Origin of the sequence: Escherichia sp. B1147 (genome assembly GCF_001660175.1) — a bacterium.
GTDB classification, from domain to species: Bacteria; Pseudomonadota; Gammaproteobacteria; order Enterobacterales; family Enterobacteriaceae; genus Escherichia; species Escherichia whittamii.
In genome coordinates this window covers 115,344-172,195 of the sequence record NZ_LFHY01000008.1, presented here as the reverse complement: position 1 = coordinate 172,195, position 56,852 = coordinate 115,344, and the positions used below count along the sequence as shown (strand labels likewise).

The following is a 56,852-nucleotide window of genomic DNA, read 5'->3' as shown; positions in this document are numbered from 1 at the left end:
ACTTTCACCTGGTCGTCGCCGTACTGCTCGCGCGCCTGCGGTTCCGTTAAACCAACAGTACCAATCGGCGGATGGCTGAAGACCACGGTCGGAATGTTGCTGTAATCCAGATGCTCATCCGGCTTGTTATTAAACAGGCGTTCAGAGAGACGACGACCCGCTGCAACTGCGACTGGCGTTAGTTCCACTGCCCCCGTGTTATCGCCCACCGCGTAAATACCTTCAACGTTGGTATTTTGATATTTATCGACGACGATATAGCCTTTTTCGTTGGTTTTCACGCCAGCTGCTTCGAGGTTGATGTTGTCATTGGCAGGCTCACGACCAATCGCCCAAATCAGGCAATCCACCGTTTCACTGCGACCATCTTCCAGCTCCAGCGTCAGGCTGCCATCGGCATTTTTTACTACCGCTTTCGGAATTGCGTTGGTATGCAACTGCGGGCCTTCGGCGTTCATCACTTCGACCAGTGTTTCAGTGATCATCGGGTCGAAGCTGCGCAGCGGCGCGTGTTTACGCACAAACAGATGCGTCTTCGCGCCGAGGCCGTTAATCACGCCCGCCAGTTCAACGGCGATGTAACCCGCACCAACAACCGCCACGCGCTCTGGCAACGCTGGGAGAGCGAAGAAACCATCGGAATCAATGCCGTATTCCACGCCCGGAATATCCGGGTGGCTCGGACGACCGCCGGTGGCGATCAGAATATGGTCGGCCGTGATAGTTTCACCGTTAACTTCCAGCGTTTTGGCATCAACGAAGCGGGCAAAGCCCTTGATTACATCAACGTTATTTTTACCGAGTACGTTTTCATAGGAGGTATGAATACGGTCGATATAGGCGGTACGGCTGGCGATCAACGTTTCCCAGTTGAATTTGTTGATGGTGGTATCAAAGCCATAATCCGGGCCGTACATGTGGATCGCTTCACGGATTTGCGCCGCGTGCCACATCACTTTTTTAGGTACGCAGCCGACGTTCACGCAGGTGCCGCCCAGCTCTTTGGCTTCAATCAGCGCGCATTTCTGGCCGTACATAGCCGCGCGGTTGATGGAGGCGATACCGCCGCTGCCGCCGCCGATGGCGATGTAATCATAGTGTTTAGTCATGACATATTGTCCTTATCGTTGATTACCGCGATTGTAGCGCGAGATGTAATAGGTGCCAGCGATGGCTGCAATTACTCTGGCACGATCCAGCTTACGGTGGCATGCCCGGTGCCTGCCGGAACCAGTTTGCTGTGCAGCCACGGCAGCACGTTATTCATCTGTTGTTCCAGCTTCCACGGCGGGTTAATCACAATCATGCCGGAAGCGGTCATGCCACGGCGATCGCTGTCTGGCAGTACCGCCAGTTCAATTTGCAGAATTTTGCGAATACCCGTCGCTTCCAGGTCGTGGATCATGCGCTTAATTTGCTGACGCAGCACCACCGGATACCATAATGCGTAAGTGCCAGTGGCGAAACGTTTGTAGCCTTCTGCTATCCCGCTGACCACCGCCTGATAATCTGTTTTCATTTCATACGGCGGGTCGATAAGGATTAAACCACGGCGGGAAACTGGCGGCAGTTTGGCCTTAAGCTGCTGGAAACCGTCGGCTTTTTCTACGCGCGCACGGCCATCTTTCTGAAATTCAGAACGTAGCAACGGGTAATCGCTCGGGTGTAGCTCGGTCAGTTGCAGGCTATCTTGTTCACGCAGTAACTGACGGGCAATCAACGGCGAGCCAGGGTAGTAACGCAACTGTCCGCTACGGTTGAAGTGTTTTACCACATTGATATATGGCTCCAGTTCTGCGGGCAAATCGTCCTGCTGCCAGATACGGGCGATACCTTCGAGATATTCGCCAGTGCGCTCGGCGTGTTCGCTGCTTAACTGATAACGCCCGGCACCCGCGTGGGTATCGAGATAGAGAAACGGTTTATCCTTCTCTTTCAGCGACTCGATGATCAGGCTCTGAACGGTATGTTTAAGGACGTCGGCGTGGTTGCCAGCGTGAAAGCTGTGGCGATAACTGAGCATGGGTAAAGGTGTTCCGGTAAGTAAAAATCGGCCCGTATTCGGGGCGCACAAAAGCATATCAGGACAGTATACCGAAAAGAGGCTGTCGCCGCGAAAGCGTAACGTTTCTCATTGAAATTCACTACACTTAACCCCATGCTACAAACATTATGTAAAGCGCCTGTTGAGCGCTTCCTTAACCTCTTTAACCAGGACTGCGCTAATGACGAATCCGTTACTGACTCCCTTTGAACTCCCGCCTTTTTCTAAAATCCTCCCGGAACATGTGGTTCCTGCCGTTACTAAGGCGCTGAATGACTGCCGCGAAAATGTGGAGCGCGTAGTCGCACAGGGTGCACCGTACACCTGGGAAAATCTCTGCCAGCCGCTGGCAGAAGTGGACGATGTGCTGGGGCGAATTTTCTCCCCGGTCAGCCACCTGAACTCGGTGAAAAATAGCCCGGAGCTGCGCGAAGCGTACGAACAAACCCTGCCGCTGTTGTCAGAATACAGCACCTGGGTAGGGCAACACGAAGGGCTGTACAAAGCATACCGCGATCTGCGTGATGGTGATTACTACGCCACGCTGAACACGGCGCAGAAGAAAGCGGTTGATAACGCACTGCGTGATTTTGAACTGTCTGGCATTGGTCTGCCGAAAGAGAAACAGCAGCGCTACGGCGAAATTGCTACTCGTCTTTCCGAGCTGGGCAACCAGTACAGCAACAACGTCCTTGATGCGACGATGGGCTGGACCAAACTTGTTACCGACGAAGCGGAACTGGCGGGGATGCCAGAAAGCGCACTGGCTGCGGCAAAAGCCCAGGCCGAAGCGAAAGAACTGGAAGGCTATCTGCTGACGCTGGATATCCCAAGCTACCTGCCGGTGATGACCTACTGCGATAACCAGGCTCTACGTGAAGAGATGTACCGTGCTTACAGCACTCGCGCTTCAGATCAAGGTCCGAATGCCGGTAAGTGGGATAACAGCAAGGTGATGGAAGAGATCCTCACCTTGCGTCACGAATTGGCGCAACTGCTGGGCTTTGAAAACTACGCGTTTAAATCACTCGCCACCAAAATGGCGGAGAACCCGCAGCAGGTACTTGATTTCTTAACCGATCTGGCCAAACGTGCGCGTCCGCAAGGCGAAAAAGAGCTGGCACAGCTGCGCGCCTTCGCCAAAGCCGAATTTGGCGTCGATGAGCTGCAGCCGTGGGATATCGCGTACTACAGCGAAAAACAGAAACAGCATCTCTACAGCATCAGCGACGAACAACTGCGTCCGTACTTCCCGGAAAACAAAGCGGTTAACGGCCTGTTTGAAGTGGTGAAACGTATTTACGGCATCACCGCCAAAGAACGTAAAGATGTCGATGTCTGGCATCCGGATGTCCGTTTCTTCGAACTTTATGACGAAAACAACGAACTGCGCGGCAGCTTCTACCTCGACCTGTACGCCCGTGAGAACAAGCGCGGCGGGGCGTGGATGGATGACTGCGTAGGTCAGATGCGCAAAGCCGACGGTTCGCTGCAAAAACCGGTTGCGTATCTGACCTGTAACTTCAACCGCCCGGTGAATGGTAAACCGGCGCTGTTTACCCACGACGAAGTGATCACTCTGTTCCATGAGTTCGGTCACGGCCTGCACCATATGCTGACCCGCATTGAAACCGCTGGTGTATCTGGTATCAGCGGGGTGCCGTGGGATGCGGTCGAACTGCCGAGCCAGTTTATGGAAAACTGGTGCTGGGAGCCGGAGGCGCTGGCGTTTATCTCTGGTCACTACGAAACCGGTGAACCGCTGCCGAAAGAGCTGCTGGATAAAATGCTGGCGGCGAAAAACTACCAGGCGGCGCTGTTTATTCTGCGTCAGCTGGAGTTCGGTCTGTTCGATTTCCGCCTTCATGCAGAATTCCGCCCGGATCAGGGGGCTAAAATCCTCGAAACCCTGGCAGAAATCAAGAAACTGGTTGCCGTGGTGCCGTCTCCGTCCTGGGGCCGTTTCCCGCATGCTTTCAGCCACATTTTTGCCGGTGGTTATGCGGCAGGCTACTACAGCTACCTGTGGGCCGACGTGCTGGCGGCGGATGCATTCTCACGCTTCGAAGAAGAAGGCATTTTCAACCGTGATACCGGGCAGTCGTTCCTCGACAACATTCTGAGCCGTGGTGGTTCAGAAGAGCCGATGGAGCTGTTCAAACGCTTCCGTGGTCGTGAACCGCAACTGGATGCGATGCTGGAGCATTACGGCATTAAGGGCTGATCATTCAGTGAAAATCTGCTTAATTGATGAAACAGGCGCCGGAGACGGCGCCTTATCTGTTCTGGCGGCCCGCTGGGGGCTGGAGCATGATGAAGACAACCTGATGGCGCTGGTGTTAACTACAGCGCATCTGGAACTGCGCAAGCGCGATGAGCCGAAACTTGGCGGTATTTTCGTTGATTTTGTTGGCGGCGCGATGGCGCACCGCCGCAAATTTGGCGGCGGACGCGGTGAGGCAGTGGCGAAAGCGGTAGGCATTAAAGGCGATTATCTGCCGGACGTAGTAGACGCTACCGCAGGACTGGGGCGCGATGCCTTTGTGCTGGCGTCGGTCGGCTGCCGCGTGCGGATGCTGGAGCGTAATCCGGTGGTTGCCGCATTGCTCGACGACGGCCTGGCGCGTGGTTATGCGGATGCGGAAATCGGCGGCTGGTTGCAGGAGCGTTTGCAGTTGATTCACGCTTCCAGCCTGACGGCGCTGACCGATATTACCCCACGCCCGCAGGTGGTCTATCTCGACCCGATGTTCCCGCATAAGCAGAAAAGCGCGCTGGTGAAGAAAGAGATGCGCGTGTTTCAGTCGCTGGTGGGGCCGGACCTCGACGCCGATGGGTTGCTGGAGCCTGCGCGGCTGCTGGCGACCAAACGCGTGGTGGTAAAGCGCCCGGACTACGCGCCACCGCTGGCGAATGTTGCTACGCCAAACGCGGTTGTCACCAAAGGGCATCGGTTTGATATTTATGCCGGAACGCCGGTGTAAAAGTAAAACAGGGTAGCGTTATCGCTACCCTGTTTTCTGCAAAAATAATTAATGGCTTTCCGGCGTCTCAATCATCCGTTTTAGCCACGGCACCATCAACAGCATCACTACAGCAACGGCCAGCGTGACCAGACCAATCTTACCAAACACGTTAGTGTAAACAGGCAGCGTCTCAAGTGGATCGGTAATGTTGTCCGGCACCGCAGTAAATGTTGCCACATAGCCGCCCAGCAAGAATGCGGCGGCCTGCGTCAGGAACCACATCCCGAGAATAAAGCCCATCAAATGCTGCGGCACCAGAGCGGCAATCATTGCCAGGCCCAGGGCGCTAATAAACAGTTCACCTAAGCTCTGAAATAAGTAAACCAGCACGATAAACCACGGCGATGTCAGCCCCTGGGCATCCGCAAACCACATTCCTGCAGCAGCGGCTGTCAAAAAGCCCAGCGAGCACATAAACATACCAAGGGTAAATTTCATCGGCATGGAGAGGTCTTTGCCTTTATTCCCCAGATGCGTGTAAATACCTGCCAGTACTGGGCTGGCGAGCACCACCCAGAACGGGTTAAGCGCCTGGAAGCTCACCGGGTTAATGGAAAAACCGAGAATTTCATGATGCACGTTGTTGATGGCAAAGAAGTTCAGCGACGTTGGCATCTGGGCGTAGAGGATGTAAAACACCACCGCTTCAAGCATCAGCACAAAGGCGACAAACATCTTATTGCGCCCGGTTTTATCCAGCTTGAATGCCTGACGGAAGAAGATAATGGTCACAACGATAGAGAGAGCAATCAGTACCAGATTGGCAACTTCCACGTTGTGCATCAGCCATGCGCAGACGAAGATCATCACCACGCTGCCCATCAGCACGTACAACAGTTTGCCGAAGTTCAGTGGCCGGAAGTCTGGATCTGAACCAATATCTTGCACCATCCCGCGACAGGCGATGTAGACCAGTAGCGCGACAATCAAACCTGCCCCGCATAAGTTATAGGTGACGGAATAGCCAAATCGGTCAGCGATAACCGGTGCTAGCGACAGTGCAATCAGAGAGCCGATATTGATCGACATATAGAACAGGGTGAAAGCACCGTCGAGACGTGGATCTTTCGGTGGATAGCATTTCGAAAGCAGGCTTGCCGGGTTGGCTTTAAACAGGCCGTTGCCGACGGCGATGGTTCCCAGCGCGATGAAGATCAGGTCAGGCTTGAGTAGCGACATCCCAGTCATGAAGTAGCCTATCGCCAGAACAATTGCCCCAAGGACAATGGTGCGTTTAGTCCCTAACAGATGGTCGCCAACATAACCACCGATCGAGATAAGGCCATAGACCAGCGCAGCAAAGGCACCAAAGGTGACAAAAGCCTGCTCTTGTGAGAAACCGAGCTGTTTAACGAAGAAAACGGCCAGGACGCCTTGCACGCCGTAGTAACCGAATCGCTCCCATAGCTCGACAAAAAAGATCATGAAGAATGGGCGAGGTTGTTGCAGCATTCCCGTGGGGGTTGTTGTATTCATAATTTTTAGCCTTTCAATACCATCATGAAAAGTATGAACGCGTAAGTGATTGCGCGCGAAAGAGTTTACACATGTCTAAAATTCTTAATATTGATGTAATGAATGCATTAATGCACTATCACATCAAAAAATAACCAGCTAATAATGCTGATGGTTTGAAATATGATGGCGTTAAATGCTGTTTTATTGGAGTGTAAATTTGAATTATTCGATGCGTAGTTGAAGTTTCTGAGCGCAGATGAACACAGGCCTGATTGAGCGCTCTCGTGTTTGTACCCGCACGTCGCATTCGGGTACAACACAAAAAGCAGAACGCCCGCATAAGCGGGCGTTCAGGAGCAAGTGGGGGAGATGATTATTCTTCTTCGTCGCGCAGCGGAACAATCAGCATATCAACGTGAACGGTGTTGATCAGCTGACGCGCGGAAGACATCAGTTTGCTCCAGAAGTCCTGGTGGTGACCACAGACAACCAGGTCCATGTCGTATTTCTTGATCGCATCAACCAGAACCTGACCCAAATCGCCGCTGCCGCTCAGGGTTTCAGTGATTGGGTATCCTGCGTTGGTGGAGAGTTCGGTTAATGCATGGTGAGTCTCTTCGGAAATGCGTTTCTGCATGTCACCCAGATTTACATCAATAAGTCCGGTGTATAGGTCAGAGTAGTTTACATCTACGTGTATCAGAGAAACTTTCGCATTGTAGGGGCGAGCCATAGAGACTGCTTTCTCTACCAGAACTTTGCTTTCCGGGGAGAGATCGACCGCGATGAGAATGTGTTTATAAGCCATAGTGTTACTCCTTCCATAAAGTTGTCGATGACTGGCCAGCTAGCGTTTCTTGTGCCGTTACGTCACCCGCGTCCTGCGAACTACGTGCGCGGGGCTAACCCAGCCGTAAAGATTCAGTGAAAAGACCATCCTTACCTTATAGCGACCTGGATGATCCGTCAATCCGCCTTGCTTACCAATCAGATAATCAAATTTTCTACATGAATATATTGATAGTGGTTAACCTTATGGAAAAAAAACAACCTGATCTCCTACACTATCTATAGAGCCGCTCGGATGTTGGTCACCACAAAAGCGGTTTCTCCAGGACCTGGTGTTAACTGATTGGCAGCGTATCGGGAGCGGTAGCCCCGGAGGGGAACTCCGCGGGCAGGTCGCCGGGGAGGGGGTATGATAAGCACCGTCGCATTATTTTGGGCTTTATGTGTCGTTTGCATTGTTAACATGGCGCGCTATTTCTCATCACTACGCGCGTTGTTAGTAGTACTGCGTAATTGCGATCCATTGCTCTATCAATATGTTGATGGAGGGGGCTTTTTTACCTCACATGGCCAACCCAACAAACAGGTGCGTCTCGTTTGGTATATCTATGCCCAACGTTATCGCGATCATCACGATGATGAGTTCATCCGTCGCTGCGAGCGCCTGCGCCGTCAGTTTATTCTGACCAGCGCATTGTGTGGCCTGGTGGTGGTAAGCCTGATTGCGTTGATGATTTGGCATTAAGTACCACAGCAATAACGCATAAAAAAAGCGGGTCAGAAAACTGACCCGCTTTTTTTTGTACGTGCGATTACAGGAACTGCAAGGAGATCCAGTACAGCCCGCCAGAGAGCAGTACCGCAGCCGGGAGGGTAAATACCCAGGCCATCAGAATGCTGGTCACGGTTTTACGCTGTAAGCCGCCGCCGTCAACCACCATCGTCCCCGCTACGGAAGAGGAGAGTACGTGAGTGGTGGAAACGGGCATCCCGGTATAACTCGCCAGGCCGATAGACACTGCTGCCGTCATCTGAGCAGACATCCCCTGAGCGTAGGTCATGCCTTTCTTACCGATTTTCTCACCGATAGTGGTCGCCACACGACGCCAGCCAATCATCGTACCGATACCTAACGCCAGCGCGACCGCCATGATGATCCATACCGGAGCATACTCGATAGTACTTAGCATATCGGACTTCAGTTTCTTCAACAGACGCTGATCGTCAGCATTTACGCCAGGCATTTTCACCACTTTGTCGATGGTGTCAGAAACGCACAGCATAATGCGGCGCATCTGGCTACGTTGGTCAAGCGACAGCTTGTCGTAGCTTTCCACGTCAGCAGTCAACATGCCTTTCAGGCGATTGAGCGCGTTAATGGTATTTGACGGATGGCAGTGGAACTCCGCAGGTTGTGTTGCGCCTGCTTCCGGAGCCGGCACTAACTTATCATCACCGGTCGCCTGTTTCAGCAGTGCAGGGTGCTGCTCAAAGTAAGCTTCCACATTGTTGATGGCATCACGGGTACGGGTGATTTCGTAGCCAGTGGCATTCATATTCACCACGAAGCCCGCTGGTGCGACGCCAATCAGCACCAACATAACCAGACCAATGCCTTTCTGACCATCGTTCGCGCCGTGAGAAAACGCCACGCCGACAGCGGAAAGGATCAGCGCGATACGCGTCCAGAACGGCGGCTTTTTCTTGCCGTCTTTCTTTTCACGCTCCGCTGGGGTCAGGTGGATACGGGCGCGTTTCTTGGTGCCACTCCAGTAGCGACGCAGCAAGAAAATCAGACCGCCGGCAAACACCAGGCCGACAATAGGGGAAACGATCAGAGATGCGAAAATACTTAATACTTTCGGGATATTGAGTGCATCCACCACTGACGTACCAGTCATCAACGCATTGGTTAAACCAATACCAATGATCGCGCCAATCAGCGTATGGGAGCTGGATGCAGGTAAACCAAAGTACCAGGTACCCAGGTTCCAGATAATCGCTGCCAGCAACATAGAGAACACCATGGCAAGACCATGGGACGACCCCATATTAAGCAGCAGATCTGTCGGCAGCATATGCACAATGGCATAGGCAACACTAAGACCACCCAGCAAAACACCCAGGAAGTTGAACACTGCCGCCATAACCACAGCGAGCTGAGAACGCATCGCGCGGGTATAGATGACAGTTGCCACGGCGTTGGCTGTGTCATGGAAACCATTGATGGCTTCGTAGAACAGCACAAAAGCCAGTGCAAGCAATAATAACAGCCCGGTATGCAAATCCAGGCCAGCAAACAAATGTAGCATAGGACGTTACGCCATTTTGAGGACATGAACGCGGCGCATTATCAGTGACTTTCGCGGCGCGGGCAAAGTGAAATATAGATTTTTTTGATTTGCCTCCTGTATGAATTTCACTCAAAAAATAATTATCTTATATAATTCAGGTAAATACTTCCCCTAAGTAATATTGATGCTGGTGCGGCCACTGAGGAATCTTTACAATTCACGCCCATTTTTTCTAAGAGGAGCGCAACGTGGAAAGGTTTGATGCCATTATTATAGGCGCTGGTGCGGCGGGTATGTTCTGTTCTGCGCTGGCAGGTCAGGCAGGACGCCGGGTTCTGCTGATCGATAATGGTAAAAAACCAGGGCGCAAAATCCTCATGTCTGGCGGTGGGCGCTGCAATTTTACCAACCTTTATGTCGAACCTGGTGCCTATCTGAGCCAGAATCCGCATTTTTGTAAGTCTGCGCTCGCGCGTTTTACCCAGTGGGATTTCATTGATCTGGTCAATAAACACGGCATCGCCTGGCACGAGAAAACGTTAGGGCAACTCTTCTGTGATGACTCTGCGCAGCAGATTGTCGACATGCTGGTGGATGAGTGCGAGAAGGGCAATGTGACCTTCAGATTACGTAGCGAAGTGTTGAGCGTGGCGAAGGATGACGCGGGATTCACGCTTGAACTGAATGGCATGACCGTAGGTTGCGATAAACTGGTCATCGCGACGGGTGGCCTCTCGATGCCTGGCCTTGGCGCGTCACCATTTGGTTATAAGATTGCCGAACAATTCGGGCTGAACGTGTTGCCAACCCGCGCAGGCCTGGTGCCATTCACCCTGCATAAACCGTTGCTGGAAGAGTTACAGGTGCTGGCGGGCGTGGCGGTGCCTTCAGTGATCACCGCTGAAAACGGCACCGTATTCCGCGAGAACTTACTCTTCACCCACCGCGGCTTGTCTGGCCCTGCGGTATTGCAGATTTCCAGCTACTGGCAACCGGGGGAATTTGTCAGCATCAACCTGCTACCTGATGTCGACCTGGAAGCCTTTCTTAATGAACAGCGTAACGCGCATTCGAATCAGAGCCTGAAAAACACGTTGGCAGTTCATCTGCCGAAACGGTTGGTTGAACGGTTACAACAACTCGGGCAAATTCCGGATCTCTCGCTAAAACAGCTTAACGTGCGTGACCAACAGACACTGATAAGCACATTAACCGACTGGCGCGTACAACCCAACGGCACCGAAGGCTATCGCACCGCGGAGGTGACGCTCGGCGGCGTGGACACCAACGAACTCTCTTCACGGACGATGGAAGCGCGCAAAGTGCCGGGCTTGTATTTTATCGGTGAAGTGATGGATGTTACCGGCTGGCTGGGGGGATATAACTTCCAGTGGGCGTGGTCCAGTGCGTGGGCTTGTGCGCAGGATTTGGCGGCAGAATAAGAAGCAAAATACCCCCTCGTTTCGCGGTGTAACCAGGGGGATTAACCTGAATAAAGCCCAGATAAGACGCTCAACGCCTTATCTGAAGCCTTTTCTATTATTTTTTTGCTGAACCTGCTTCTAAAATAGACACGATGGAAAACAGTGTAAAACATACCGCACCTAAGCCAACCAGAACTCGCGAAGGAATAAAATAACCCATATCGGTTTGCGCAATTTCAGCAAGGAACGCCGCGAGGAACAGGCAAAACAGACAGGTAAATACCGGAATCATGGGTATTCTGTTGGCTAACGAACAGGTGCGTCGCCATACCAGCGCCAATAACCACACTTTAGAGAAAATACTGTAGCAGATCATCCCCAGACAAATGAGAATAATGCCGGGTGCCAGACGGGCGTTTGCATCTGAACTGATTAATACGTAGATGCCCTGAATAACGGTAAGTGATCCGAGCAAAATAACCCAATAGCACCACAGCCAATGCTCTTTCACTGAGAACGTATTCCGCGTTTGATGGACAATAGTGGCGACAAGACCAATAAGGCAAGCGCAAATTGCCGTTAACCCCAGCAGTACGTGACCAGCAACATAATGTGGTGTGATAGTTGCACTACGTAACAGCGCGACTGACCAAATGAAACCAAAGAGAGTAAGCAGAACGGGAACGGCAATTAAGCAATTACCGATTGTTGAAGAATAAGCCTGCAACGGTGTGCCATCACTCTTACTGCCCGAGGCGTTTTTGGGGATCAGCAGGAAATGTCCGGAAGACGCCGCCACAGTTGATACGCAAGCAGCAATCATACCAACACCAAAAATAACATGCCCGGCGACAAATTCATCTGCCATCACATTTTCGCTGGACAGAAACGACCATCCCCAAATCATAGTTGCAATGGAGCCAGCGTAACCAATAACAGGAAATAATGTGTTGTAGAGTTTATTCACGCCATGATTTAATTGAGAGATAATAATAAATGCGGTCGTGAACAATGCCAGACAAATTGCAGAGAGAGAAATCAGAACATGCCCTGCAACGAAATATTCACTTTGTCCAGAACCTGCTAATACAAACTCACCTAATGCAATGCATATTATGCCCATTATCAAAGGGATTAATTTAAACAACAATCCGATATATATGTTCATCTCAATCTCCATATGCGTTTCCGCTAATGTCAGAAAGCGTGTAAGTAGTATTTTTTGTCAATTAAATATAACAATGAGATACCACTAATTGTAAAAAGTAACTTTACTATAGCCGGATTTATTGTTCTGAGTATTGAGTTTTATAGGTGAGTTAATGCTGGTAAATAAATATTTATCCTACGGCTAATTCTGAATGAATATCTTTTCCTTATTTTTCCTCGTTGCTTAAGACGCAGTTTTTTCTCATCTACCCTCTTTTTGCAAAAATACCGTATTACCCTTCGTTAAGATATTTGCACATAAGACAATAATAACGATATGTGATAGTCACCAATAATATTAAAAATATTTTTGGTTAAAAACGTAATCGAAATGTTGAACATCGCGATGTATCACAAGCTGATGGTAATCAAATAGACAACATGAATATAACTGTTAGTATTTAATTGATTTCACTTATGAGTATGCGTGTTTCATTTACGGCCAGGAATGCTGATGATGACAACATTACTACCCGTTTTCACTAAGCTTTCCCCGTCGGCGCTCAGTTTGCTGCGCCCAGGCCGCCTTTGCCGTTTCCTTCTTATCCCGGATGGAATAATTCGCTGAACGTTGTTCGGCGGCAGTTGTAACACGCGTCGTTTGCTTACAGGGATTATGGCGGGTCGATTATGGATAATATTAAGCGCCATCTGGCGTGGTGGGTTGTAGGGTTACTGGCGGTTGCTGCTGTCGTGGCGTGGTGGTTATTGCGTCCGGCAGGTGTACCGGAGGGCTTTGCTGTCAGTAATGGTCGCATTGAAGCGACGGAAGTGGATATCGCCAGTAAAATTGCCGGACGTATCGACACCATTCTGGTGAAGGAAGGTCAGTTCGTCCGCGAGGGGGAAGTGCTGGCGAAGATGGATACCCGCGTGTTGCAGGAGCAACGGCTGGAAGCCATCGCACAAATCAAAGAGGCGCAAAGTGCCGTTGCCGCCGCGCAGGCTTTGCTGGAACAGCGGCAAAGTGAAACTCGTGCCGCGCAGTCGCTGGTCAATCAACGCCAGGCAGAACTGGACTCCGTAGCCAAACGTCATACGCGTTCCTGCTCGCTCGCCCATAGTGGGGCTATTTCTGCGCAACAACTGGATGACGATCGCGCCGCCGCCGAAAGCGCCCGTGCTGCGCTGGAATCGGCAAAAGCCCAGGTTTCGGCTTCTAAAGCCGCTATAGAAGCGGCACGTACCAATATCATTCAGGCGCAAACGCGCGTCGAAGCGGCACAAGCCACCGAACGGCGTATTGCGGCAGATATCGATGACAGCGAACTGAAAGCCCCGCGTGACGGACGCGTGCAGTATCGGGTCGCCGAACCTGGAGAAGTGCTGGCGGCAGGCGGTCGGGTGCTGAATATGGTCGATTTGAGCGATGTCTACATGACTTTCTTCCTGCCAACTGAACAGGCTGGCACGTTGAAACTGGGCGGGGAAGCACGTCTGATCCTCGACGCCGCGCCAGACCTGCGTATTCCCGCAACCATCAGCTTTGTTGCCAGCGTTGCCCAGTTCACGCCAAAAACCGTCGAAACCAGCGATGAACGGCTGAAACTGATGTTCCGTGTCAAAGCGCGGATCCCACCGGAATTACTCCAGCAGCATCTGGAATATGTCAAAACCGGTTTGCCGGGCGTGGCGTGGGTGCGGGTGAATGAAGAACTTCCGTGGCCTGAAGACCTGGCGGTGAGGTTGCCGCAATGACGCATCTGGAACTGGTTCCCGTTCCGCCTGTCGCGCAACTGGCGGGCGTGAGCCAGCATTATGGAAAAACCGTTGCGCTGAATAATATCACTCTCGATATCCCGGCCCGCTGCATGGTCGGGCTGATTGGCCCGGACGGCGTCGGTAAGTCGAGTTTGTTGTCGTTGATTTCTGGTGCTCGTGTCATTGAGCAGGGCAATGTGATGGTACTGGGTGGCGATATGCGTGACCCGAAGCATCGCCGAGACGTCTGCCCGCGCATCGCCTGGATGCCGCAGGGGCTGGGCAAAAATCTTTACCACACTCTATCGGTGTATGAAAACGTCGATTTTTTCGCCCGCCTGTTTGGCCACGACAAAGCGGAACGGGAAGTACGAATTAATGAGCTGCTGACCAGCACCGGGTTAGCCCCGTTTCGCGATCGCCCGGCGGGGAAACTCTCCGGCGGGATGAAGCAAAAGCTTGGGCTGTGCTGTGCGTTAATCCACGACCCGGAACTGTTGATTCTTGATGAGCCAACGACGGGGGTTGATCCACTTTCCCGCGCCCAGTTCTGGGATCTGATCGACAGCATTCGCCAGCGGCAGAGTAATATGAGCGTGCTGGTCGCCACCGCCTACATGGAAGAGGCCGAACGCTTCGACTGGCTGGTGGCGATGAATGCCGGAGAAGTGCTGGCGACCGGCAGCGCCGAAGAACTGCGCCAGCAAACGCAAAGCGCCACGCTGGAAGAAGCGTTTATCGCTTTGTTACCAGAAGCGCAACGCCTGGCGCATCAGGCGGTAGTGATCCCGCCGTATCAACCTGAAAACGCAGAGATTGCCATCGAAGCGCGCGATCTGACCATGCGTTTTGGTTCCTTCGTTGCCGTTGATCACGTCAATTTCCGCATTCCACGCGGGGAGATTTTTGGTTTCCTCGGTTCGAACGGCTGTGGTAAATCCACCACCATGAAAATGCTCACCGGACTGCTGCCCGCCAGCGAAGGTGAGGCGTGGCTGTTTGGGCAACCGGTTGATCCAAAAGATATCGATACCCGTCGCCGGGTGGGCTATATGTCGCAGGCGTTTTCGCTCTATAACGAACTCACCGTGCGGCAAAACCTTGAGTTACATGCCCGTTTGTTTCACATCCCGGAAGCGGAAATCCCCGCGCGAGTGGCTGAAATGAGCGAGCGTTTTAAGCTCAACGACGTTGAAGATGTTCTGCCGGAGTCATTACCGCTCGGCATTCGCCAGCGGCTTTCGCTGGCGGTGGCGGTGATTCATCGTCCAGAGATGTTAATCCTTGATGAGCCTACTTCTGGCGTCGATCCGGTGGCGAGGGATATGTTCTGGCAGTTGATGGTGGATCTCTCGCGGCAGGACAAAGTGACCATTTTCATCTCCACCCACTTTATGAACGAAGCGGAACGCTGCGACCGTATCTCGCTAATGCACGCAGGAAAAGTGCTCGCCAGCGGTACACCGCAGGAGCTGGTTGAGAAACGCGGAGCCACCAGTCTGGAAGAGGCATTTATCGCCTGTTTGCAGGAAGCGGCAGGGCAGAGCAACGAAGCCGAAGCGCCGCCCGTGGTACACGACGCTACACACGCGCCGCGCCAGGGATTTAGCCTGCGCCGTCTGTTTAGCTACAGCCGCCGCGAAGCACTGGAACTGCGCCGCGATCCGGTACGCTCGACGCTGGCGCTGATGGGAACGGTGATCCTGATGCTGATAATGGGTTACGGCATCAGTATGGATGTGGAAAACCTGCGCTTTGCGGTGCTCGACCGCGACCAGACCGTCAGCAGCCAGGCGTGGACGCTCAACCTCTCCGGTTCCCGTTACTTTATCGAACAGTCGCCACTTACCAGTTATGACGAACTTGATCGCCGGATGCGTGCGGGCGATATCACTGTGGCGATTGAGATCCCACCCAATTTCGGGCGAGATATCGCGCGTGGTAGGCCCGTGGAACTCGGTGTCTGGATCGACGGTGCGATGCCGAGTCGCGCCGAAACGGTAAAAGGTTACGTGCAGGCCATGCACCAGAGCTGGCTACAGGATGTGGCGAGCCGACAATCCACGCCCGTCAGCCAAAGCGGACTGATGAACATTGAGACGCGCTATCGCTATAACCCGGACGTAAAAAGCCTGCCAGCGATTGTTCCGGCGGTGATCCCGCTGTTGTTGATGATGATTCCGTCGATGTTAAGCGCCCTTAGCGTGGTGCGGGAAAAAGAGTTGGGGTCGATTATCAACCTTTACGTTACCCCCACCACCCGCAGCGAATTTTTACTCGGCAAACAGCTACCGTACATCGGGCTTGGAATGCTGAACTTTTTCCTGCTCTGCGCCCTGTCGGTGTTTGTATTTGGCGTACCGCATAAAGGCAGTTTCCTGACGCTCACCCTGGCGGCGCTGTTGTATATCATCATCGCCACCGGAATGGGGCTGCTGATCTCTACCTTTATGAAAAGCCAGATTGCCGCCATTTTCGGTACGGCGATTATCACGTTGATTCCGGCGACGCAGTTTTCCGGGATGATCGATCCGGTAGCTTCGCTGGAAGGGCCAGGACGTTGGATCGGCGAGGTTTACCCCACCAGTCATTTTCTGACTATCGCCCGCGGGACGTTCTCGAAGGCGCTTGATCTGACTGATTTGTGGCAACTTTTTATCCCGTTGCTGATAGCCATCCCGCTGGTGATGGGCTTAAGCATCCTGCTGCTGAAAAAACAGGAGGGATGATGCGCCATTTACGCAATATTTTTAATCTGGGCATCAAAGAGTTGCGCAGTCTGCTCGGCGATAAAGCGATGCTGACGCTGATTGTCTTCTCGTTTACGGTGTCGGTGTACTCCTCGGCGACTGTCACGCCAGGATCGTTGAACCTCGCGCCGATCGCCATTGCCGATATGGATCAATCGCAGTTATCGAACCGGATCGTTAACAGTTTTTACCGCCCGTGGTTTTTGCCACCAGAGATGATCACCGCCGATGAGATGGATACCGGACTGGACGCCGGGCGCTATACCTTCGCGATAAATATTCCGCCGAATTTTCAGCGTGATGTCCTCGCCGGACGCCAGCCGGATATTCAGGTGAACGTTGATGCCACGCGCATGAGCCAGGCGTTTACCGGCAACGGGTATATCCAGAATATTATCAACGGTGAAGTGAACAGCTTTGTCTCGCGCTACCGTGATAACAGCGAACCGTTGGTATCGCTGGAAACGCGGATGCGCTTTAACCCGAACCTCGATCCCGCGTGGTTTGGCGGGGTGATGGCGATCATCAACAACATTACCATGCTGGCGATTGTATTGACCGGATCGGCGCTGATCCGCGAGCGTGAACACGGCACGGTGGAACACCTGCTGGTGATGCCGATAACGCCGTTTGAGATCATGATGGCGAAGGTCTGGTCGATGGGGCTGGTGGTGCTGGTGGTATCGGGATTATCGCTGGTGCTGATGGTGAAAGGCGTGCTGGGTGTACCGATTGAAGGCTCGATCCCGCTGTTTATGCTGGGCGTGGCGCTCAGTCTGTTTGCCACCACGTCAATCGGCATTTTTATGGGGACGATAGCGCGTTCAATGCCGCAACTGGGGCTGCTGGTGATTCTGGTATTGCTACCGTTACAAATGCTTTCCGGTGGTTCCACGCCGCGTGAAAGTATGCCGCAGATGGTGCAGGACATTATGCTGACCATGCCGACGACACACTTTGTCAGCCTCGCGCAGGCCATACTCTACCGTGGTGCCGGATTCGAAATCGTCTGGCCGCAGTTCCTGACGCTGATGGCGATAGGCAGCGTGTTTTTCACCATCGCGCTGCTGCGATTCAGGAAGACGATTGGGACAATGGCGTAAATAAAGTTGCCCGATGCGTAAGCTTATCGGGCCTACGTGTTGGTGCAATTTATTGAATTTTATTGGTTTTGTGGGCCGGATAAGGCGTTTACGCCGCATCCGGCGAGAAATTACTTCATCAACCGATGACCCTCATTCATCATCAGGATTTTGCTATACACATCTTCCTCGACGGCATTTTTTGCTGATGCCATCACCCGTGCCAGATTCGCCTCGTTGTGATTATTCACATACGCTTTGCCGACGGCGGTGATAAACGCTTTGCGCAGATCGCTGGCGATATTTACTTTAGTGACGCGATAATTAACGAAACTGCGTAATATCTCCGGGGCGATACCGGAACCGCCGTGAATCACCAGCGGCACCGGGCAGACTTCGGCAATGCGTTTCAGCAGGGGAATATCGATACGCGGTATATCGTCCAGACCATGAACGTTGCCAATGGAAACCGCTAACATGTCGCAACCGGTACGCTCGACAAAGGTTTTCACCTTTTCCGGCTCCGTTTTGCAATCGGCTTCGCTGACGTGATCGTCTTCTTTACCGAGAATGGCCCCCAGCTCTGCTTCAACCGGTACGCCATAGGATTTACAGAAATCGACAGCTTCCTGAGTGAAAGCAATATTCTCTTCAAAAGAGAATGCGGCGCCGTCAATCATGACGGAGGTAAAGCCCGCTCGCACCGCCTGTTTAACATCCTCCTGAGTTTTCCCGTGATCCAGATGAAGACTAACAGGAACATCCATTTTATCGGCGTGACGTTTCACGATTTCATAAATGTAATCGTATCCCGAGAGTTGCGCATTGGTGGGCGCAATCTGAATGAAGTTGGGTAATCCCGAACGCTCAATGGCGTTTAAAATTGAAATCGTCGTCTCCAGATTGGTGGTATTAAATGCGCCCGCTAATACCCGTTTTTCCTGAATTCGGTCGAGCAGTATCCGTCCATTAACTAATGGCATATTGAAAACCTCATCTTTTAATATCAGTTAATTATTCAGCTTCACCGAAGCGGTCACGAAATAAGGCAGAGAGAGTCTGTATTGCCTCGTTTTCATCATCACCTTCGCAGCGTATTTCTACCGTTTTTCCGCCTTTTATTCCGGCGCGCATAATATTCATCATGCTGGTGGCATTAATATCATTACCTTCATAGTGCAGCGTCACTTTACAGCTATATTTTTTGGCGGCCTTCGCCAGACAGGCCGCCGGACGTGCATGCAGGCCAGTACTGTTTCTGACCTCCACAGTTTTACTCAACATAGTGTTCCTCCCGATGATGTAATGGAATCACGCCTTCTTGTTGTAATTTCAGTTGATACCAGCTTTTCCACTTGTGCTGATAACGCTGTAATTGATGATACCTTGCCCGATTGGGTAACAAACGTTGGGCAATGGTGGCTTGCGGCGGTGGAATATCCGGTGCTGCGGTTAATAATGCTCCGACAGAAACGGCTTCGTTAAATGCAATTGCTTCAACCGGACGCTGTAAAATATCCGCCTTTAATTGCAGCCAAAGAGGATTATGGGTCGCCGGGCCAATCACTTTTAACGCACTGGTGCCGGGTACGTTAAAACAGGCAAAGCAATTGGCAAATTCCATGGTTAATCCCAGTGATACGCTGGCAATTAACATGTCGATATTTAGCGTATCGCCAAGCCCATAAAATAATCCCCGAGTATGGCGATTTTTATAGGGCGAACCCGAACCACGAAGATGTGGAATAAAGACGGGAATATCATCGAGCAACCAATTCCCCGCCAGATAATCCACATGCCCGCGAGTGAGTGATGCAGCGATCTCCTCATCGGTTAACCGGAACGTATTACGTAGCCACTCCAGAGCGAAGCCGCCCACGGGCAGCGACGCAAACAAGGTGAACTGGTTGGCAAGCGAATAACAGCCGTTTGCCAGCTTGTCACGTTTGGCCTGTTCATCCAGCGTCGGTTGTGTATCAAGTTGCAGAATGCCTTCTGTGGTACCCGTCGAGTTAAGGATATCGCCAGGCATCATCTGCAACGCTCGCGCGCCCACCATATGGTCATGCCCGGCCAGCGTCACGCTGACCGGTTGCGAGAACCCAAGCGTTTTGCAGAGCGACTCGCTGACCCATCCGGCGTGTTCACCTGGTTGCACTAATGGCGCAAATGCCGAACAGGGAACGTGTAACAACGCTGCCGCTTTCGCTGACCATTCGCCTTTGCGCACGTCCAGACACAGCGTACGGCTGGCTAAGGTGATATCTGTGCGTTGTTCGCCGGTCAGCCGCCAGAGCAGCACTTCCGGTGCATGTAGCCAACGCAGACCGCGGCGATTACGCAACGGGTAATGCTCCAGCAACCAACGCATTTTGAAGGCAGAGTAATTGCTGTGCAGTGGTAGCCCGCAGATGTCATAAAGTGCCGCACTGTCTGTCTCACTAAGCGTTGCCAGATACTCCTCACCGCGACGGTCATACCAGGCCAGCATTGGCGTCAGGATCTCGCCGTGCTCGTCAAGGAACACGCCTGACTCGCCAAAACTGGCAATGCTGATCCGCCTGACTGGCAGCGGCGAAGCGGCGTTTAGTTGCGCTATCGCCTGGTGGACCTCCTGCCAGAGGGCGTCGATATCGAAATCGACATCGCCCTGTGGGGAGATCTGTTTTGCCGTCACAAATTTATGCGCGCCCAACGTCGTTGCGTCCAGGCAGGAAAAGCAGGTGACTTTGCAATTGGTGGTGCCAATATCGATAACGATAGCTGCGCTGTTATCAGGCATAAACCGTGCTCCGCGTCATTCGGAAAATGCCATACAGTACCAGGGCAATAACCGGCACCAGACCAATGGCGATGATATTGCCGTTGAAGATTTCCAGCAGCCAGAAGCGGAACGGGTTACCGCCATCAAGGAAACTGGAAACCTGGCCGCTGGAGCCTTCGGCAAATTTGAAGTTAACGTCTTTTGCCATTCCGGTAATAAACGGCGCGATTTTGGTGGCAATCCACAAGTCAGCAATAATCACCGGGATTGCTGCAATAACGGTACGGAAAATATTGCCACGGTTGGCTAAAGCTATCATTGATGCCATTACTGCCAGGTTAGCAAGGTCGCCAAGCGGCAGGACTTCATTACCCGGCAATACAAAAGCGATAAAGACTGAGATTGGCGTCAGCAGCAGAGCGGTGGAAATAATCGCCGGGTTACCTACGGCAACGGCGATATCCAGGCCGATATAGAGATCGTCACGGTCAGGATATTTGGCGTTGAGATACTTCTTGATGGCTTCAGACAGCGGTAATAAACCTTCCATCAGGATGCGTACCATGCGTGGCAGAATGAACATCACACCGCCAATGCTGATGCCAAGAAGCAATACTTTTTTGAAATCGTATCCGGCAATCACGCCGAGCAGAATGCCCAGAATGGTGCCAACCATCATCGGTTCGCCGAAGATGCCAAACTTTTTCTGTACAGTTTCTGGATCGATATGAATACGGTTGAGGCCAGGGATATGGTCGATGATTTTGTCGACCAGTAGACCGACCGGGAAGAACACCACCGAAGAGAGCGTCGGCAATGAGATCCCTTCCAGACCAAAATATTTTTGTACCAGCGGCGCAGACCAGTCGGCGAGTTTCAGCACCACCACCGCAGCAATCGCCGCCGCCAGCAAACCAAAGAACAGGCTGCCAGTGCTGTAATACACCAGCGTACCTGCAAGGGCAAAATGCCAGTAGTTCCACATATCTACGTCAACGGTGCGTGTTTTATTTAACGCCAGCATCGCGACGTTAATCAGAATGGTCAGGGGAATAACAAACGGGGCAATTGGCGAACCCCATGTAATAGCGGAAAGCGGTGGCCAGCCTAAATCCACCACCGGCAAATTAATTCCGGTGCGTTCAACCATCGCCTGGGCTGCTGGCCCAACGTTGCTGGTAAGAATATCGAAAATGGCATAAATACCGACAAAACCAATGCCGACCGTTAATGACGATCGTAAAGCTTTAGCGGGTTTTACTTTAAAACAGAGAGCAAGAATAAATAACACCAACGGTAACATTACCGTGGGGCCAAATCCCAATATATATTGCACAATATTATAGAGGGTATGCGCGATATCGTTCATAATAAACCTCTTTTTCAGGCGAGAGCGCACCTCGCGTTAGCGCCTGATGGAGTGTGTTGAAATTAATTATTATTAATTACTTTTTAAGAATAGAAACAATTTGCGCCAGTACTTTCTCTTCGCCAATACCAGTAATAATTGGTAAGCCGTTAACCACCGGGACGTCGAGTTCATAAGGCACTTTAGTGGTTGATACAACCAGTGCTACGCCGTCAGTATTTCCAGGTAAAGAGGCAACGTTGGTTTGGGAATAATTGACGTTAAGACCGTGCTCTTTGCAATATTCCATGACTTTTTCTGTTACCGCCGTAGATGTGGCAATACCCGTAGCGCAGACAAATAAAATGGTTTGACTCATATTTCACCTCGTTCTTTCATTTTGTTTAAGATTACAGTGTGTATTTCTGTTGTTTCCATCGTAAGCAGGGCGCGCATAAATGACGTATCCTGAATCATTTCCATAATCCATCCCAGGGCATTTAATTGTTTGTTGCTTTCGCTTAATGCGAGCAAAAAAATCACCCGAACAGGTACAGGGTCAGGATCGCCGCCCATATCAGCAAATTCTACCGGTTCCGGCAGGATGCCGACGGCAATTGCATTGCGCCTGACATGTTTATGATCCGTGTGCGGAATGGCGACGCACGGCGGTTCAGTGGGCAGCCCCGTTGGGTACGTCGCCTCACGTTTCAGCACATGGTCGGCAAAATCAGGGACCACCAGTTCAGCGGCAACCAACGGTTGCGCTAACTGACGGATGATCTGTTCAACGCTTAACCCTGCCGGAAGTTGTTGAATATAATTTTCCTGAAACTGTATTCCTTGCATTTCATTCCTCATTAAAAAGTGTATTTAACTCACTTCCCGGCGTTGCAGCACGGTGCCAAGATAATATTTGTTGCCTTTTAACCAGACGTTGCCAAACTCAACGGGCAGCTCGCGGGAAAAAAAGACTAACTGCTCCAGATGCAAAACAGGTGCATCTTCACTGATATCTAAAAAATGACCGCGCTCATTACCAATTAATCGCGCGGCATAGCGACTTTCCGAGTAACGAATTTTTCTTTGCGACAAATTTTCTATTGTTGGAAATAAATTGTGTTGATTAAAATCGATTTCCGCGATGCCGGGACATAGCTCAATATTGATACGATTCTCTATCAGCATCGCTTTTTCATCGCCAATCGAACGTAAACGTTCAAGGTAAAGAATATCCTGACCTGGCGTTATTCTTAATTTCTCTGCCACATAACGATTAGCCGGTTCAATACGTGAAGTAATAACTTCAGTGGTAAAATGTATTTTCTGGCTTTCCAGAGATTCCGCAAATGACAATAATCCTTCACCTAATGGATATGCCACGTTCTCTTTTTTAACAAATGTTCCCTTGCCCTGGACCTGAATCAACACGCCTTCTTTTGCCAGTTGGGCGACCGCTTTTTTAACGGTTCCCCGGCTCACTTCCAGCATATCCATAATCTGGTATTCCGAAGGAATGCGATCGTCTTCCACCAGATCCCCGGTATAAATACTTTCTCTTATCCATTCCACCACTTGTTGATAGAGCGGTATTTGTGACGACTTACTTAATGATTTCATGGCGCGCACCTGAACATTTACAGTTGTCTATGGACAATCATGGACAACTTCAAGCGTATAGTAGGTGAACAGGCGAAAAAGAGGATCGAAGCGTCTCACATTTTGGGGGACCGAATCGTGATCAAAAAAATGTGACGCAAGTCGATATTTGGCAGGAATTTACCGCGCCGTCAGGAAATAACGGCGCGTTGGTAGGCGTTAATCTTCTTTCGGCAGACACTGCAAATGCCCGTGCCGCACGCCGCGCTGGGCGATAACGTCATCGGCAAAATGCTGCACGTCACCCATGTCACCTTTCAGCACGGCGATTTCCAGGCAGTCGTCGTGGTTGATATGGACATGCAGCGTGGCGACGGAGAGATCGTGGTGGTGATGCTGCGTAGAGACAATACGGCTGGCTAAGTCGCGTTTTTCATGTTCATACACATACGACAGCACCGCGAAACCTTGTGTGCCGTGCTGTTGAGTGGCCTCCTGCGCCAGGGCGCTACGCAGAATATCGCGGATAGCTTCGGAACGGTTGTTATAACCACGACGCTGGCTCAGGCTGTCCAGCGTCTCCAGTAAATCGTCATCAAGCGTGATGGTGACTCGTTGCATTTGCGTTAAACCTTTTCTGTGGCGCGACGGCGCACGGGGAATGCGGGTAATACGGCGTTTTGTAGCACACGTCCGGCGTCAGAGGAAAAGGTTAATTTATCTCCCACCGCCTGGGTTTCGACGATTTGTCCGTTGTCCATCACCATCACTCGCTGGCAAAAGCGTTCCACCAGGCGTAGGTCGTGGGTGATGAACAGGCAGGCGGTGCCAAATTGCTGTTGCAGCTTTTTCAGCAGACGAATGACGCCCGCCTGCAGCACGAGATCAAGGTTAGAAACGGCTTCATCCAGAATCAGTAGTTTCGGTTCGACCGCCAGCGCGCGCGCCAGGCAGACGCGCTGAAGCTGGCCGCCGCTCAACTGCGGTGGGCGTTTGTCGAGCACGCTGTCATCGAGATCTACCGCCTTCAGCATTTCGCTGGCGCGCGCCAGTTGCTCCGATTTTTTCAGCGATAACAGGTGGCGCATCGGTTCACGCAGGATTTCGCGCACGGTTTTACGTGGATTCACAGCGCTGATGGAGTCCTGAAATACCATCTGAATATCGCGGCGGAAGGCTTTACGTTGAGCGCGATTGAGCTTCGCCAGCGGTTCGCCGCGCCAGCTAATATTCCCTTGTGAGGGCAATTCTAAGCCTACCAGTAGCCGCGCGAGGGTGCTTTTTCCGCAGCCGCTGCGTCCCAGCAGGGCGACGGTTTCACCGCTTTTCAGGGTCAGGGAAACGTTATTCAGCACCGTCTGATGTTGATGTTTTCCGCTAAATCCACCGTGGGCATAGTGATGGGAAAGGTCGGAGACGTTAAGTAAAGTCATGATGCCAGCTCCATACCGTAGAGAGCGAGGTGAGCCGAAACCAGGCTGCGTGTCACCGCATGTTTAGGGGCATTAAACAGCGTTTCGACATCGCCCTGTTCGACAATCTTACCGTGAGACATTACCGCCACGTCATCCGCCAGACGCGCCACCACGCCCATATCATGAGTGACCAGCAGCATCCCCGGCGCTTGTTTTTGCATAATGCTTTCCAGTAGATCGAGGATGCGCGCCTGCGCCACCACGTCAAGGTCGGTGGTCGGTTCGTCGGCGATGATAAACGGCGATTCGCACAGCACCGCCATCGCAATCATCATGCGCTGCAACATGCCGCCGCTCATCTCGAACGGGTACAGCTTCAGCACGTGTGCGGCATTTTCCAGCCCCACGGCTTCTAATGCTGCGGTAAGCGTGGCGTCATCGGCGGGTTTCCCTAACGCCAGGCAGGTTTCTCGCGCGTGGGTCTGCATGGTGTGCAGCGGATTAAAGGCGCTGCGCGGGTTCTGCATGATGGTGGCAACTTTGATGCCGCGCAGGGCGCAGGGGGATACCGGTTTGCCATCGGCTAAAATTTCACCCGCCGTCTGGCGAACGCCTGCGGGCAGAATGCCCAGCGCGGCGGCGCAGGTTAATGATTTCCCGCTACCGCTACCGCCGACTAACGCCAGCACGCGCCCGCGTTGCAGGGTTAACGATACACCGTGTACCAGCGGCTGCGCAGCCTGTAGCGCGATATCGCGCAGTTCAATCTGTTGTGGCATTAGTGTGCGTGCTCCGTCACCAGATGAGGGTCCAGATGATCGCGCAGGGCGTCACCTACCAGGTTAAAGGCCATCACGCTGATAAACAGCGCCAGCCCCGGCCAGAACATTTGCAGCGGCTGGGTCCAGATATACTGGCGCGCATCGTTAATCATCACGCCCCATTCGGCGGTCGGCGCGGTCACGCCGAGGCCGAGGAAGGACATCCCCGCGACGTGAAGCATCATATGGCCGATATCCAGCGTCGCCAGCACCAGCAGCGAAGGGATCACCGCGCCTGCCAGATGATCAACAAACACTCGCACATGGCCCGCGCCGGAAAGCCGTGATGCCAGCACAAACTCGCGCTGGCGCAGCGAAATCACCAGGCTGCGTACCATGCGCGCGTACCACGCCCAGTGCGACAGGGCGATGGCGATGATTACGTTAGTCAATCCGGTGCCGAGCACACCAACCATAAAGAATGACAGAATCGAGGTCGGGAAGGTCATGAACATATCGGCGACGCGCATGGTGGCCTGATCAACGCGCCCGCCAATCAGCCCGGCGCTGCCGCCAATAACCAGCCCTAATGCCAGCACCAGCAGCAGGCAGGCCATTACCGAGCCGAGCGACACGCGGGTCGCCGCCATCAGTCGCGAAAAGATATCGCGCCCTAAGTGATCGGTCCCCAGCCAGTGCTGCGCATCCGGCGAAAGCAGGCGCGAAGGTAAATCAATCGCCTGTGGGTCATACGGTAGCCACCACTGGCTGGTGAGCGCAATCAGCGCCAGCAGGGCGATAATGACCAGCGCCAGGCGAACGGACCAGCGGGAAGAGAGGAAAAAGTTCACGCGTGCGCTCCTTCATGACGACGAATGCGCGGGTCCAGCGCGGCGTTGAGCAAATCGACAATCAAATTACAGACCACAAAAACCACCACCATCATTAGCGTAAAGCACTGAATCACCGGATAGTCACGGTTGAAAATCGCCGACACCGCATAGCGCCCGACCCCCGGCCAGGCAAAGATGTTTTCGATAATCATCGTCCCGCCGATCAGTTCGCCAATGTGCATCCCAACTGCGGTGATCATCGGCAGCGAGGCATTGCGCAGGATGTGGCGGCGTTCGGTCTGTTTGTCGTTCAAACCGCGCAGCCGCGCCCAGGTGACGTGACGCTGACCGGCGACGTCCAGCATACTGGCGCGCAGCAGACGCGCGTTAATCGCCAGCGACATAAAAGCGATGGAAACCGCAGGCAAAATGATGTGCTGCCAGCCGCCGTAGCCCATTGCAGGAAGCCATTGCAGATACACCGAAAATGCCATCACCAGTAAAAACGCCAGCCAGAAGTTAGGCATCGACACACCAAGAAACGCGATAAAACGCACGGCGAAATCGGGCAGGCGGTCGCGATGACGTGCCGCCCAGATACCAAGCGGTACAGAGGTGAGCAGGATAAGCACCAGCGCGGCCCCCGCTAACTCAAGCGTGGCTGGCAGGAAGTTCAGCATATCATCGAGTACCGGGCGTTGACTGGCGAATGAAATACCAAAGTCAAGATGCAGCGCCTTCCATAGCCAGGTGCCGTACTGTACATACAGCGGCTGATCCAGTCCCAGCATGGTGCGGGTAGAGGCCAGCATTTCTGGCGTCGGCGGCAGGTTAGAGAGCCGCAGATAATCGAGTGCCGGGTCGCCGGTGCCGAGGCGCAGCATCAGAAAAATAATCACCGAGGCGGCGAGCACCATCGGGATCAGCAGCAGAAAGCGGCGTAATACGTAACGCAACATTAAGGTTTCACCGGTTTAATCTGTTCGAACGGAATTTCAGTGGCGATCGGCGCGTAGGGGATGTTACCCAGTTCCGGTTTTGATACCACCATCATTGAGATGTAGCTGATCGGCAGATATACCGCTTCGTCATGCAGACGGGTCAGAATGTCGCGATACAGTGCCTGACGTTGCGTTTCGTCATGGGTCGCCAGTACTTCTCCGATCTCTTTATCAATTAGCGGCTTGTCGGCTAAACCTTGCTGGGCCTGAAAGTCAGCGTGTGAGGGTACGCGCATCGAACTCAGGAAGGCGTGTGGATCGTAGGGTGCGCCCCAGGTGCGGTGGAAAATCATGCCAAAACGACCGTCGCGCTGACGGGCATAGATACTGCTCTCTTCTTCGCCGATCAGCGAGACATCAGCGCCAATCTGGCGCATATCAGCCTGAATGATTTCCGCCATTGATTTGCTTAACGCATCGGTGCCGATGAACGACAGTTCAATGCGCAGCGGCTGCCCATTTTTCTCGCGGATATCTTTGCCCGCAGGCAGCGTCCAGCCTGCTTTTTCCAGTAACTCTTTTGCTTTCTGCGGATCGTACTGGCGCGGTTTCAGGCCAAGGTTGGCGTAAGGCACTGTAGGGGCAAACAGGGTGTCGGCAACCTGCTGGGTGCCATACAACGCGTTATCGATCAGCGATTTTTTGTTTACCGCGTGATTGAGTGCTTCACGAACTGCAAGCTCGTTGGTCGGGGCTTTGGCCGTATTGAGCGCCAGCATCACGGTTTCGATCGGCTGTGACAACTGGGTATGGTAAGCCGGATTCTGGCTAAAGCGGGCGAAGGTATCGAGTGGCAACAGTCCTTCGTTACCGTACAGCAGGTCGATATCGCCGGTTTCAAACGCTACCGCGCGGGTGGTCGGGTCCGGGATGACGTTAAAGGTAATCTTTTTAATCGCTGGCTTTTCGCCCCAGTAGTTTTCGTTACGGACGAAGACGTCGTACTGATTCAGTTTCGATTCCTGCAAAACCCACGGCCCGGTGCCAATTGGCGCTTTAATCCCGTTCATGGTTTCATGGTTTTTAAACTGCGATGGGGCGATAAAGCGAAAAGGGCGGGGCAGGGCTAGTTCTTGCAGGAAAGGATAGTAGGCGCTTTTCAGGGTGATTTGCAGCTCTGTTTTGCTGAGTACTTTGACATCAACAATCTGGTTTGCCAGCTCCAGCCAGGCGTGACGTTGGCGGTTATCGAGTACTGCGCGGAAGTTTTCTGCCGCCGCCTCTGCATCAAACGGTTCACCGTTAGAGAATTTCACGTCATCGCGCAGGGTGAAGGTCCAGGTTTTGCCATCTTCCGAATGGGTCCAGCTTTTTGCCAGCCACGGGATCACCGAGCCATCTGCCTGATATTTCACCAGCGGTTCATAGACCATGCTCTGGGCGAACATCTGGTTAGGCGTGTAAAGGTGCGGGTTTAGTGGCCCGACATTCACCGGCCAGGCGGTGGTGATTTCATCTGGCGTGGCGGCATGTGCGAAAAAAGTGGCACAGGTCAGCAGCGCAAATAGAGTGCGGCGGAGTGCGGAGAACATGGTAACCCCAATGGATTAAAATATACTCGTCATACTTCAAGTTGCATGTGCTGCGACCACGTTCGTTCACCCCAGCCACTTACTTTAGTAAGCTCCCGGGGATTCACTCGCTTGTCGCGTTACTCGGCCTGAGGCCTCGCCCTTTCAGGGCCAACGCAAGCGTTGTTCAAAACGCCCCTGCCGTTTTGTCCTGCAACTCGAATTATTTAGAGTATAAATGGCGGAAATAAGTATGACGATTTTAAGTATTCGTCATACTTATTACCTGTTCTGGATCAAAAGATGGGCTGTCGGAGGAGCGGATCAGTTAAGCGAATCGATCCATTGCACACTATCGGCGGTGAGCGTAAAGGGAGTCGGAGTGCAGATCGCCAGGCTTAAATTTTCAAGCTGACAATGGCTGACTGACAGTGAGGACTGATAGGTGCTGTCTACGCTGACGATTTGCCAGGCGCTGCCGCCGCGCTGTTTAACGATGGCTTCTTTGCGCGTCCAGATGCGCCAGAACACTTCCAGTTGCTGATCTGGATGGACGGCGTCCATCTCAGCGTGTTCCCCAAGGCTGAACACGGCGTTCGCCAGCCAGCGCCAGTTGGCGCGCGGGCGAATCACTTCGATATCGCAGCCAACTTCGCCTTCATCACTCAACAGCAGAGCGATATCGTCACCGCTATGGCTTAAGTTGAACCATAGCGGAGTCTCTGGGGCGAAAGCGGGTTTGCCTTGTTCACCGTAGATGATGTCTGGTAGTGGAGAAAGCGTGTGCGAAAGCAATGCACGCCCCGCCAGCCAGCGTTCGCGCCGTGGACCTTGCGGTGCTTGATCGCGCAAAGCCGGTGGCAGTGGAGCTGCGCTTAAGGTCGAAACTTTCCCCAGAACTATCCGATACATATCAGGGCCAACGTTTAATGGAAAAGGAAAGTGCGTATCGTATCACTTGTCGCCTCATCCCGGTAACCGACTTTTCGGTCTGCCTGGTCCCAGTAAAATCGCCAGTTTGCTGCCGCCTTTAGTGGTTTCCATCCAGATTTTACAGACACTGGTTAATGGCACTGAAAGCAGCATACCGACAGGGCCGAGCAGCCATCCCCAAATCAACAACGAAAGGAATACCACCATGGTGGACATCCCCAGACGATGGCCCATCATCCGTGGTTCTAAAATATTGCCGATGATCATATGGACAACTAAAAACAATGCGCCGACCAGAATACATTCGTAAACGCCATTAAACAGCAACACCTGGATCATTGGCGGCACGGCGGAGATCACCGCGCCAATATTGGGGACGTAGTTGAGTAAAAACGCCAGCACCGCCCACATCAGTGCAAACTGTATACCCATCAGCGCCAGCCCCAGCCAGACAATCACGCCCGTCCATAAACTGAGTAGCGTTTTTAATGCCAGATAGTGCGAAACGCCTTTTAATGCGCGGTGTAGTCCGGCGATGTGAATCTGTGGATTATTCAACGCAAAGCGCATTTTGTAAGGGACGTGGCGTACTTCAAACAGCATGAAAACTACAGTCATCACCAGCAGAAGCACGCTCGCCATTGCCCCGGAAAGCCCGGTCATTAGCGCCGTGGTGAAGGTAACCACTTTTTCTGAATCCATCCGCTGCAGCATTCGTTCCGGCGACATATGCAAATTAAGAAAAGGCAGCATTTCCTGCAATTTAAAAAGCTTGCGCGTCAGCTCCTTATTAAACTTCGGCAGCATAGAGATGAATTCGTTAAACGATGCCGCCAGCACACCAACCAGCGCGGTAAGTGCGATCAGCATCACCACCACCACAACCGTAATGGCAACAGGGCGTTGTACTCCGCGACGAATAAACCAGGTCACCAGTGGGTTGAGAACGATGGCGAAAAACAGCGCCAGTAACAATTGCACAATGATATCTGCTGCTGCGTGAATCCCCGCAAGGATCACTACCAGTGAAGCCAGCTTGAGTAGAATATGCATGCCCGTTTTATCGGGTTGAGATGTTTCCATTGGGGCTTCCTTGTGACTTTTTGTATTAAGTGTAGCGGGAGTCACGCCAGCAATATTCTGATTCTTCCTGCTGATTTTCACGCCACCACGTGGTAAAAATGAAACACTGTTGTAAAAATGTGGTGATCCTCATGCCCGTACCCGTTGCCGAACCGGCGCTTAACGGATTGCGCCTGAATTTGCGCATTGTCTCCATTGTCATGTTTAACTTTGCCAGCTATCTGACCATTGGGTTACCGCTCGCCGTCCTGCCTGGCTATGTCCATGATGTGATGGGCTTTAGCGCCTTCTGGGCGGGGCTGGTTATCAGCCTGCAATATTTCGCTACCTTGCTGAGTCGTCCTCATGCCGGACGTTATGCTGATTTGCTGGGGCCAAAAAAGATTGTCGTCTTCGGTTTGTGTGGCTGCTTTTTGAGCGGGCTGGGGTATCTGACGGCAGGGTTAACCGCCAGCCTGCCTGTCATCAGCCTGTTATTACTGTGCCTGGGACGCGTGATTCTTGGGATTGGGCAAAGTTTTGCCGGAACGGGGTCGACACTGTGGGGCGTTGGCGTGGTGGGTTCAATGCATATCGGGCGGGTAATTTCGTGGAACGGCATTGTCACTTACGGGGCGATGGCGATGGGCGCGCCGTTGGGCGTGCTGTTTTATCACTGGGGCGGATTACAAGCGTTGGCGTTAATCATCATGGGCGTGGCGCTGGTGGCTATTTTGTTGGCAATACCGCGTCCAACGGTGAAAGCCAGCAAAGGCAAACCTCTGCCGTTTCGTGCGGTGCTTGGGCGCGTCTGGTTATACGGCATGGCGCTGGCGTTGGCTTCTGCCGGATTCGGCGTTATCGCCACCTTTATCACACTGTTTTATGACGCTAAAGGCTGGGACGGTGCGGCTTTTGCGCTGACGCTGTTTAGCTGTGCATTTGTCGGTACACGATTGTTATTCCCTAACGGCATAAATCGTATCGGCGGCTTAAATGTGGCGATGCTCTGCTTTAGCGTTGAGATTATCGGCCTGCTGTTGGTTGGCGTGGCGACCATGCCGTGGATGGCGAAAATCGGCGTCTTACTGGCAGGGGCCGGTTTTTCTTTGGTATTCCCGGCGCTTGGCGTGGTGGCGGTCAAAGCGGTGCCGCAGCAGAATCAGGGGGCGGCGCTGGCAACCTATACCGTGTTTATGGATTTATCGCTGGGCGTGACCGGGCCGCTGGCTGGGTTAGTCATGAGTTGGGCGGGTGTGCCGGTGATTTATCTGGCGGCGGCGGGGCTGGTAGCAATCGCGTTATTGCTGACGTGGCGGTTAAAAAAACGGCCTCCGGTGGAAGCACCTGAGGCCGTCTCGTCATCTTAAAATTACTGAATAACCAGCGTATTAATGATGTTTTCTGCGGTGGTCTGCGCTTTTTGCTGATCGTCAGCAGGCAGTGTGATTTGCATCGTCAGCATTTGATTTCCCACGTTACCCAGAATGATGGAAGAGTACGCTGTCTGGCCTTTAGCGGAGATGATGCTGTCTAACTGCTGCATTTTATGACCTTTCAGCTCAATGGCTTTGTTGGTCACCACTTGCAGCTGTGGATCGCGGCTACGTTGCTGATCTTCCAGACGCTTCGCCAGCACAGCCAGGTCTTCTTTCGGATCATCGCCCATAATAATAATCACCGCTTTCTGCCCGGTGGCATCGGACCAGACGTGCATGTTATTGGCCTCTGTTCCCAGCTTACCGCTCTGGTCGGTCATATCTGCTGGCAACGAGAAGCTTAACTTGCCATCAAGCAGGCTGACGGGATTCGCGGTAGCGTTACTTTCCGCGACTGTACCTTCCGCTGTAGCGTTAGTGTCTTTATCATCACAGGCCGCAAGCCCCATAACCAGCAGGCCAATTCCGACATATTTAACCAGATTGCGCATTGATTCTTCCTTTCGATAAACGGCCATAACGGCTCATTCATCCATCTTATCACAAGTCTGATAACGAACCTTTAACTGGCCTGCAAAGCGTTGATTTCGGATTTATCTGCCAGTCTTTTCAATAGCATATTGAGTAATACGCCATACATTGGCAGGAAGAAAACAATGCTGATTAACACTTTGAAACAGTAATCAACCAGCGCGATTTCCATCCAGTGTTCGGCCATAAAGGCATCCGGGCTACGCCAGAAAGCAATGAAGAAGAAGGCCAGCGTATCGCTAACGTTACCAAACAGTGTGGAAGCCGTCGGAGCCAGCCACCAGCGGCGGTTCTGGCGCAGGCGGTTAAAGACGTGCACGTCGAGGATCTGTCCCAGCGCGTAGGCCATAAAGCTGGCGGTGGCGATACGGGCAACGAACAGGTTGAAGTGGACGAGAGCGCCGAATCCCTGCCATGAACCCATATAAAACAGTGATGAGATGACGTAGGAGATCAGCAACGCGGGGATCATCACTGCAAAGATGATGCGACGAGCCAGCGGCGCGCCAAAAATACGCACAGTCAGGTCGGTAGCAAGAAAAATAAACGGAAAGCTAAACGCGCCCCAGGTGGTATGAAAACCAAAAATGGAGACGGGAAGCTGAACCAGATAGTTACTGGAGGTGATCACCAGCAGATGAAATAACGACAACCAGAACAACGCCTTATAGCGCTGAGTTTGCGAGAAAACGTTCATATTGTACCTTTTTGATTAACCATTGGGGTGAGGGAACCCAATACGTACAACACGTTATTTTATGTTGAGATAATAACGTGCTTACCCTTTTTTCGAGCCGCCGCATGATACTGCTTTACGTTGACAATGCAATGGTTAATTTTCACGCAATCGTTAACCTGGTTTGCTAACGGACTCACAGGGCGTAAACTAGCGCCGTTTTTTTATGTGATGAGAAGAAAATGACCGATCTCTTTTCCAGCCCTGACCACACACTCGACGCGCTTGGCCTGCGCTGCCCGGAACCGGTGATGATGGTGCGCAAAACCGTGCGCAATATGCAGCCTGGCGAAACATTGTTGATTATCGCCGATGATCCGGCCACGACCCGCGATATTCCTGGGTTTTGTACCTTTATGGAGCATGAACTGGTGGCCAAAGAGACGGACGGGTTGCCTTATCGTTATTTGATTCGCAAAGGGAGCTGATAGGGCAGCCTGATGCGACGCTGGCGTGTCTTATCAGGCCTACGTTAATACGGTCATCGAACACGCTCAATGTTGTGATCGGCTTGTAGGCCGGATAAGGCGTTTACGCCGCATCCGGCGATACGGTGCGCAATGCCTGATGCGACGCTTCCGCGTCTTATCATGCCTACTAATATATCGAAATTTCAGCTGCTTATAGGACGGATATGGTGTTTACGCCGTATCTGGCACGCAAGTGTAATGGAATACACAAATGGATTATTTAATTCCAGTTTGTCTGGTATTGCTGGGATTGCTCGCGATGTTCGCCCCCAATTGGCTGATGCCTGTTTTTATCGTCGTGGCGGGATGGTTGGGGATACTTGCCTGTGGTTGGCTTTGGCTATTGCTATTTTTCCCTTTACTCAACGGCGTCGGGCTTGCTTATGCCCTGTGGTTGATGTTCAAAAGGCCATCATTTATGTCCCGCCTGGTTGCTGTATTTTGTGTTATCTCCGTCATTCTGATGTTAGCACTATATTACGCTTTCCTGACCATGCCGCCGTTCCCGGCCCAGCATTAAGCCTGATAGCCTCTGGCTATCAGGCAACACCTTTATTTCCTGCGCAACAGCCTTAACGCATTTGCCGTCACCAGCACCGTCGCCCCCGTATCTGCCAGCACCGCCAGCCACAGGCCGGTCATCCCTAACAGCGTGGTGACGAGGAAAACGCCTTTCAGCCCCAGCGCAATAGTGATGTTCTGGCGGATATTGGCGTGAGTGGCGCGCGCTAGTTCAATCATTTGCACCAGACCGCGCAGGTGGTTATGCGTTAATGCGGCATCTGCGGTTTCCAGCGCCACGTCTGTGCCGCTCCCCATTGCAATCCCGATTGCGGCAGCTTTCATCGCTGGTGCATCGTTAATACCGTCACCGACCATTGCCAGCGGCGCATGCTGATTCAACGCGGTCACCGCTTTGACTTTATCTTCCGGCAATAGGCCCGCTTTAAATTCCAGCCCCAGTTCCCCGGCGATTGCCGCCGCTGCGCGTGGATTATCGCCAGTAAGAATCACCCCTTTGACGCCCAGCGCGTTCAGTTCACTGATAGCCGTCGCGGCGTCGGCGCGCAGGGTATCCTGCAGGGCAATAACGCCAAGCACTTCATTGTTACGTACTACCAGCACTACCGTTTGCCCGGCGCTTTCAAGTTCATTAATCAAACCAGCAAATGCATCAGCAGGATGTTTACCAGCAGCGCAAATCAATATGCGCTCACCGTTAACCTGCGCTTCAATGCCAGACCCGACCAGCGCCCGCTGTGATTCGGCGGCGGGAATGGTCAGTGCAGCGACCTGCGCTTCGCGCACAATGGCCTGTGCCAGCGGATGCGTCGCACCTTGTTCTACCGCCGCAGCCAGTGCCAGTAGGTCAGATTCGCTAACGCCCGTTGCCGGATGAATCGCGGTGACGCGCGGTTTGCCGACCGTCAGCGTACCGGTTTTATCAAACGCCACCTGGGTAACACGTCCTAGCTGTTCCAGCGCCGCGCCGCCTTTAATCAGCGCTCCACGACGCGCCGCTGCTGCCAGCCCGGAGGTAATCGCCGCGGGCGTGGAGATAACCAGCGCACACGGGCAGCCAATAAGCAGCAGCGTCAGCCCTTTATAAATCCACTCTTGCCAGCTGGCGGCAAACAGCAGCGGTGGCACCAGCGTCACCAGCAGGGCGACGGCCATAATTGCTGGCGTGTAAATACGGCTGAAACGGTCAATAAACCGCTCAATAGGTGCGCGGCGCTCTTCGGCTTCTTCAATCAGTTTCAGAATGCGGTCAATGGCGCTGGCACCCGGTTCTGACAACACTTCCAGCGTAACCAGACGGTCTACGCTGGTGGCGCCTGCTGGAACTTTATCGCCCGTTGCACGCTCCACCGGAATGGATTCTCCGGTCAGGGCGCTTTCATCAAAACTGGCAAATGGCGAGAGTAGTTTACCGTCGGCAGGCAAACGTCCACCCGCCGCAACTTCAATCACATCGCCAGGGCGCAGACTGTTAATTGCCACCTCTTCACGCTCGCCGTTACGCAGGCGCGTGGCGGTTTCTGGTTTCAGCGCCATCAACGCGCTAACGCCCTGACGTGCGCGGCTGGCAGCCCAGCCTTCCAGTCGTTCGCCAATCAGAAACAGCAATAACACCATCGCAGCTTCAGCCGTTGCGCCAATAAACAGTGCGCCAATGGCGGCCACGCTCATTAACGTTTCAATGGCAAAGTAACTACCGGATTTGATCAGCCGTAATGCCTGGCGAGCAATCGGATACAGCCCAACCAGCGTGGTGGCGATAAACGCCAGTTGACCGAACGGATGATTAAATTGCTCCAGTCCCCAGCTGATTGCCATCATCACGATAAGCGTAATCAGCGGCAGATTTTCCTTCAGGCGTGATGCTTGCGGTTCTTCGGCAGCCTGTTCATCGCGCAGGGAATAGCCCGCTTTTTGCACCGCCGATTCAACTTGCGCACGGATGTCATTGTTGGCATCCACCACCAGTTTTTCGGTAGCGAACAACACCTGTACCTGATTCACACCTGCAAGCTGGCGCACAGCATTTTCCACTTTGCGCGCACAGGCGGCGCAGTCCATGCCGCTAACTTTCCAGCTATAGCGGGTGCCGGAGACTTTTTCCGAGAGTGTTGGCGTGCTGGAACATGCGCCGTCGCAGCAACAGTCGTTGGCGTTCTGTGCCGTGGTTAGCGGTTTGAACGCGGCAAATTGAGGGGCTTTTTTGCCGTGATTGTCGGGAGTTGACATGGCATCCTCCGGTTAAGTTTTTTCTCATTAACCGAAGGATACACTCTGGAGTCGACTCCAGAGTCAAGTTTTATCAGAGATACAGCGAGCGGACGATGAGGAAGTGACCGGCAAAGTAACAAGCTGCAGCAATCGCGTTATCGGCCCGGAAGCGGCGGCGATAGTGGCTACCCAGCCAGACAAAGTTACTGATAAACAGTAACGAAGCACCGACAAACGCAGAAAGGGCTGGAGCTGTCGGGCGGAAGAACCACAGTTCACCTGCCAGCCACACCATCACCAGCGTCATACCGACAAAGGTACAAATGGGCCAACGTAACTCTTCCAGGCGCGTCCAGATAATGGCCAGCAACAGCGCGCCCAGTACCAGCAGCACCAGTGGCAGCGGCCAGAAGAAAGAGAGCGTCATCTGGCTGGCGAAATAGATGGTGTACAGCAGGTGAGAGAGGAAAAATGCGCCAATGGCGTACATCAGACGTTGACGTGGTAATAGCGTTAGCGCATCGCCCAGCAGCGACGCACATAGCCCCGCCAGCACCAGATAGCTAATGGCGTCGAACATCGGCGCTTGCCAGGCCAGTAATAGCAGGAGAAGAAGCGTTAACGGTTTAAACACCCAGCGTTGCCAGGTTGAACCACGATAGGAGGCATCCACAGATAGCCATGCGGAAAGACAGACAGCGATAAACGACCAAAGCATCTTAGTTCCTTGAATTCGTTATTATTTAGTAAGCGGAATGCCTACAGTCTTGTTATTCAGTTTAGTGGCGAGGGCGGACAGATGACAACACCATAACGGGCAGGGTATGCTTATTTCCGCATTTTCCGATAAGGTACAAAGATGAGTAAACCACCTCTTTTCTTTATTGTTATCATTGGCTTAATCATCGTTGCCGCATCGTTTCGCTTTATGCAGCAGCGGCGGGAAAAAGCTGATAATGATATGGCGCCGCTCCAGCAAAAGCTGGTGGTGGTGAGTAACAAGCGGGAAAAACCAATTAACGATCGCCGTTCGCGCCAGCAGGAAGTGACTCCGGCTGGCACCAGTATGCGCTATGAGGCAAGCTTCAAACCGCAAAGCGGCGGGCTGGAGCAGACGTTTCGTCTTGATGCCCAGCAATACCATGCCCTGACGGTGGGGGAAAAAGGTACGTTAAACTATAAAGGCACGCGATTTGTCAGCTTTGTTGGCCAGCAATAAGGTTATTTCAGGACCGATAATCGCCTGAACCGCCGCGCTTATCAGGCCTGCATATTGAATTTGCAATATTTTGCAGGCCGGATAAGGCGGTTTTGCTGCATCTGGCATAAACAAAGCGCACTTTGTTAATGGTCAGGTTATTTTTTGACCTTAAATTTCTTCTGCCAGACCAGCAGTTCAAACACGCCGAAAAGGAAAATACGCACCTTTTCAGCAGTGGTCATCTGAGGGCCATCTTTCGGCAAGGTAGATTTCAGTAATGCCAGTTGCAAACCATGCATCAGCACCATAAAAATCAGCGCCACGTTAACGAAAATATTCAGCGGTCGCGGAAATGGCTGAACAAGATTGAGGATTAAAAATCCCCATACGAAAAGCATTAACAAACGTCCAATATTAATCAGCATCACTTTCTCCTTGTGTTTCACGCTGATACAACCGATAAGCAACTTGACCCGCCACTTTTTCCCGATATAACGACCAGTTTGCTGGCACAGTAGGCAGGCCATTTTCTACTTCGCTCTCGACATAGACCCAGGCTTCGTCAGCTAGCCAGCCGTTGTCTTCCAGTAAATTAATGGTTTCTTCCAACAAACCCCGGCGGAATGGCGGATCGACAAACACGATATTATGCGGTGTGCCTTTTTGCGCCAGGAATGACATTGCATTGCTGTTAACCACCCGTGCATTATCTGCTTTCAGGGTTGCCAGATTCTTGATTAATTGCTGATGCACCGCGCGATCCATCTCAATCAGCGTGGCGCCCGCAGCGTAGCGTGACAAGGCTTCCAGCCCCAGCGCGCCGCTACCGGCAAAGCAATCCAGGCATTGCGCATCGACGATAACCGGAGCCAACCAGTTAAATAACGTTTCGCGCACGCGATCGGTGGTGGGGCGCAGGCCTGGGCTGTCGGGAACCGGGAGTTTACGGCCTCGCCACTGCCCGCCAATAATGCGGATTTGGCCGCTACCGGAATGATTCGGTTTTTTCATGATAAATTGCTCAATCCGCCAGATAACACATAATTGCAGGCGGTGATGTGTATTCAGTTAAGTGATAGACTATTTCATCATTTTTTTAGCTGCTATGTACATAGCGTTAACGCTGTGCCATGAAGCAACAGCGAGGAGTGTAGTCGCAGATGGCGAAAGAAAAAAAACGTGGCTTTTTTTCCTGGCTGGGCTTTGGTCAAAAAGAGCAGACCCCGGAAAAAGAGACAGAAGTCCAAAACGATCAATCAGTTGTAGAAGAAACTGTCCAGGCAGAAGAGCCTGCGAAGGTTGCTGAACAACCTGTTGAGGAGTTGCCGCAGGCCCATACAGAAGCCGAGGCGGAAACTTTTGCTGCCGAAGTAGTGGAAGTGACTGAACAGGTTGCCGAAAGCGAGAAAGTGCAGCCTGAAGCTGTTATCGAAGCGGAAGTCAGTGCGCAGCCAGAACCTGTAGTGGAAGAATCGTCAGCACCGGTAGTTGAACCTGAAGTTACGCCGGAGCCAGTGGCTATTGAGCGTGAAGAGCTGCCATTGCCGGAAGACGTTAAAGCCGAAGAAGTTTCGCCAGAAGAATGGCAGGCAGAAACGGAAACCGTGGAGATTGTCGAAGCGGCGCAAGAAGAAGCGGTTAAAGAAGAAATCACCGACGAAGAGCTGGAAGCACAGGCGCTGGCCGCCGAAGCGGCAGAAGAGGCGGTGATGGTGGTTCCTCCGGCAGAAGAAGAGCAGCCGGTGGAAGAAATCGCTCAGGAGCAGGAAAAACCGACCAAAGAAGGTTTCTTCGCGCGCCTGAAACGCAGCCTGTTAAAAACCAAAGAAAACCTCGGTTCCGGATTTATCAGCCTGTTCCGCGGTAAAAAAATCGACGATGATCTGTTTGAAGAGCTGGAAGAACAGCTTTTAATCGCCGATGTGGGTGTGGAAACCACGCGTAAAATCATCACCAATCTGACAGAAGGCGCATCCCGCAAGCAGCTTCATGACGCTGAGGCGCTCTATGGCCTGCTGAAAGAAGAGATGGGCGAGATTCTGGCGAAAGTTGATGAACCGCTTAATGTCGAAGGCAAAGCGCCGTTTGTGATCCTGATGGTAGGCGTCAACGGCGTAGGGAAAACCACGACGATTGGCAAGCTGGCGCGTCAGTTTGAGCAACAAGGTAAATCGGTCATGCTGGCGGCGGGCGATACTTTCCGTGCGGCAGCGGTTGAACAGTTGCAGGTCTGGGGCCAGCGCAACAATATCCCGGTGATTGCCCAGCATACTGGTGCGGATTCCGCCTCTGTTATCTTTGACGCCATTCAGGCTGCGAAGGCGCGTAATGTTGACGTTCTGATTGCCGATACCGCCGGACGCTTGCAGAACAAATCGCACCTGATGGAAGAGCTGAAGAAAATCGTCCGTGTGATGAAGAAACTCGACGTTGAAGCCCCGCATGAAGTTATGCTGACTATCGACGCCAGCACCGGGCAGAATGCGGTAAGCCAGGCCAAACTGTTCCACGAAGCAGTTGGCTTAACCGGCATCACGTTAACGAAACTGGACGGCACGGCGAAAGGCGGGGTAATTTTCTCGGTGGCTGACCAGTTTGGTATTCCTATCCGCTACATTGGTGTCGGCGAACGTATTGAGGATTTGCGTCCGTTTAAAGCGGACGACTTTATAGAGGCACTTTTTACCCGAGAGGATTAACAATGATTCGCTTTGAACATGTCAGCAAGGCTTATCTCGGTGGGAGACAGGCGCTGCAGGGCGTTACGTTTCATATGCAGCCGGGTGAGATGGCGTTTCTGACCGGCCATTCCGGCGCAGGGAAAAGTACCCTCCTGAAGCTGATCTGTGGGATTGAGCGGCCCAGTGCCGGGAAAATCTGGTTTAGCGGCCATGACATCACGCGTCTGAAAAACCGTGAAGTTCCGTTTTTGCGCCGCCAGATCGGCATGATTTTCCAGGATCACCATCTGCTGATGGACCGTACAGTCTACGATAACGTGGCGATCCCGTTGATTATCGCCGGTGCCAGCGGTGACGATATTCGTCGCCGTGTGTCTGCGGCGCTGGATAAAGTCGGGCTACTGGACAAAGCGAAAAACTTTCCGATACAGCTTTCTGGCGGTGAACAGCAGCGCGTTGGTATTGCCCGCGCGGTAGTGAACAAACCTGCGGTACTGCTGGCGGACGAACCGACCGGTAACCTGGATGATGCGCTGTCAGAAGGGATTTTACGTCTGTTTGAAGAGTTTAATCGCGTTGGGGTAACAGTATTGATGGCAACACACGACATCAACCTGATTTCACGACGTTCCTATCGCATGCTCACCCTGAGCGATGGTCACTTGCATGGAGGCGTGGGCCATGAATAAGCGCGATGCAATCAATCATATCCGGCAGTTTGGCGGGCGTCTTGATCGCTTCCGTAAATCGGCAGGCGGCTCTGGCGACGGTGGTCGTAACGCACCGAAACGTGCGAAGTCCTCGCCAAAACCGGCAAATCGCAAAACCAACGTTTTCAACGAACAGGTGCGCTATGCGTTCCACGGCGCTTTGCAGGATTTAAAAAGCAAACCGTTTGCCACGTTTTTAACCGTGATGGTCATCGCCATCTCCCTGACGCTGCCAAGCGTTTGTTATATGGTGTACAAAAACGTCAACCATGCGGCGACGCAATATTATCCGTCACCGCAAATCACCGTTTATCTGCAAAAAACGCTGGACGATGATGCCGCTGCGGGCGTAGTCGCACAGTTGCAGGCTGAACAGGGTGTGGAGAAAGTGAACTATCTTTCTCGTGAAGACGCGCTGGGCGAGTTCCGTAACTGGTCTGGTTTTGGCGGCGCGCTGGATATGCTGGAGGAAAACCCGCTTCCGGCTGTGGCGGTGGTGATCCCAAAACTCGATTTTCAGGGGACGGAGTCACTGAATACACTGCGCGACCGTATCACCCAGATTAACGGTATTGATGAAGTGCGAATGGACGATAGCTGGTTTGCCCGTCTGACCGCGCTGACGGGGCTGGTTGGGCGTGTTTCGGCTATGATTGGTGTGCTGATGGTGGCGGCAGTGTTCCTCGTCATCGGCAACAGTGTGCGTCTGAGCATTTTTGCCCGCCGTGACTCCATCAACGTGCAGAAACTGATTGGTGCAACGGATGGTTTCATCCTCCGTCCGTTCCTGTATGGTGGCGCACTGCTGGGATTTTCTGGCGCATTGCTGTCATTAATTTTGTCAGAAATTTTGGTACTGCGTTTGTCATCGGCGGTTGCGGAAGTGGCACAGGTTTTCGGAACGAAGTTTGATATCAATGGCTTATCGTTCGATGAATGTCTGCTTTTGCTGCTGGTGTGTTCGATGATTGGCTGGGTGGCAGCGTGGCTTGCCACGGTACAACATTTACGCCATTTTACGCCGGAATAATAAAAGCGTGCTATACTCTTTCCCTGCAATGGGTTCCGTAGCAGGGAAAGACATCCCGTTGTCTCTTCCCGGTATTTCATCTCTATGTCACATTTTGTGCGTAATTTATTCACAGCGTTGCATTGAACTTGTGGATAAAATCACGGTCTGATAAAACAGTGAATGATAACCTCATTGCTCTTAAGCTCTGGCACAGTTGTTGCTACCACTGAGGCGCCAGAAGATATCGATTGAGAGGATTTGAATGACTGACAAAATGCAAAGTTTAGCTTTAGCCCCTGTTGGCAACCTGGATTCCTACATCCGGGCAGCTAACGCGTGGCCGATGTTGTCGGCTGACGAGGAGCGGGCGCTGGCTGAAAAGCTGCATTACCATGGCGATCTGGAAGCAGCTAAAACGCTGATCCTGTCTCACCTGCGGTTTGTTGTTCATATTGCTCGTAATTATGCGGGCTATGGCCTGCCACAGGCGGATTTGATTCAGGAAGGTAACATCGGCCTGATGAAAGCAGTGCGCCGTTTTAACCCGGAAGTGGGTGTGCGCCTGGTATCCTTCGCCGTTCACTGGATCAAAGCAGAGATCCACGAATACGTTTTGCGTAACTGGCGTATCGTCAAAGTTGCGACCACCAAAGCGCAGCGCAAACTGTTCTTTAACCTGCGTAAAACCAAGCAGCGTTTGGGCTGGTTTAACCAGGATGAAGTCGAAATGGTGGCTCGCGAACTGGGCGTAACCAGCAAAGACGTACGTGAGATGGAATCGCGTATGGCGGCACAGGACATGACTTTTGACATGTCTTCCGACGACGATTCCGACAGCCAGCCGATGGCTCCGGTGCTCTATCTGCAGGATAAATCATCTAACTTTGCTGACGGCATTGAAGATGATAACTGGGAAGAGCAGGCGGCAAACCGTCTGACAGACGCGATGCAAGGTCTTGACGAACGTAGCCAGGACATCATTCGCGCGCGCTGGCTGGACGAAGACAACAAATCTACGTTGCAGGAACTGGCCGACCGTTACGGTGTTTCCGCTGAACGTGTGCGTCAGCTGGAAAAGAACGCGATGAAAAAACTTCGCGCTGCTATTGAAGCGTAATTTCCGCTGTTAAGCAGAGAACCCTGGATGAGAGTCCGGGGTTTTTGTTTTTTAGGCCTGTGCAATAATCAATTTTCCCCTCCGACAAAACGCCAATCCCCACGCAGATTGTTAATAAACTGTCAAAATAGCTATTCCAATATCATAAAAATCGGGTATGTTTTAGCAGAGTATGCTGCTAAAGCACGGGTAGCCATGCATAAAACGAAATAAAGTGCTGAACAACAACATCACAACACACGTAATAACCAGAAGAATGGGGATTCTCAGGATGAATATAAAGGGTAAGGCGTTACTGGCAGGATGTATCGCGCTGGCATTCAGCAATATGGCTCTGGCAGAAGATATTAAAGTCGCGGTCGTGGGCGCGATGTCCGGTCCGGTAGCCCAGTACGGTGACCAGGAGTTTACTGGCGCAGAGCAGGCGGTTGCAGATATCAACGCTAAAGGCGGTATCAAAGGCAACAAACTGCAAATCGTGAAATATGACGATGCCTGTGACCCGAAACAGGCAGTCGCGGTGGCGAACAAAGTTGTTAACGACGGCATTAAATATGTCATTGGTCACCTCTGTTCATCATCAACGCAGCCTGCGTCTGATATCTATGAAGACGAAGGCATTTTAATGATCACCCCAGCGGCAACCGCGCCAGAACTGACCGCGCGCGGCTATAAGTTGATTATGCGCACCACCGGCCTGGACTCCGATCAGGGACCAACGGCGGCGAAATATATTCTTGAGAAAGTGAAACCGCAGCGTATTGCTATCGTCCACGACAAACAACAGTACGGTGAAGGTCTGGCGCGTGCGGTGCAGGACGGCCTGAAGAAAGGCAATGCTAACGTGGTGTTCTTTGATGGCATCACCGCCGGGGAAAAAGATTTCTCTACCCTGGTGGCACGCCTGAAGAAAGAGAATATCGACTTCGTATACTACGGCGGTTATCACCCGGAAATGGGGCAGATCCTGCGTCAGGCGCGCGCGGCAGGGCTGAAAACTCAGTTTATGGGGCCGGAAGGTGTGGCTAACGTCTCGCTGTCTAATATTGCGGGCGAGTCAGCGGAAGGACTGTTGGTGACCAAGCCGAAGAACTACGATCAGGTTCCGGCGAACAAACCGATTGTTGATGCCATCAAAGCGAAAAAACAGGACCCAAGCGGCGCGTTCGTCTGGACCACCTACGCAGCGCTGCAATCTTTACAGGCGGGCCTGAATCAGTCTGACGATCCGGCTGAGATCGCCAAATACCTGAAAGCGAACTCGGTTGATACGGTGATGGGACCGCTGACCTGGGATGAGAAAGGCGATCTGAAAGGCTTTGAGTTCGGCGTATTTGACTGGCACGCCAACGGCACGGCGACCGATGCGAAGTAATTGTTAGATAAATGAAAATGCCCGATGCGCTTAACGTCCATCGGGTTTTTTTGTGTTTGTCGAAATGATTGTAGAAAGATTAAACAATCCAGGGTATGCTTATCGTACGGTGATATTCCGTACATATTTATAAGTAGCAGGAGAGTTTACATGTCTGCTGTTAAAAAGCAGCGTATCGATCTGCGTTTAACTGACGATGATAAAAGTATGATTGAGGAAGCGGCTGCAATATCTAATCAGTCCGTCAGCCAATTTATGTTGAACAGCGCTTCGCAGCGGGCTGCGGAAGTGATTGAACAGCATCGGCGGATGATTCTCAATGAGGAATCCTGGACACGGGTGATGGATGCGCTGAGTAATCCACCGTCGCCAGGTGAAAAGCTAAAACGTGCGGCAAAACGTCTTCAGGGAATGTAATAATTTATGGATGATCTGACGATAGAGATTCTGACCGATGATGCAGATTATGATCTACAGCGATTCGACTGCGGCGAGGAAGCCTTAAATCTCTTTCTGACGACACATCTGGTTCGTCAACATCGCAATAAAATTCTGCGAGCGTATATCCTTTGTCGCAACACTCCAGAACGTCAGGTCCTGGGATATTACACATTATCCGGCAGTTGTTTTGAACGAGCCGCACTGCCCTCGAAATCGAAACAGAAAAAAATCCCCTACAAAAATATTCCCAGCGTCACTCTTGGGCGCCTGGCAATTGATCGTTCATTACAGGGGCAGGGATGGGGAGCAACACTGGTTGCTCATGCCATGAAAGTCGTCTGGTCAGCCTCTTTAGCGGTAGGTATTCACGGTCTTTTTGTCGAGGCGCTGAATGAAAAAGCCCATACGTTTTATCAGTCGCTGGGCTTTATCCCGTTGGTCGGAGAAAACGAAAATGCGTTATTTTTCCCAACCAAATCCATAGAACTGCTTTTTACACAGAGCGATTAACGCTTCTCCCAGCCGCCCTGCTGTGCCGTAAACCCCAGTGTCTGCATAAACGCCGTCATCACGCCGCGATCTTCCACGCCTGCATCCGCCATCCACCAGCATGAAACGCCGGGATTATCACGTAACACTTCTTCCAGCAGATATTGCCCCACACCGCGACGCCGGGTGACTTCCCGCACGCGTAAGGAATCCAGTGTTCCCTGAGTGCCGCTTAAGGTTACTCGCACGGCAGCGAGCAGGCGCTCATTAAAACGCGCGGCGTAGATACGGTGACTATCGTCAACCTGTAAAGAGGAAGGGGAGTACTCCGGCCAGATCTTTTGCAGGTCAATCCGGTCCTGGTCGCTAAAGTTTTCTAATCGAATGATGGTCAGCTTCATGGGGAACCCGTACAAATCACAAAAGTGGAACCAGTGTAACGAAATAATTTAATCGGAGGCTTTCTCTTTTTTATTTCTTTTGGCAGGTGATTAATTTTTTTTCAGCAATAATTACAAAGTTAAAACATTAGAGAATGAAAATTGCCCAGCATAATCCCCTGAATGGTAGTGAATTATTCCGCCCTTTATGCCGTTATTTTATGCTGACAACGACGCTTTTTTCTGTTTATCTATCAACATATTCAGAATATTATCTGTTCTTAATCGACTGAAAAATAGGGATTTTAATCGCTATTATCACAATATACTGCGCTAAACCCTTAATCAGACAGGTAAAAACAGTGCAGTATAAAAAAAGAACAGTCTGATTTTTGAATACATAAAAACAAAGCAACACAACATTACGAGTGGGGATTTTTGAATATGAAACGGAATGCGAAAACTATCATCGCAGGGATGATTGCACTGGCAATTTCACACACCGCTTTAGCCGACGATATTAAAGTTGCCGTTGTCGGCGCGATGTCCGGCCCGATTGCCCAGTGGGGCGATATGGAATTTAATGGCGCACGTCAGGCGATTAAAGACATTAATGCCAAAGGGGGAATTAAGGGCGATAAGCTGGTTGGCGTGGAATATGACGACGCCTGCGACCCGAAACAAGCCGTTGCGGTCGCCAACAAAATCGTTAATGACGGCATTAAATACGTTATTGGCCATCTGTGTTCCTCTTCTACCCAACCTGCGTCGGATATCTACGAAGACGAAGGTATTCTGATGATCTCGCCGGGGGCGACCAACCCGGAGCTGACCCAGCGCGGTTATCAACACATCATGCGTACTGCCGGGCTGGACTCTTCCCAGGGGCCAACGGCGGCAAAATACATTCTTGAGACGGTGAAGCCTCAGCGCATCGCCATCATTCACGACAAACAACAGTATGGCGAAGGGCTGGCGCGTTCGGTGCAGGACGGGCTGAAAGCGGCTAACGCTAACGTCGTCTTCTTCGACGGCATTACCGCTGGCGAGAAGGATTTCTCCGCGCTGATCGCCCGCCTGAAAAAAGAAAACATCGACTTCGTTTACTACGGCGGTTACTACCCGGAAATGGGGCAGATGCTGCGCCAGGCGCGTTCCGTTGGCCTGAAAACCCAGTTTATGGGGCCGGAAGGCGTGGGTAACGCGTCGCTGTCGAACATTGCCGGTGATGCCGCCGAAGGCATGTTGGTCACCATGCCAAAACGCTATGACCAGGATCCGGCAAATCAGGGCATCGTTGATGCACTGAAAGCGGACAAGAAAGATCCGTCCGGGCCTTATGTCTGGATCACCTACGCGGCGGTGCAATCTCTGGCAACTGCCCTTGAGCGTACCGGCAGCGATGAGCCGCTGACACTGGTGAAAGATTTAAAAGCTAACGGTGCAAACACCGTGATTGGGCCGCTGAACTGGGATGAAAAAGGCGATCTGAAGGGATTTGATTTTGGTGTCTTCCAGTGGCATGCCGACGGTTCATCCACGGCAGCCAAGTGAAAATCCCTCTGCCCGTGAAAAGCGGGCAGGTTTAGAAAGGTTACCTTATGTCTGAGCAGTTTTTGTATTTCTTGCAGCAGATGTTTAACGGCGTCACGCTGGGCAGTACTTACGCGCTGATAGCCATCGGCTACACCATGGTTTACGGCATTATCGGCATGATCAACTTCGCCCACGGCGAGGTTTACATGATCGGCAGCTACGTCTCATTTATGATCATCGCCGCGCTGATGATGATGGGCATTGATACCGGCTGGCTGCTGGTGGCGGCGGGATTCGTCGGCGCGATAGTCATTGCCAGCGCTTACGGCTGGAGTATCGAACGGGTGGCCTATCGCCCGGTGCGTAACTCTAAACGCCTGATTGCCCTCATTTCTGCAATCGGTATGTCCATCTTCCTACAAAACTACGTCAGCCTGACCGAAGGTTCGCGCGATGTGGCGCTGCCCAGCCTGTTTAACGGTCAGTGGGTGGTGGGTCATAGCGAAAACTTCTCTGCGTCTATTACCACCATGCAGGCGGTGATCTGGATTGTTACCTTCCTCGCCATGCTGGCGCTGACGATTTTCATTCGCTATTCCCGTATGGGGCGCGCCTGTCGTGCCTGCGCGGAAGATCTGAAAATGGCGAGCCTGCTTGGCATCAATACCGACCGGGTAATTGCGCTGACCTTTGTGATTGGCGCGGCGATGGCGGCGGTGGCGGGTGTGCTGCTCGGCCAGTTTTACGGCGTGATTAACCCTTACATCGGCTTTATGGCCGGGATGAAAGCCTTTACCGCTGCGGTGCTCGGTGGGATTGGCAGCATTCCGGGAGCGATGATTGGCGGCCTGATTCTGGGGATTGCGGAGGCGCTCTCTTCTGCCTATCTGAGTACGGAATATAAAGATGTGGTCTCATTCGCCCTGCTGATTCTGGTGCTGCTGGTGATGCCGACCGGTATTCTGGGTCGCCCGGAGGTAGAGAAAGTATGAAACCGATGCATATTGCAATGGCGCTGCTCTCTGCCGCGATGTTCTTTGTCCTGGCGGGCGTCTTTATGGGCGTGCAACTGGAGCTGGATGGCACCAAACTGGTGGTCGATAGCGCTTCAGACGTCCGTTGGGAATGGGTGTTTATCGGCACGGCGGTGGTCTTTTTCTTCCAGCTTTTGCGACCGGCTTTCCAGAAAGGGCTAAAAAGCGTTTCCGGGCCGAAGTTTATTCTGCCCGCGATTGATGGCTCCACGGTGAAGCAGAAACTGTTCCTCGTGGCGCTGCTGGTGCTTGCGGTGGCATGGCCGTTTATGGTCTCACGCGGGACGGTGGATATCGCCACCCTGACCATGATCTACATTATTCTCGGCCTCGGGCTGAACGTGGTAGTAGGGCTTTCCGGCCTGCTGGTGCTGGGGTACGGCGGCTTTTACGCCATCGGCGCTTACACCTTTGCGCTGCTCAATCACTATTACGGTCTGGGCTTCTGGACCTGTCTGCCCATTGCCGGGTTAATGGCGGCGGCGGCGGGCTTCCTGCTCGGCTTCCCGGTGTTGCGTCTGCGCGGTGACTATCTGGCGATAGTTACCCTCGGTTTCGGCGAAATTGTGCGTATATTGCTGCTCAATAACACCGAAATTACCGGCGGTCCGAACGGAATCAGCCAGATCCCCAAACCGACCTTTTTCGGCCTTGAGTTCAGCCGTACCGCCCGTGAAGGAGGCTGGGATACCTTCAGTAATTTCTTTGGCCTGAAATACGATCCGTCCGATCGCGTCATCTTCCTCTACCTGGTAGCGTTGCTTTTGGTGGTGTTTTCTTTATTCGTCATCAACCGTTTACTGCGGATGCCGCTGGGCCGCGCGTGGGAAGCGTTGCGGGAAGACGAGATAGCCTGCCGTTCGCTGGGCTTAAGCCCGCGTCGTATCAAGCTGACTGCCTTTACCATCAGCGCCGCATTTGCGGGGTTTGCCGGAACGCTGTTTGCTGCGCGTCAGGGCTTTGTCAGCCCGGAATCCTTCACTTTTGCCGAATCAGCCTTTGTACTGGCGATAGTGGTGCTTGGCGGTATGGGGTCGCAGTTCGCGGTGATTCTGGCGGCAATTTTGCTGGTGGTGTCGCGCGAATTGATGCGTGATTTCAATGAATACAGCATGTTAATGCTCGGTGGCTTGATGGTGCTGATGATGATCTGGCGTCCGCAGGGCTTGCTGCCCATGACGCGCCCGCAGCTGAAGTTGAAGAACGGCGCAGCGAAAGGAGAGCAGGCATGAGTCAGCCATTATTATCTGTAAACGGCCTGATGATGCGCTTCGGCGGCCTGCTGGCGGTAAACAACGTCAATCTTGAACTGTACCCGCAGGAGATCGTCTCGTTAATCGGCCCTAATGGTGCCGGAAAAACCACGGTCTTTAACTGCCTGACCGGTTTCTACAAACCCACCGGCGGCACCATTTTACTGCGCGATCAGCATCTGGAAGGTTTGCCGGGTCAGCAAATTGCCCGCATGGGCGTGGTGCGCACCTTCCAACATGTGCGTTTGTTCCGTGAAATGACGGTGATTGAAAACCTGCTGGTGGCACAGCATCAGCAACTGAAAACCGGGCTGTTCTCCGGCCTGTTGAAAACGCCCTCTTTCCGTCGCGCCCAGAGTGAAGCCCTTGACCGCGCCGCGACCTGGCTTGAGCGTATTGGTTTGCTCGAACACGCCAACCGTCAGGCGAGCAACCTGGCCTACGGTGACCAGCGTCGTCTGGAGATCGCCCGCTGCATGGTGACGCAGCCGGAGATTTTAATGCTCGACGAACCGGCGGCGGGTCTTAACCCGAAAGAGACGAAAGAGCTGGATGAGCTGATTGCCGAGCTTCGTAATCATCACAACACCACTATCTTGTTGATTGAACACGATATGAAGCTGGTGATGGGGATTTCAGACAGAATCTACGTGGTCAATCAGGGGACGCCGCTGGCAAACGGCACGCCGGAGCAAATCCGTAATAACCCGGATGTGATCCGTGCCTATTTAGGTGAGGCATAAGATGGAAAAAGTCATGTTGTCCTTTGACAAAGTCAGCGCCCACTACGGCAAAATCCAGGCGCTGCATGAGGTGAGCCTGCATATCAATCAGGGCGAGATTGTCACTCTCATTGGCGCGAACGGTGCAGGGAAAACCACCTTGCTCGGCACGTTATGTGGCGACCCGCGCGCCACCAGCGGGCGAATTGTGTTTGATGATAAAGACATTACCGACTGGCAGACGGCGAAAATCATGCGCGAAGCGGTGGCGATTGTCCCGGAAGGACGTCGCGTCTTCTCGCGGATGACGGTGGAAGAGAACCTGGCGATGGGCGGCTTCTTTGCCGAACGTGACCAGTTCCAGGAGCGCATAAAGTGGGTCTATGAACTGTTTCCGCGTCTGCATGAGCGCCGTGTTCAGCGGGCGGGCACCATGTCCGGTGGTGAACAGCAGATGCTGGCGATTGGTCGTGCGCTGATGAGCAATCCGCGTTTGCTACTGCTTGATGAGCCATCGCTCGGTCTTGCGCCAATCATCATTCAGCAGATCTTCGACACCATCGAACAACTGCGCGAGCAGGGGATGACCATTTTCCTCGTCGAGCAGAACGCCAACCAGGCGCTGAAGCTGGCAGATCGCGGTTACGTGCTGGAAAACGGCCATGTAGTGCTCTCTGATACCGGCGATGCACTACTGGCGAACGAAGCGGTGAGAAGTGCGTATTTAGGCGGGTAAATTGTCATCAGCCCGGTGGCATAAAGATCACCGGGCCAATGAAAAAACGGCGCTTGAGTTGGATTCAGTGACGGCCAGGAGTATGGTTTAATCCCGATAATGGAATATTAGCTGGCTCATAATGGATTTCTTAACGGTCGTTTTAAAGCTATTTTGCTGTGCGGTTGTTTTGCGATGGAGTTCTTCAGACGAAAACGATAAATCGTGTAGCACGCTGATCGTCTATTTTAGTGCCTGGATGTATGCTGGCTGGGTTGGTATATCATTCGAGCCTTTGCGAGGGTTTGGGTTGTTTATTTTCCCTTTTGTTGCCTTATGGTTAGCCGACAAAAAAATAAACTTACTCATTGGTGCAAGCGTACTGGTGGTGGGATATGCCATCGTTTTTATTCGCTCTTACTCCGGGGGATAGCCGTTAAATCCGGTAGCGGGCAATCAATGTACTTCGTCCGTATACAGACTTGTTTCAACTGACCAGGAGGATTAAAACCAGACCACTTATTTGCCACGGAAAGGTTTTCTCACATGCATTATGCCGTTGTCGTCATGCTTGAACTGCTTTGCTGTATTCACGCTTATCGCTCCGGACAAGAGCGATACTGGATTTTTATCATCTTCTGTTTTCCGGTGATTGGCTGCGTGGCGTATTTCGTCATGGTGATGCTGCCTGAAACGGGCGCTGACCGTCATGGGCGTACTTTGCTGATGCGCCTGCAGGACAAAATCAACCCGGAACGCCACCTGCACAAATTAACCGAAGAGCTGGCGATTGCCGAGACTAATCAAAATCACTACCAGCTTGCCAACGAACTGGCGCGCCTCGGGCGTTACCATGAAGCCGTTCCCCATTATCAGCAGGCGTTAAGCGGGATATTCGTCCATGAAGCGGCAATGATGTTAAGCCTGGCGCAGGCGCAGTTTGCCATTCAGGAGTTCGCCGCCTGCCAGCAGACGCTGGAAGATGTGATGCGTTATAACCCCGATTTTCAGTCGGCTGATGGGCATTTGTTATTTGCCAGAACCTTAGCCGCCCAGGAAAAATATGCGGATGCACAAAGCGAGTTTGAAGTGTTGGTTTCTTATTACCCCGGCCCGCAGGCGCGTATTTACTATGCGGAAATGCTGGCAAAAATTAATCGGCTGCGTGAAGCCAATGAGCAGTATGTTGCCGTGGTTGATACGGCTAAACGCTCAAGACCGCATTATCGTAAGCACCACCGGGAATGGATTAAGACCGCCAATGAACGGCTGAAGCAGAGTGTTGTTCAGTAAGTGCTGCGCCAGATAACTTCTGGCGCATTAATTTTTCCCAACGTAGCATTATCCGTGTCCCATCTCCCATTTTCCCTCACCCGCACCGTCACTGCCTTGTCATCTTTCTGACACCTTACTATCTTACAAATGTAACAAAAAAGTTATTTTTCTGTAATTCGAGCATGTCATGTTACCCCGCGAGCATAAAACGCGTGAATTCGCGCATTCGGTACAACAAGAGAGATAAACGATGAAACCGTTACATTATACAGCTTCAGCACTGGCGCTCGGACTGGCGTTAATGGGGAATGCACAGGCAGTGACGACCATTCCGTTCTGGCATTCTATGGAAGGGGAACTGGGTAAAGAGGTTGATTCTCTGGCTCAACGTTTTAACGCCGAAAACCCGGATTACAAAATCGTACCGACCTATAAAGGCAACTACGAACAGAATTTAAGTGCGGGGATCGCCGCATTTCGTACCGGTAACGCTCCGGCTATTTTGCAGGTTTATGAAGTTGGCACCGCCACCATGATGGCGTCGAAAGCCATTAAACCGGTATATGACGTGTTTAAAGAGGCGGGGATTAACTTCGACGAATCGCAGTTTGTGCCGACGGTTTCAGGTTACTACTCCGACAGCAAAACCGGACACTTACTCTCCCAGCCGTTCAACAGCTCGACTCCCGTTCTCTATTACAACAAAGACGCCTTCAAGAAAGCGGGGTTAGACCCGGAACAGCCGCCGAAAACCTGGCAGGATCTGGCTGACTATGCCGCAAAACTGAAAGCCTCCGGCATGAAGTGCGGCTACGCCAGCGGCTGGCAGGGCTGGATCCAACTGGAAAACTTTAGCGCCTGGAACGGTCTGCCGTTTGCCAGCAAAAACAACGGTTTTGACGGCACAGACGCAGTGCTTGAGTTCAACAAGCCGGAGCAGGTGAAACACATCGCTATGCTCGAAGAGATGAACAAGAAGGGCGATTTCAGCTACGTCGGGCGTAAGGATGAATCCACCGAGAAGTTCTATAACGGTGATTGCGCGATGACGACCGCCTCTTCCGGTTCTCTTGCCAATATTCGCGAATACGCCAAATTTAACTACGGTGTTGGCATGATGCCTTACGACGCGGACGCGAAAGATGCGCCGCAAAACGCCATTATCGGCGGGGCCAGCCTGTGGGTGATGCAAGGCAAAGATAAAGAAACTTACACCGGCGTGGCGAAGTTTCTCGACTTCCTCGCGAAGCCAGAAAACGCTGCCGAGTGGCATCAGAAAACCGGTTATCTGCCAATCACCAAAGCGGCTTATGACCTGACCCGTGAGCAGGGCTTTTATGAGAAAAACCCAGGGGCGGATACCGCGACGCGTCAGATGCTGAACAAGCCGCCGTTGCCGTTCACCAAGGGGCTGCGTCTGGGCAACATGCCGCAGATCCGCGTGATTGTGGATGAAGAGCTGGAGAGCGTGTGGACCGGTAAGAAGACACCGCAGCAGGCGCTGGATACCGCCGTTGAGCGTGGGAATCAGTTACTGCGCCGCTTTGAGAAATCGACGAAGTCTTAACCAGTGAAATGTCGGATGCGCTTCGCTTATCCAACCTGGCATCGCGTGTAGGCCGGATAAGCGAAGCGCATCCGGCACAGTTCAGGAATTAACCGTAATGTCATCATCCCGTCCGGTGTTCCGCTCGCGCTGGCTGCCTTATTTGCTGGTCGCGCCGCAGCTCATCATCACCGTTATCTTTTTTATCTGGCCTGCGGGCGAAGCGTTGTGGTACTCGCTACAAAGCGTCGATCCGTTTGGTTTCTCCAGCCAGTTCGTCGGTCTGGATAACTTTGTCACGTTGTTTCATGACAGCTACTATCTCGACTCCTTCTGGACGACGATAAAATTCAGCACCTTTGTCACCGTCAGCGGTTTGCTGGTGTCGCTGTTCTTTGCGGCGCTGGTGGAGTACATCGTGCGCGGCAGCCGTTTCTATCAAACCTTAATGCTGCTGCCTTACGCCGTGGCTCCCGCCGTTGCCGCCGTATTGTGGATCTTCCTGTTTAACCCTGGTCGCGGGTTGATCACTCATTTTCTCGCCGAGTTCGGCTACGACTGGAACCATGCGCAAAACAGCGGCCAGGCGATGTTCCTGGTGGTGTTTGCCTCGGTGTGGAAGCAAATCAGCTACAACTTTCTGTTTTTCTATGCCGCGCTGCAATCCATTCCCCGTTCGTTGATTGAAGCTGCAGCCATTGATGGCGCAGGGCCGATTCGCCGCTTCTTTAAGATTGCGCTGCCGCTTATCGCCCCGGTGAGCTTCTTCCTGCTGGTGGTGAACCTGGTGTACGCCTTCTTTGACACCTTCCCGGTGATCGACGCCGCCACATCAGGCGGGCCAGTACAGGCCACCACGACGCTGATTTATAAGATCTACCGCGAAGGCTTTACCGGACTGGATCTGGCTTCGTCTGCCGCGCAGTCGGTGGTGTTGATGTTCCTCGTCATTGTGCTGACGGTGGTGCAGTTCCGCTATGTTGAAAGCAAGGTGCGTTACCAATGATTGAGAACCGTCCGTGGCTGACGATATTCAGCCATACCATGCTAATCCTCGGGATCGCGGTGATCCTCTTCCCGCTGTACGTGGCGTTTGTCGCGGCGACGCTGGATAAACAAGAAGTCTATGCTGTACCGATGACGCTTATTCCCGGCACGCATCTGCTGGAAAACATCCACAACATCTGGGTAAACGGGGTAGGCACGAATAGCGCGCCGTTCTGGCGGATGTTGCTCAATAGCTTCGTGATGGCGTTCAGCATTACGCTCGGCAAAATTACCGTCTCGATGCTCTCGGCTTTCGCCATCGTCTGGTTTCGTTTTCCGCTGCGTAACCTCTTCTTCTGGATGATTTTTATCACCCTGATGCTGCCGGTTGAAGTGCGTATCTTCCCGACGGTAGAAGTCATCGCCAACCTGAAAATGCTCGACAGCTACGCCGGTTTAACGCTGCCGTTAATGGCCTCGGCTACCGCTACCTTCCTGTTCCGCCAGTTCTTTATGACGCTGCCGGATGAACTGGTGGAAGCCGCGCGGATCGACGGTGCGTCGCCAATGCGCTTCTTTTGCGACATTGTCTTTCCGTTGTCCAAAACCAATCTGGCGGCGCTGTTTGTGATCACCTTTATTTACGGCTGGAACCAGTATTTGTGGCCGTTGTTGATTATTACCGACGTTGATCTCGGCACCACCGTGGCAGGGATTAAAGGGATGATCGCCACAGGCGAAGGTACAACGGAATGGAACTCGGTGATGGCCGCGATGTTGTTAACGCTTATCCCTCCAGTTGTGATTGTTTTAGTGATGCAGCGTGCCTTTGTGCGCGGCCTGGTCGATAGTGAGAAATAAGATGGCAGGACTGAAATTACAGGCAGTAACCAAAAGCTGGGATGGCAAAACCCAGGTCATTAAACCGCTGACCCTTGATGTGGCGGATGGCGAATTTATCGTGATGGTTGGGCCGTCTGGCTGCGGGAAATCGACGCTGCTGCGCATGGTTGCCGGGCTGGAGCGAGTGACTGAAGGCGATATCTGGATCGATGGTCAGCGCGTTACCGAAATGGAACCGAAAGATCGCGGGATTGCGATGGTGTTCCAGAACTACGCGCTCTATCCGCACATGAGCGTCGAAGAAAACATGGCGTGGGGGCTGAAAATTCGCGGCATGGGTAAGCAGCAAATAGCCGAGCGCGTCAAAGAGGCGGCACGTATTCTTGAACTGGACGGGCTGCTTAAGCGCCGACCGCGCGAACTTTCTGGCGGTCAGCGTCAGCGTGTGGCGATGGGCCGCGCGATTGTGCGCGATCCGGCGGTGTTCTTGTTTGATGAGCCGCTCTCTAACCTCGATGCCAAGCTGCGTGTGCAGATGCGCCTTGAGCTGCAACAGTTACACCGTCGCCTGAAAACGACTTCACTCTACGTTACTCACGATCAGGTTGAGGCAATGACCCTC

57 protein-coding genes (2 of these 57 cut by a window edge) are annotated in these 56,852 nt (G+C 52.5%); 29 read left to right on the top strand and 28 right to left on the bottom strand.

What is annotated here, in order from left to right; genetic code table 11:
- Positions 1–1,109, bottom strand: the 5' portion of a protein-coding gene (gene gorA, locus A9180_RS08140; RefSeq protein ID WP_064527757.1) for a glutathione-disulfide reductase. The gene continues 244 nt to the left of window position 1, outside the view; 1,109 of the gene's 1,353 nt are visible here — the first part of the coding sequence; it begins with the start codon at positions 1,107–1,109; its stop codon lies off the left edge, out of view.
- A 71-nt stretch (positions 1,110–1,180) separates the two neighbouring features.
- On the bottom strand, positions 1,181–2,023 hold the full coding sequence (rlmJ, locus tag A9180_RS08135) for a 23S rRNA (adenine(2030)-N(6))-methyltransferase (protein WP_064527755.1): 843 nt from the start codon (positions 2,021–2,023) through the stop codon (positions 1,181–1,183).
- A gap of 202 nt (positions 2,024–2,225) precedes the next feature.
- On the opposite strand from rlmJ, the gene prlC reads away from it, so the two are divergent.
- Both prlC and rsmJ read left to right on the top strand, forming a co-directional pair.
- The gene (gene prlC / locus A9180_RS08130; protein ID WP_021550035.1) at positions 2,226–4,268 is read left to right on the top strand and encodes an oligopeptidase A; all 2,043 of its coding nucleotides are present in this window, start codon (positions 2,226–2,228) and stop codon (positions 4,266–4,268) included.
- Positions 4,269–4,275: 7 nt separating this feature from the next.
- Positions 4,276–5,028, top strand: a complete 753-nt coding sequence (gene rsmJ, locus A9180_RS08125) for a 16S rRNA (guanine(1516)-N(2))-methyltransferase RsmJ (protein WP_064527753.1) — start codon at positions 4,276–4,278, stop codon at positions 5,026–5,028.
- A 48-nt stretch (positions 5,029–5,076) separates the two neighbouring features.
- Here the strand turns inward: rsmJ and dtpB are convergent, their stop codons facing one another.
- The gene (gene dtpB / locus A9180_RS08120; protein WP_064527751.1) at positions 5,077–6,546 is read right to left on the bottom strand and encodes a dipeptide/tripeptide permease DtpB; all 1,470 of its coding nucleotides are present in this window, start codon (positions 6,544–6,546) and stop codon (positions 5,077–5,079) included.
- A gap of 355 nt (positions 6,547–6,901) precedes the next feature.
- The gene (gene uspA, locus A9180_RS08115) at positions 6,902–7,336 is read right to left on the bottom strand and encodes a universal stress protein UspA (protein WP_000323571.1); all 435 of its coding nucleotides are present in this window, start codon (positions 7,334–7,336) and stop codon (positions 6,902–6,904) included.
- A gap of 390 nt (positions 7,337–7,726) precedes the next feature.
- Here uspA and uspB point away from each other — a divergent pair, with 390 nt between their 5' ends.
- A complete protein-coding gene (uspB, locus tag A9180_RS08110; RefSeq protein ID WP_064527750.1) occupies positions 7,727–8,062 on the top strand; it encodes a universal stress protein UspB in 336 nt (111 codons plus the stop codon).
- Positions 8,063–8,129: 67 nt separating this feature from the next.
- Here uspB and pitA read toward each other — a convergent pair whose 3' ends face one another.
- Positions 8,130–9,629 carry an inorganic phosphate transporter PitA gene (pitA, locus tag A9180_RS08105; RefSeq protein ID WP_064527748.1) on the bottom strand — a complete coding sequence of 500 codons (1,500 nt, stop codon included), beginning with the start codon at positions 9,627–9,629 and terminating at the stop codon, positions 8,130–8,132.
- Positions 9,630–9,859: 230 nt separating this feature from the next.
- Here pitA and A9180_RS08100 point away from each other — a divergent pair, with 230 nt between their 5' ends.
- Entirely contained in the window at positions 9,860–11,053 is a 1,194-nt protein-coding gene (locus A9180_RS08100; RefSeq protein WP_064527746.1) for an NAD(P)/FAD-dependent oxidoreductase, read from the top strand.
- 97 nt (positions 11,054–11,150) lie between these two features.
- Here A9180_RS08100 and A9180_RS08095 read toward each other — a convergent pair whose 3' ends face one another.
- Positions 11,151–12,203 (bottom strand): DUF2776 family protein, encoded by a 1,053-nt coding sequence (locus tag A9180_RS08095; protein WP_064528011.1) that lies wholly within the window; start codon positions 12,201–12,203, stop codon positions 11,151–11,153.
- Positions 12,204–12,698: 495 nt separating this feature from the next.
- Here A9180_RS08095 and A9180_RS24625 point away from each other — a divergent pair, with 495 nt between their 5' ends.
- From A9180_RS24625 to A9180_RS08080, 4 genes are all read left to right on the top strand, one after another.
- Complete coding sequence (locus A9180_RS24625; RefSeq protein WP_222928543.1) at positions 12,699–12,812, top strand: hypothetical protein; 114 nt, start codon at positions 12,699–12,701, stop codon at positions 12,810–12,812.
- A 62-nt stretch (positions 12,813–12,874) separates the two neighbouring features.
- Positions 12,875–13,942, top strand: a complete 1,068-nt coding sequence (locus tag A9180_RS08090; protein ID WP_064527744.1) for an HlyD family secretion protein — start codon at positions 12,875–12,877, stop codon at positions 13,940–13,942.
- Positions 13,939–16,674 carry a ribosome-associated ATPase/putative transporter RbbA gene (gene rbbA / locus A9180_RS08085; protein WP_064527742.1) on the top strand — a complete coding sequence of 912 codons (2,736 nt, stop codon included), beginning with the start codon at positions 13,939–13,941 and terminating at the stop codon, positions 16,672–16,674. Before A9180_RS08090 ends, rbbA begins: the two co-directional genes overlap by 4 nt.
- Positions 16,674–17,798, top strand: coding sequence for an ABC transporter permease (locus A9180_RS08080; protein ID WP_064527740.1), 1,125 nt, complete (start codon positions 16,674–16,676; stop codon positions 17,796–17,798). Before rbbA ends, A9180_RS08080 begins: the two co-directional genes overlap by 1 nt.
- A gap of 110 nt (positions 17,799–17,908) precedes the next feature.
- Here A9180_RS08080 and A9180_RS08075 read toward each other — a convergent pair whose 3' ends face one another.
- From A9180_RS08075 to A9180_RS08005, 15 genes are all read right to left on the bottom strand, one after another.
- Entirely contained in the window at positions 17,909–18,760 is an 852-nt protein-coding gene (locus tag A9180_RS08075; protein WP_064527738.1) for a class II aldolase, read from the bottom strand.
- Positions 18,761–18,791: 31 nt separating this feature from the next.
- Positions 18,792–19,061 (bottom strand): HPr family phosphocarrier protein, encoded by a 270-nt coding sequence (locus A9180_RS08070; RefSeq protein ID WP_064527737.1) that lies wholly within the window; start codon positions 19,059–19,061, stop codon positions 18,792–18,794.
- Entirely contained in the window at positions 19,051–20,559 is a 1,509-nt protein-coding gene (locus A9180_RS08065) for an FGGY-family carbohydrate kinase (RefSeq protein WP_064527735.1), read from the bottom strand. The genes A9180_RS08070 and A9180_RS08065 overlap by 11 nt, the downstream gene beginning before the upstream one ends.
- Positions 20,552–21,910 (bottom strand): PTS galactitol transporter subunit IIC, encoded by a 1,359-nt coding sequence (locus tag A9180_RS08060; protein ID WP_064527733.1) that lies wholly within the window; start codon positions 21,908–21,910, stop codon positions 20,552–20,554. The genes A9180_RS08065 and A9180_RS08060 overlap by 8 nt, the downstream gene beginning before the upstream one ends.
- A 76-nt stretch (positions 21,911–21,986) precedes the next feature.
- A complete protein-coding gene (locus tag A9180_RS08055) occupies positions 21,987–22,268 on the bottom strand; it encodes a PTS sugar transporter subunit IIB (protein ID WP_000084021.1) in 282 nt (93 codons plus the stop codon).
- The gene (locus tag A9180_RS08050) at positions 22,265–22,738 is read right to left on the bottom strand and encodes a PTS sugar transporter subunit IIA (protein WP_064527731.1); all 474 of its coding nucleotides are present in this window, start codon (positions 22,736–22,738) and stop codon (positions 22,265–22,267) included. The genes A9180_RS08055 and A9180_RS08050 overlap by 4 nt, the downstream gene beginning before the upstream one ends.
- Before the next feature lie 24 nt (positions 22,739–22,762).
- Complete coding sequence (locus A9180_RS08045; RefSeq protein WP_064527730.1) at positions 22,763–23,509, bottom strand: GntR family transcriptional regulator; 747 nt, start codon at positions 23,507–23,509, stop codon at positions 22,763–22,765.
- A gap of 198 nt (positions 23,510–23,707) precedes the next feature.
- Complete coding sequence (gene nikR / locus A9180_RS08040; protein ID WP_001190062.1) at positions 23,708–24,109, bottom strand: nickel-responsive transcriptional regulator NikR; 402 nt, start codon at positions 24,107–24,109, stop codon at positions 23,708–23,710.
- 5 nt (positions 24,110–24,114) lie between these two features.
- Entirely contained in the window at positions 24,115–24,921 is an 807-nt protein-coding gene (nikE, locus tag A9180_RS08035; RefSeq protein WP_064527728.1) for a nickel import ATP-binding protein NikE, read from the bottom strand.
- Positions 24,918–25,682 carry a nickel import ATP-binding protein NikD gene (nikD, locus tag A9180_RS08030; protein ID WP_064527726.1) on the bottom strand — a complete coding sequence of 255 codons (765 nt, stop codon included), beginning with the start codon at positions 25,680–25,682 and terminating at the stop codon, positions 24,918–24,920. Before nikD ends, nikE begins: the two co-directional genes overlap by 4 nt.
- On the bottom strand, positions 25,682–26,515 hold the full coding sequence (nikC, locus tag A9180_RS08025; RefSeq protein WP_064527724.1) for a nickel ABC transporter permease subunit NikC: 834 nt from the start codon (positions 26,513–26,515) through the stop codon (positions 25,682–25,684). The genes nikD and nikC overlap by 1 nt, the downstream gene beginning before the upstream one ends.
- Complete coding sequence (gene nikB, locus A9180_RS08020) at positions 26,512–27,456, bottom strand: nickel ABC transporter permease subunit NikB (protein WP_000947068.1); 945 nt, start codon at positions 27,454–27,456, stop codon at positions 26,512–26,514. The genes nikC and nikB overlap by 4 nt, the downstream gene beginning before the upstream one ends.
- Positions 27,456–29,030: a nickel ABC transporter substrate-binding protein gene (gene nikA / locus A9180_RS08015; protein WP_064527722.1), complete on the bottom strand. Its 1,575-nt coding sequence runs from the start codon at positions 29,028–29,030 to the stop codon at positions 27,456–27,458. Before nikA ends, nikB begins: the two co-directional genes overlap by 1 nt.
- A gap of 303 nt (positions 29,031–29,333) precedes the next feature.
- The gene (gene acpT / locus A9180_RS08010; RefSeq protein WP_064527720.1) at positions 29,334–29,921 is read right to left on the bottom strand and encodes a 4'-phosphopantetheinyl transferase AcpT; all 588 of its coding nucleotides are present in this window, start codon (positions 29,919–29,921) and stop codon (positions 29,334–29,336) included.
- A 54-nt stretch (positions 29,922–29,975) separates the two neighbouring features.
- Positions 29,976–31,025 carry an AI-2E family transporter gene (locus A9180_RS08005; protein WP_064527718.1) on the bottom strand — a complete coding sequence of 350 codons (1,050 nt, stop codon included), beginning with the start codon at positions 31,023–31,025 and terminating at the stop codon, positions 29,976–29,978.
- Positions 31,026–31,123: 98 nt separating this feature from the next.
- Between A9180_RS08005 and A9180_RS08000 the strand changes: the two genes are divergently transcribed.
- Positions 31,124–32,374, top strand: a complete 1,251-nt coding sequence (locus A9180_RS08000; RefSeq protein ID WP_123057972.1) for an MFS transporter — start codon at positions 31,124–31,126, stop codon at positions 32,372–32,374.
- A 2-nt stretch (positions 32,375–32,376) separates the two neighbouring features.
- On the opposite strand, the gene dcrB is transcribed toward A9180_RS08000, so the two are convergent.
- Complete coding sequence (dcrB, locus tag A9180_RS07995; RefSeq protein WP_064527714.1) at positions 32,377–32,934, bottom strand: phage sensitivity protein DcrB; 558 nt, start codon at positions 32,932–32,934, stop codon at positions 32,377–32,379.
- A gap of 71 nt (positions 32,935–33,005) precedes the next feature.
- Positions 33,006–33,671: a 7-cyano-7-deazaguanine/7-aminomethyl-7-deazaguanine transporter gene (locus tag A9180_RS07990; RefSeq protein WP_064527712.1), complete on the bottom strand. Its 666-nt coding sequence runs from the start codon at positions 33,669–33,671 to the stop codon at positions 33,006–33,008.
- Between the two features lie 221 nt (positions 33,672–33,892).
- Here A9180_RS07990 and tusA point away from each other — a divergent pair, with 221 nt between their 5' ends.
- Together tusA and A9180_RS07980 are read left to right on the top strand one after the other, a co-directional pair.
- The gene (gene tusA, locus A9180_RS07985; protein WP_064527711.1) at positions 33,893–34,138 is read left to right on the top strand and encodes a sulfurtransferase TusA; all 246 of its coding nucleotides are present in this window, start codon (positions 33,893–33,895) and stop codon (positions 34,136–34,138) included.
- 253 nt (positions 34,139–34,391) lie between these two features.
- Positions 34,392–34,700 carry a hypothetical protein gene (locus A9180_RS07980; RefSeq protein WP_064527709.1) on the top strand — a complete coding sequence of 103 codons (309 nt, stop codon included), beginning with the start codon at positions 34,392–34,394 and terminating at the stop codon, positions 34,698–34,700.
- 32 nt (positions 34,701–34,732) lie between these two features.
- On the opposite strand, the gene zntA is transcribed toward A9180_RS07980, so the two are convergent.
- Entirely contained in the window at positions 34,733–36,931 is a 2,199-nt protein-coding gene (gene zntA, locus A9180_RS07975) for a Zn(II)/Cd(II)/Pb(II) translocating P-type ATPase ZntA (RefSeq protein ID WP_064527707.1), read from the bottom strand.
- A gap of 73 nt (positions 36,932–37,004) precedes the next feature.
- A complete protein-coding gene (locus tag A9180_RS07970; protein ID WP_064527705.1) occupies positions 37,005–37,631 on the bottom strand; it encodes a lysoplasmalogenase in 627 nt (208 codons plus the stop codon).
- A gap of 141 nt (positions 37,632–37,772) precedes the next feature.
- On the opposite strand from A9180_RS07970, the gene A9180_RS07965 reads away from it, so the two are divergent.
- The gene (locus tag A9180_RS07965; RefSeq protein ID WP_064527703.1) at positions 37,773–38,132 is read left to right on the top strand and encodes a DUF2500 domain-containing protein; all 360 of its coding nucleotides are present in this window, start codon (positions 37,773–37,775) and stop codon (positions 38,130–38,132) included.
- Between the two features lie 137 nt (positions 38,133–38,269).
- Here the strand turns inward: A9180_RS07965 and A9180_RS07960 are convergent, their stop codons facing one another.
- Positions 38,270–38,539, bottom strand: a complete 270-nt coding sequence (locus A9180_RS07960; RefSeq protein WP_064527701.1) for a DUF1145 family protein — start codon at positions 38,537–38,539, stop codon at positions 38,270–38,272.
- Entirely contained in the window at positions 38,529–39,125 is a 597-nt protein-coding gene (gene rsmD, locus A9180_RS07955) for a 16S rRNA (guanine(966)-N(2))-methyltransferase (protein WP_064527699.1), read from the bottom strand. Before rsmD ends, A9180_RS07960 begins: the two co-directional genes overlap by 11 nt.
- Before the next feature lie 149 nt (positions 39,126–39,274).
- Between rsmD and ftsY the strand changes: the two genes are divergently transcribed.
- From ftsY to ataT, 7 genes are all read left to right on the top strand, one after another.
- On the top strand, positions 39,275–40,813 hold the full coding sequence (ftsY, locus tag A9180_RS07950) for a signal recognition particle-docking protein FtsY (protein ID WP_064527698.1): 1,539 nt from the start codon (positions 39,275–39,277) through the stop codon (positions 40,811–40,813).
- A gap of 2 nt (positions 40,814–40,815) precedes the next feature.
- Positions 40,816–41,484 (top strand): cell division ATP-binding protein FtsE, encoded by a 669-nt coding sequence (ftsE, locus tag A9180_RS07945; protein WP_000617723.1) that lies wholly within the window; start codon positions 40,816–40,818, stop codon positions 41,482–41,484.
- Positions 41,477–42,535, top strand: a complete 1,059-nt coding sequence (ftsX, locus tag A9180_RS07940; protein ID WP_064527696.1) for a permease-like cell division protein FtsX — start codon at positions 41,477–41,479, stop codon at positions 42,533–42,535. Before ftsE ends, ftsX begins: the two co-directional genes overlap by 8 nt.
- 244 nt (positions 42,536–42,779) lie before the next feature.
- Positions 42,780–43,634: an RNA polymerase sigma factor RpoH gene (gene rpoH, locus A9180_RS07935; protein WP_000130220.1), complete on the top strand. Its 855-nt coding sequence runs from the start codon at positions 42,780–42,782 to the stop codon at positions 43,632–43,634.
- A gap of 271 nt (positions 43,635–43,905) precedes the next feature.
- A complete protein-coding gene (gene livJ, locus A9180_RS07930) occupies positions 43,906–45,009 on the top strand; it encodes a branched chain amino acid ABC transporter substrate-binding protein LivJ (protein WP_074399485.1) in 1,104 nt (367 codons plus the stop codon).
- Between the two features lie 150 nt (positions 45,010–45,159).
- The gene (ataR, locus tag A9180_RS07925) at positions 45,160–45,426 is read left to right on the top strand and encodes a type II toxin-antitoxin system antitoxin AtaR (RefSeq protein ID WP_001277106.1); all 267 of its coding nucleotides are present in this window, start codon (positions 45,160–45,162) and stop codon (positions 45,424–45,426) included.
- A gap of 6 nt (positions 45,427–45,432) precedes the next feature.
- A complete protein-coding gene (gene ataT / locus A9180_RS07920; RefSeq protein ID WP_000342453.1) occupies positions 45,433–45,960 on the top strand; it encodes a type II toxin-antitoxin system toxin acetyltransferase AtaT in 528 nt (175 codons plus the stop codon).
- Here ataT and panM read toward each other — a convergent pair.
- The gene (panM, locus tag A9180_RS07915) at positions 45,957–46,340 is read right to left on the bottom strand and encodes an aspartate 1-decarboxylase autocleavage activator PanM (RefSeq protein ID WP_064527691.1); all 384 of its coding nucleotides are present in this window, start codon (positions 46,338–46,340) and stop codon (positions 45,957–45,959) included. The genes ataT and panM overlap by 4 nt on opposite strands.
- A gap of 423 nt (positions 46,341–46,763) precedes the next feature.
- Between panM and livK the strand changes: the two genes are divergently transcribed.
- From livK to ugpC, 10 genes are all read left to right on the top strand, one after another.
- Positions 46,764–47,873, top strand: a complete 1,110-nt coding sequence (gene livK / locus A9180_RS07910) for a high-affinity branched-chain amino acid ABC transporter substrate-binding protein LivK (RefSeq protein ID WP_064527689.1) — start codon at positions 46,764–46,766, stop codon at positions 47,871–47,873.
- A gap of 47 nt (positions 47,874–47,920) precedes the next feature.
- Positions 47,921–48,847 carry a high-affinity branched-chain amino acid ABC transporter permease LivH gene (livH, locus tag A9180_RS07905; RefSeq protein ID WP_001295111.1) on the top strand — a complete coding sequence of 309 codons (927 nt, stop codon included), beginning with the start codon at positions 47,921–47,923 and terminating at the stop codon, positions 48,845–48,847.
- Positions 48,844–50,121, top strand: coding sequence for a branched chain amino acid ABC transporter permease LivM (gene livM / locus A9180_RS07900; protein ID WP_064527687.1), 1,278 nt, complete (start codon positions 48,844–48,846; stop codon positions 50,119–50,121). The genes livH and livM overlap by 4 nt, the downstream gene beginning before the upstream one ends.
- Positions 50,118–50,885 (top strand): high-affinity branched-chain amino acid ABC transporter ATP-binding protein LivG, encoded by a 768-nt coding sequence (gene livG, locus A9180_RS07895; RefSeq protein WP_000082101.1) that lies wholly within the window; start codon positions 50,118–50,120, stop codon positions 50,883–50,885. The genes livM and livG overlap by 4 nt, the downstream gene beginning before the upstream one ends.
- A 1-nt stretch (position 50,886) precedes the next feature.
- Entirely contained in the window at positions 50,887–51,600 is a 714-nt protein-coding gene (gene livF, locus A9180_RS07890; RefSeq protein WP_000416895.1) for a high-affinity branched-chain amino acid ABC transporter ATP-binding protein LivF, read from the top strand.
- Positions 51,601–52,125: 525 nt separating this feature from the next.
- Positions 52,126–52,872, top strand: coding sequence for a tetratricopeptide repeat protein (locus tag A9180_RS07880; protein WP_064527683.1), 747 nt, complete (start codon positions 52,126–52,128; stop codon positions 52,870–52,872).
- A 232-nt stretch (positions 52,873–53,104) separates the two neighbouring features.
- Positions 53,105–54,421 carry a sn-glycerol-3-phosphate ABC transporter substrate-binding protein UgpB gene (gene ugpB, locus A9180_RS07875; protein ID WP_064527682.1) on the top strand — a complete coding sequence of 439 codons (1,317 nt, stop codon included), beginning with the start codon at positions 53,105–53,107 and terminating at the stop codon, positions 54,419–54,421.
- Between the two features lie 97 nt (positions 54,422–54,518).
- Positions 54,519–55,406 carry a sn-glycerol-3-phosphate ABC transporter permease UgpA gene (gene ugpA, locus A9180_RS07870; RefSeq protein WP_000099289.1) on the top strand — a complete coding sequence of 296 codons (888 nt, stop codon included), beginning with the start codon at positions 54,519–54,521 and terminating at the stop codon, positions 55,404–55,406.
- Positions 55,403–56,248, top strand: a complete 846-nt coding sequence (ugpE, locus tag A9180_RS07865; RefSeq protein WP_064527680.1) for a sn-glycerol-3-phosphate ABC transporter permease UgpE — start codon at positions 55,403–55,405, stop codon at positions 56,246–56,248. Before ugpA ends, ugpE begins: the two co-directional genes overlap by 4 nt.
- Position 56,249: 1 nt before the next feature.
- Positions 56,250–56,852: the 5' portion of a sn-glycerol 3-phosphate ABC transporter ATP binding protein UgpC gene (ugpC, locus tag A9180_RS07860; protein WP_064527678.1), read on the top strand. Its footprint extends 468 nt past the window's final position; 603 of the gene's 1,071 nt are visible here — the first part of the coding sequence; its start codon is at positions 56,250–56,252; its stop codon lies beyond the right edge, outside the window.

Excerpts from the sequence above, each read along its gene's own strand:
- rlmJ (WP_064527755.1), bottom strand. The coding sequence starts at position 2,023 with ATGCTCAGTTATCGCCACAGCTTTCACGCTGGCAACCACGCCGACGTC.
- prlC (WP_021550035.1), top strand. The coding sequence starts at position 2,226 with ATGACGAATCCGTTACTGACTCCCTTTGAACTCCCGCCTTTTTCTAAA.
- dtpB (WP_064527751.1), bottom strand. The coding sequence starts at position 6,546 with ATGAATACAACAACCCCCACGGGAATGCTGCAACAACCTCGCCCATTC.
- uspA (WP_000323571.1), bottom strand. The coding sequence starts at position 7,336 with ATGGCTTATAAACACATTCTCATCGCGGTCGATCTCTCCCCGGAAAGC.
- uspB (WP_064527750.1), top strand. The coding sequence starts at position 7,727 with ATGATAAGCACCGTCGCATTATTTTGGGCTTTATGTGTCGTTTGCATT.
- pitA (WP_064527748.1), bottom strand. The coding sequence starts at position 9,629 with ATGCTACATTTGTTTGCTGGCCTGGATTTGCATACCGGGCTGTTATTA.
- A9180_RS08095 (WP_064528011.1), bottom strand. The coding sequence starts at position 12,203 with ATGAACATATATATCGGATTGTTGTTTAAATTAATCCCTTTGATAATG.
- A9180_RS24625 (WP_222928543.1), top strand. The coding sequence starts at position 12,699 with ATGATGACAACATTACTACCCGTTTTCACTAAGCTTTCCCCGTCGGCG.
- A9180_RS08090 (WP_064527744.1), top strand. The coding sequence starts at position 12,875 with ATGGATAATATTAAGCGCCATCTGGCGTGGTGGGTTGTAGGGTTACTG.
- rbbA (WP_064527742.1), top strand. The coding sequence starts at position 13,939 with ATGACGCATCTGGAACTGGTTCCCGTTCCGCCTGTCGCGCAACTGGCG.
- A9180_RS08080 (WP_064527740.1), top strand. The coding sequence starts at position 16,674 with ATGCGCCATTTACGCAATATTTTTAATCTGGGCATCAAAGAGTTGCGC.
- A9180_RS08075 (WP_064527738.1), bottom strand. The coding sequence starts at position 18,760 with ATGCCATTAGTTAATGGACGGATACTGCTCGACCGAATTCAGGAAAAA.
- A9180_RS08070 (WP_064527737.1), bottom strand. The coding sequence starts at position 19,061 with ATGTTGAGTAAAACTGTGGAGGTCAGAAACAGTACTGGCCTGCATGCA.
- A9180_RS08065 (WP_064527735.1), bottom strand. The coding sequence starts at position 20,559 with ATGCCTGATAACAGCGCAGCTATCGTTATCGATATTGGCACCACCAAT.
- A9180_RS08060 (WP_064527733.1), bottom strand. The coding sequence starts at position 21,910 with ATGAACGATATCGCGCATACCCTCTATAATATTGTGCAATATATATTG.
- A9180_RS08055 (WP_000084021.1), bottom strand. The coding sequence starts at position 22,268 with ATGAGTCAAACCATTTTATTTGTCTGCGCTACGGGTATTGCCACATCT.
- A9180_RS08050 (WP_064527731.1), bottom strand. The coding sequence starts at position 22,738 with ATGCAAGGAATACAGTTTCAGGAAAATTATATTCAACAACTTCCGGCA.
- A9180_RS08045 (WP_064527730.1), bottom strand. The coding sequence starts at position 23,509 with ATGAAATCATTAAGTAAGTCGTCACAAATACCGCTCTATCAACAAGTG.
- nikR (WP_001190062.1), bottom strand. The coding sequence starts at position 24,109 with ATGCAACGAGTCACCATCACGCTTGATGACGATTTACTGGAGACGCTG.
- nikE (WP_064527728.1), bottom strand. The coding sequence starts at position 24,921 with ATGACTTTACTTAACGTCTCCGACCTTTCCCATCACTATGCCCACGGT.
- nikD (WP_064527726.1), bottom strand. The coding sequence starts at position 25,682 with ATGCCACAACAGATTGAACTGCGCGATATCGCGCTACAGGCTGCGCAG.
- nikB (WP_000947068.1), bottom strand. The coding sequence starts at position 27,456 with ATGTTGCGTTACGTATTACGCCGCTTTCTGCTGCTGATCCCGATGGTG.
- nikA (WP_064527722.1), bottom strand. The coding sequence starts at position 29,030 with ATGTTCTCCGCACTCCGCCGCACTCTATTTGCGCTGCTGACCTGTGCC.
- acpT (WP_064527720.1), bottom strand. The coding sequence starts at position 29,921 with ATGTATCGGATAGTTCTGGGGAAAGTTTCGACCTTAAGCGCAGCTCCA.
- A9180_RS08005 (WP_064527718.1), bottom strand. The coding sequence starts at position 31,025 with ATGGAAACATCTCAACCCGATAAAACGGGCATGCATATTCTACTCAAG.
- A9180_RS08000 (WP_123057972.1), top strand. The coding sequence starts at position 31,124 with ATGAAACACTGTTGTAAAAATGTGGTGATCCTCATGCCCGTACCCGTT.
- dcrB (WP_064527714.1), bottom strand. The coding sequence starts at position 32,934 with ATGCGCAATCTGGTTAAATATGTCGGAATTGGCCTGCTGGTTATGGGG.
- A9180_RS07990 (WP_064527712.1), bottom strand. The coding sequence starts at position 33,671 with ATGAACGTTTTCTCGCAAACTCAGCGCTATAAGGCGTTGTTCTGGTTG.
- tusA (WP_064527711.1), top strand. The coding sequence starts at position 33,893 with ATGACCGATCTCTTTTCCAGCCCTGACCACACACTCGACGCGCTTGGC.
- A9180_RS07980 (WP_064527709.1), top strand. The coding sequence starts at position 34,392 with ATGGATTATTTAATTCCAGTTTGTCTGGTATTGCTGGGATTGCTCGCG.
- zntA (WP_064527707.1), bottom strand. The coding sequence starts at position 36,931 with ATGTCAACTCCCGACAATCACGGCAAAAAAGCCCCTCAATTTGCCGCG.
- A9180_RS07970 (WP_064527705.1), bottom strand. The coding sequence starts at position 37,631 with ATGCTTTGGTCGTTTATCGCTGTCTGTCTTTCCGCATGGCTATCTGTG.
- A9180_RS07965 (WP_064527703.1), top strand. The coding sequence starts at position 37,773 with ATGAGTAAACCACCTCTTTTCTTTATTGTTATCATTGGCTTAATCATC.
- A9180_RS07960 (WP_064527701.1), bottom strand. The coding sequence starts at position 38,539 with ATGCTGATTAATATTGGACGTTTGTTAATGCTTTTCGTATGGGGATTT.
- rsmD (WP_064527699.1), bottom strand. The coding sequence starts at position 39,125 with ATGAAAAAACCGAATCATTCCGGTAGCGGCCAAATCCGCATTATTGGC.
- ftsY (WP_064527698.1), top strand. The coding sequence starts at position 39,275 with ATGGCGAAAGAAAAAAAACGTGGCTTTTTTTCCTGGCTGGGCTTTGGT.
- ftsE (WP_000617723.1), top strand. The coding sequence starts at position 40,816 with ATGATTCGCTTTGAACATGTCAGCAAGGCTTATCTCGGTGGGAGACAG.
- ftsX (WP_064527696.1), top strand. The coding sequence starts at position 41,477 with ATGAATAAGCGCGATGCAATCAATCATATCCGGCAGTTTGGCGGGCGT.
- rpoH (WP_000130220.1), top strand. The coding sequence starts at position 42,780 with ATGACTGACAAAATGCAAAGTTTAGCTTTAGCCCCTGTTGGCAACCTG.
- livJ (WP_074399485.1), top strand. The coding sequence starts at position 43,906 with ATGAATATAAAGGGTAAGGCGTTACTGGCAGGATGTATCGCGCTGGCA.
- ataR (WP_001277106.1), top strand. The coding sequence starts at position 45,160 with ATGTCTGCTGTTAAAAAGCAGCGTATCGATCTGCGTTTAACTGACGAT.
- ataT (WP_000342453.1), top strand. The coding sequence starts at position 45,433 with ATGGATGATCTGACGATAGAGATTCTGACCGATGATGCAGATTATGAT.
- panM (WP_064527691.1), bottom strand. The coding sequence starts at position 46,340 with ATGAAGCTGACCATCATTCGATTAGAAAACTTTAGCGACCAGGACCGG.
- livK (WP_064527689.1), top strand. The coding sequence starts at position 46,764 with ATGAAACGGAATGCGAAAACTATCATCGCAGGGATGATTGCACTGGCA.
- livH (WP_001295111.1), top strand. The coding sequence starts at position 47,921 with ATGTCTGAGCAGTTTTTGTATTTCTTGCAGCAGATGTTTAACGGCGTC.
- livM (WP_064527687.1), top strand. The coding sequence starts at position 48,844 with ATGAAACCGATGCATATTGCAATGGCGCTGCTCTCTGCCGCGATGTTC.
- livG (WP_000082101.1), top strand. The coding sequence starts at position 50,118 with ATGAGTCAGCCATTATTATCTGTAAACGGCCTGATGATGCGCTTCGGC.
- livF (WP_000416895.1), top strand. The coding sequence starts at position 50,887 with ATGGAAAAAGTCATGTTGTCCTTTGACAAAGTCAGCGCCCACTACGGC.
- A9180_RS07880 (WP_064527683.1), top strand. The coding sequence starts at position 52,126 with ATGCATTATGCCGTTGTCGTCATGCTTGAACTGCTTTGCTGTATTCAC.
- ugpB (WP_064527682.1), top strand. The coding sequence starts at position 53,105 with ATGAAACCGTTACATTATACAGCTTCAGCACTGGCGCTCGGACTGGCG.
- ugpA (WP_000099289.1), top strand. The coding sequence starts at position 54,519 with ATGTCATCATCCCGTCCGGTGTTCCGCTCGCGCTGGCTGCCTTATTTG.
- ugpE (WP_064527680.1), top strand. The coding sequence starts at position 55,403 with ATGATTGAGAACCGTCCGTGGCTGACGATATTCAGCCATACCATGCTA.